The organism is Proteus sp. fly-1008, assembly GCF_040140305.1.
Classification (GTDB): domain Bacteria; phylum Pseudomonadota; class Gammaproteobacteria; order Enterobacterales; family Enterobacteriaceae; genus Proteus; species Proteus vulgaris_B.
The window spans coordinates 1-57,671 of record NZ_JBEEWH010000010.1 but is presented as its reverse complement, the minus strand read 5'-3'; the positions used below and the strand labels follow the sequence as shown (position 1 = coordinate 57,671).

Genomic DNA, 57,671 nt, shown 5'->3' with positions numbered 1-57,671 from the left:
TTTCTACAAAATTGACGCTCATACATTCCTCATTAAAATAGAAAAATCACCTTACAAATAGCTAATTAGTTAGAATGGTTATCTTATAAAAAATTCAATTATTATTTATTAATTTATAATTAACTAGTACACGCTAGATTAAGAGACACTAACTAATTGAAATATCTATTTTTTATCGAATCACACATATGTAAATTGATAGAATTGATTACTTTAAATAATAATATTTTAATTTATTATTAATCCGTTTTTAATAATAGATATTTTTACTTTACGGCTGTAACTTAAACAAATAATAAATAAAATATAAGAAATAAAAAAGCCAGAATGAACTTATTCTGGCTTTATGACTATTTTATTTTAGTTATATAATGATAAAAATCTTATTTACTAAATTCTTTAAAAGCACCCATAGTGTTGGCAGCGTACATAACTGAAGGGCCGCCACCCATATAAATAGCAACGCCCAATGTTTCTGCTAGTTCTTGTTCTGTTGTACCGAGTTCAACTAAAGTTTTAGTATGGAACCCAATGCACCCATCACAACGATTAGCAACAGCAATTGCAATAGCGATCAATTCTTTTGTTTTTGCATCTAATGCGCCTTCTTTACCACCAGCTTTTGTGGTGCTCATAAAAGCTTTCATCACTTCTGGAATATTTTGAGACAATGCTCCCATGTTATTTGCAATGTCTGTTACTATTTCTTTGTACTTACTCATTAGATATCCCTTAGTTAATATATATTTTTATATAATATAAAAATATAATATCAAATTATATAATTTGATCAAGATAAATTGAGTATGCGTGATCTTTTCTGCTTAAAATAATCTCAAAATAACGAGGTTTACAATGTCAATTATTGATGAATGGGCTGAGCGCCACATTGAACAAGCACTACAAAAAGGTGAGCTATCATCACTAAAAGGTGAAGGTAAACCGTTGCTCCTCGATGATAATAGTCATGTACCTAAATCACTTAGAGCAAGCTATCATTTATTAAAAAATGCAGGTTTCTTACCTCCTGAAATGCAAGATAGAAAAGAAGCATTATCTTTAGCCGAAATCCTAAGTACGCTAAATGAAACAGGAGAAGAGCATGAATCACTACAAAAGCGTTTAGTATTGCTTGAATTAAAATTACAACAAGCAGGTTTAGATACTCAGTTTTTACATGCAGACTACGCCAATCAATTAGCTGATAAATTGACAAATCATAAAGAAGAAATGGATAAATAAGAAAAAGAGAGAAGCTTATACATCTCTGTATAAGCTTCTGTTATAGCAGAGAATTAACCTGCTGTTGGTGTGTAATAGATTGGTGAGCCAGGCCCTACTGGTAAATGGAATACAAATACCCATAAGTAGAATAAGAGTGACCAGCCAATTAAGAAAATAATAGAATATGGCAACATCATAGAAATCATAGTGCCAATACCTGTGTCTTTCTTGTATTTTGTAGCAACCGCTAATATCAAACCAAAATAACTCATCATAGGGGTAATGATATTAGTGACAGAATCTCCGATTCGATATGCTGCTTGGATTGTTTCTGGTGCATAACCTGCAAGCATTAGCATTGGTACAAAGATAGGTGCAGTTACCGCCCATTGTGCCGATGCAGAACCTATCATTAAATTAATAAAGGCACAGATTAAAATAAATCCTAAAAATAACAAACCACTTGGCATATCAATACTGTTAAGTAATGCAGCACCTTTAACAGCAATAACCTGACCAATATTTGTCCAACCAAAGAAAGCAACAAACTGAGCAGCAAAGAAAATAATGACTAAATAAAGTCCAAGCGTACTCATCGAATTCGCCATGGCATCAACAATGTCTTTATCTGTTCGCATAGTCTTAGCAACCCAACCGTAAACAATACCCGGAATTGCAAAGAATAAGAAAATAAAGACGACAATAGATTTTAAGAAAGGAGAATTACCAATTAACCCTGTTTCTTGGTTTCTCAATATGCCATTTTCAGGAACAACTGTTAGCGCTAAAATCACGCCCATAGCAATAAATGTACCTGTTGCAGCCCATAATGCTTTCTTTTCTAGCGGCGTAACTTCAGCTGCATTCCTTAAATCATTTTCTTCTTCATCAAGCTCATTACCGTTATATGGACCCAATTGTGGTTCAACGATTTTTTCTGTGATGAAGTAACCTAAGAAAGTGATCAGGAATGTACTGACAAACATAAAGTACCAGTTCGCTTCAGCACCCACTATATAAGTTGGATCAATAATACGTGCCGCTTGCTGTGTAATGCCCGATAGCAATGGATCTATCGTACCTAAGAGTAAGTTAGCAGAGTAACCACCAGAAACCCCCGCAAATGCAGCCGCAAGACCCGCTAGAGGGTGTCGTCCCAATGAATGGAAGATAATTGCTGATAACGGTATCAACACTACGTACCCTAACTCAGCAGCGGTATTCGACATTATACCTGCGAACACAATAGCTAAAGTAGTCATTTTACGTGGTGCTTTCATTACCACTAAACGCATCACTGCAGATAATAAGCCCGCACGTTCAGCAATACCGACACCTAATAATGCCACCAGCACCGTACCTAAAGGGGCAAACCCCGTAAAGTTTGTGACAATATTGGCCAATATACGGCGAATGCCATCGGCATCTAACAAGCTAATTATATGAATATAGCCATCTTCTGCGCGTCCTTTTGCGCCTTCTGGTCGGGGATCTTGTACTGTAACACCAAAATATTCACCAACCGCCGAAGAGACAAGTAAAATAGCAATTAAAATAATAAATAAAATAACGGGATGGGGTAGCGCGTTTCCTAACCATTCCACTGTGCGTAGAAAGCGACTGCCTCCCTGTTTTTTTGTTTGCATCATTTATCCTTTTTATAAAAAAACAGAAAATGCACAGTACACAACCCTTTTTATTATGACTATCTGTTAATCCTATTTATAACCGTCTTATTTAAGATAAACATCATGACAAAATTATTAAATAATGTATTTTTTAGTTTAATAAACAATTGGATAAAAATAAGTTATACAATTACAAATCACTTACATTAAAATTAATTTATAATATCTAAAATCAAAAAATGTGCATAAGGTAACATTTTTTAACATTATTGTGATTATTTATTAACCTTTTGTGACTGAAAATATCTTTGATTAATAGCCAGAATCGATTAAACACTCTGATAAACCTGATAGTAACGGTTGTAATTACTATAAAAGAGAAAACAATGTCGAATAAACGGTCAAAATAGGTTAAAAGCTTAGTTTATTTGTAACATAAATAGGTAATTTTACAGTAGATGTTGTACGTATAACTATAAGTAGAATGAAGAATCGATAATCTAAGGAAGGAACGATTAAAATTGTTAAGTTAATATTTAAAAATAATATTACTGATCTTTTAAAGATAAAAAAAAGAAGGTAAGTAATACTTGCCTTCTTTAACAACTGCTCAAATTCATCTCTCAATTTAATATTTTTTATATAAAAAAAGGGCAAGGTTCCCCTTGCCTTACCAATAGGTAATCAATCAAAGAAACACATACACACTAAAACACCAAATTTTGGATATTATTTAGTCGTATGTATTAGTATAAAAAGACATCGGGTGTCGCTTCAGCAATGATACAGCTACGTTTATCAACACGTAGATTTTCTGATGAGGATTTTGGTATAAAACAATCTTCAAAAAACCAATAAATAGGTGTATTTAGATAGCTAGCTAATAAAACAAGATAGCTTAAATCTATCTTGTTCATCCCGCGCTCATATCGAGAGAATTGCTGTTGGCTTACACCAATTTTTTCAGCAATTTGCATACCGGTATAACCTAACTCTTTACGCTTTTTCTGAATTCGCTTTCCAACTAACGCATTAACATTAATATCTGTAAAATCGTAATTCATCATAATATTCACCCATTATCATGATTAAGGCATCGTTAAAATAATTGAACCTGAACCAGAGAAATAGCCTGGTGCAACGCGACCGTTGGTATGTAAAATTGATTTAACCTCTACAGGTATGGTTCCGTTTTTAGGAACATCAATTACAGAGCCTCTTTCACCAGGATAACCATCAAGAAATAAATCAGCATAAAGGCTATTATCAGGTCGTAATGGAACTCGGCCACTGTCTGAGCCCGATGCAATAACCAGAACCTTCATTGCTAAGTTGCAAGTCACATTAATATTTTGAGCGCGTGCTGCATTTTCTAAACTGAATTCGTCAATATCGCCATAATTAAGGTTTACAGCTCCTTCTGTTATTTTGCAGGCACCAACGGGTGGCGGTGCAATACCACATAATGATCCCGGTAATAAACGTCCATTGGGAGACCAGCCGCCTTCCTTAGATTCATAAAATAGACCGACACACTCTTGGTTTGAGGTCAAAGGATCACCATCGTGTCTTGCTGTTCCTTGTATTGGAAAACTCTCAACCCTCATAACAGCATCACGAACACCAGCTAAATAACGTTCTTTTTCAACGCGAACAATACTTCTTACAGCCGAACCTGGAGAACCATTAGCATCATGCTTATGGTTAATTGTTATCCAGCATTTACTCCAGCCATAACAAGGGTTGGGAGTATAGGGATCTTCAGGGTCCCAGCGTTGGATAACATAGGTATAAGTGGCGTGAGCAGGCTCACCTTCGGAATGTGTAATATAAGAAAAAATAGATGCCATCGCAGGCGCTGAAAACAGCAAACCTATTGCAATACATAAAGCCGGAAGTCGCTTTAATATGGACATATAAAACCTCAACCCTAATAATTAGTCATAATTCAAATGAAATGTGGCTATTGCACTAAATGGACCGCGCTTAATGGATTGATTGGCAATCGCATCCGGCTCCCCTTGAATAAAGGCATAAAAATTTAAAATAGTGTCATCAGCATTTAATGAAAGTTTGTCTGTCTCTTTATTAACAGGTAAGGCATTTCCATTTTCAGATTCCAATCCAACTGCAATTCCAGCCGCTTGACTACTTGAGCTAATCGCTAAAAAGCCTTGCCCTGCCATGGCTTGGTTTTCATCACCTTTAAATGTAATTTTGACGCTTTTACCAATAGTGAGATCACATTCAGATAAGCGAATTTGAAATAATTTGCTTGGTGTTCTTTGATATGCATAAAGATTCTTATCAGGAATATTACCAAAATCTAATTCAACGGTTTCATCACCAGGTTTTATGGTGCAAGGCTCATCAACTAATATGCCGTGAAAGTACATATTGTCTGGTGCAGAAAACGCCGTTGATGTTAATCCCATAAACGTGATTAAGCCCAAAACGAACGGGATCGATAATCTTTTCATTTTCATCAATGCGCTCCTATTGGTATTCAGCAAGAAGTGTTGCTGAAACTTCAAATGCACCTTCAGGTAGCGTGCTACCCGGTCTTTTAACCGGCACAGCTTGGATCACTGGTGGATTATCCGGTGATATCGCAATGCGTTCGTTTAGTTTAAAAGGCTGACCATCTTGTGTGAGATGAATACCTAAATCAGGAATATTGGTTTGTAGCGCAGCTTCATCAAACTGTGTTTTAGGACCAATAATAGAAAGGCCTAAATCCCATCCTTTTAAATTTGGGTCGCAGACCAATTGATAATTCACTGATTCGGTGTAATTAATACCATCTACTTTATGAATACCTACGTTGTGTCCAAAATAGACATCAATCAGTTGGTTATTGCTAATTACACAAGGCGGTGGAACTAATAAAGTGCCAAATAATTTCATATTCGGTGTATCTGCACTCATGACAGCGTAAGAATTCAGTAATGCAATCAGGCATATGTATTTTAATTTATTCATTTTCCGACCCCTTACTGATAATCCACATGCAACGTACCACTGGCGACAAAATCACCACCGCTTAATGTGGCACTCTGATCACGAACAGGAATAGCTTCTAAATCAGGCAAATTAGGGTAGGTAAAATTAATAGCTTTGCCTAAATCTAATAATTGGCCTTGATATAAAATACGTACTCCTAATCCTGTAATATCTGTTTGTAGTGCATTTGAATCGAATCCAGTTGCGCTACCAGTGATATAAACCTTCATTGCATTTGTCGGCATCTTTTGGCACGTGGCGGTATAGTGAACCGGCTGTTTATAATTTGCGCCGTCAATACGCGTACTCATCACCTCGCCAAAATTCACCTCAATCATTTTGCCGTCATTGATCAAGCAAGGCGGAGGGGCAATAACATTTCCAGTGATATTGATATAAACAATTCCCGGAATAACATCTTTCACCGCTCTAGCGGGTAAATTCGCAACAGCAGTAAAACTTAGGCCTCCAGTAAATGTTGCCAGAATAAAAATCAACACTGCTTTGCTTGGGCTAAACCGCTGTTCCATTTTCATAAAATAGACCTATTTAGTATCCTGCTGATGTTTCTGTCACTTTGCATTCATTGCCATTACAGCTAAATTTCATTTGTGGACGTCCACCGTAATCATTGATGTAACTTAATACTGGTGATGCGCCAAATGCAGAAGCATTTAGGTTTATCGTGCCTGTGCTTTTAGGTGCAATCATTAATGGCTGAAAACCATCAAGGCTTTTTCCTTGTAATCCTGTCAATCCATCAACTAATGTTACGTAGTAAGGTGTTGGATTATTCACTTCGTAACGATCACCTTTTTTCGTTAGGATGATTTTTTCTTGCCAAGGATTAGTCAGATCCGTTTGAGTGGCATAAATAGCCGCTGGGCGATAAAACAACTTAATTCGGGTTTGTAATGCAATTTGCAATACGTTGGGTTTATCACTACGAGGTGGAATTTCACGCAAGTTAAAATAGAAAACACTTTCTCTATCTTGTGGCAACTTAGCAATGTCCGGCAATGACTGCACTTTTACTTGGCTTTTATCGCCAGGTTCAATACGTTGGATCGGTGGTAAAACCAGTAATGGAGAATCAATACGCTCACCATTCTCATTTTCCATCCAACCTTGTGCTAAATAAGGCAACTCTTTATTTTGGTTACTGACATTTAAACTAATTGATTTATCCGCGCCATTAAAAATGACGCGCGTTCTATCTAAAGCAATCGCGGCAATGGCTTGACTAGTAAACATCATTCCAGTCAATAAAGTGGTTGTTACAACAAATAAGCGCTTTAATAACATCATTTTAAATTACTCTTTTTGTCTGAAATTATTTTTATCTTTCCCTTTTGCCTAACCTTATTTTGTGATCAATTGAGGTTTAGGTAAGGGTTCGGTTCTTTGATTGATTGTTGTCGGTGCGGTATTACCATCACCACAAGTTAGTAATAATGAAGATATAAACATGCCTTCAACTAATGTCGGGATATGAATTTTGCACTGCTCTTGTCCATTCCAACGCACACTCAACACATCGCCACTATTAATACCTGTCAGGTAGACATTCCCACCATCATTGACAATACCGAGCTCTCGGCCTTTATCGGTTGTGACACTGGCACCAAATGGTGGATAAGTTCCGTCTTGTAAACGAATAACAGCCATGGCTTTTTGTCCCGACACCACATCAAAGTGACGGTAGCCTATTGCGCCTTCTGTTAGGGTGAGTTGTTGAATTGAACGTAATGCTTCAGTGTTATCTGGCATCTGATCAAGGTCGATACTGGCACTACTACGGTAATAATCATTGATATCAGGCAGTATGGCTTTACCAAAAGTATTGGTACGAGTAATAGCACCGATACTTTTCACTGGTACATCAGAAATACCATCTGTATCAATAAGTAAACGGGTACTACCTGTACGACTTGTACGGTGTAATGCCCCACCTTTTGGTGTCAATGTTGCCCCACCTTGCAGTGATAATGTGGCTGATGTGTATTCATCATTAATATGGCTCGCACTAGCAGTGATTAATGCCGCATCAGCGTAATGCATAAGATAGGCATCTGCAGATGGTTTACCGCTACTGCTTAAACCAGCACCAACACGATAGCTACTATTGTCATCAATACGATCGTAATAACTGACATTATGTGAATTACCGTGTTTGTTAATCACGGTGTTGTAGCTAATGGTTGCGCGATCGCTCCAAGGCATGCTGACATTCATATAAACGCCATTATCATTGGTGCCATTAAATTTATTGCGAAACGCCGATAGACTGAGGTTGATATTTTTAAAGCTACCAACATCCATCGTTTTGGCTAATGACAAGTTATAGTTATCATTATTAGGCTTATTCCAATAAGTCTGATGACTATAGTTTAAGTAGGCACTCAATCCCCATTCAGGGAACTGCTTACTAAACATAATGGTATAAAGCTCTTTATTGTTATCTTCTTCACCACCACGATAACGACGATCTAAATATTGGTTCATACTCATAAAATCACGTTCGGAGAATCGATAGCCTGCGAATGTCACTTGGCTATTTATTTCTTCAAAACGTTTTGAGTAACTTAAGCGATAAGAACCACCGTGATAGCGCTTGTTATCACTTGGAATTTTGGCCCAAGAATGTGTTGCATCAAAAGAGATAGCACCCAGTGCCATTAAGTCACGACCAATACCAGCAGAAACTGAGTTATAATCGCCCGAGACTAATGAACCACCATAAAGTGACCAACCGTTACTAATACCCCACGAGAATTCACCCATACCAAAAACAGGGCCTTCTGTATTACGGTTCATATCTGACGGTTTACCCGCAGATAATTTATATTGCACTCGGCCCGGACGTGTTAAATAAGGAATACTTGCAGTATCCATTTGGAATTCTTGAACAGATCCATCTTGTTCTTCAACACGTACATCTAATTTGCCACTCACTGCATCATTAATGTCTTGAATACGAAACGGCCCAGGAGCAACCTGAGTCTCATAGATCACACGGCCTTGTTGGCTAATCGTCACTTTCGCATTCGTTTTTGCCACACCCGTTACTTCAGGGGCATATCCCCTTAAGTTAGGCGGTAGCATATTGTCATCCGTAGACAAGTTAATCCCAGTAAAACGGAAGTTATCGAAAATGTCAGAGCGTGAATAAGTCTCCCCCATCACAAGGCGAGCCCCTAATTGGGTGATTGCTCTATAAAGATAAAGCTGGTTCCATTTCCAACTATTTTCAGTGCTATCAGGAAGACCCGTTGTATGCTGATAACTTGCTTGCCAATCAGCACGGAAGCGCCAAACACCCAAGTTTGCTCCCACGGTTCCTAAACCTGTAACTTGTTGACGTTGTTTTCCTTTAGCGGGATCTGTCACGTTAGCATTAACGTTATAGTCAAAAAGCACGCCTGAGATACCGTGATCCCAACGAGAAGGTGGATCCCAGTTTGGTGCTGAATATTCTAGATAAGCTTGAGGAATAGTCAGAATAAGATTGCCACTTCCCAGACTTGCATTTATTGTCATGCCGGGAATGGAAGACATATCAAGACAACTTCCATTATCTTGATATTTAACTTTTTCAGCCCATTCAGGTTTAAGGCCTATTTGATGGATCAACTCTGGAGGCAAGCAAGGTTCACTACCTTTAGGATCATTGGCAGGCACTACATAATTAATGTTATAAAGTTCAGGAAGTTCATTATTGTTAACACGAACAACAAACTCATATCGGCCGGGCATAATATAGCCCGCACGAGAGAAATCTGATAAGTCGATATTTTGTTTATCTTTTAGATCCAGAATATCGGCATTAAATTCAATATCACTATTTGCTAAAGCTGAACTTGAAATACTGGAAGCTCCAGTAAGAATTAAATAGATCAGTACAGCAACAGGCCGAATAGTATGTTGTTTTTTCTTTTTTTCCGTCCCTAAACCAACGGTTTTGAATGATCTCGCCATAAATTATCCAACCCGATCCATTTAATAGTATTCCAGCTTAAATCGCAGCGTTGTACGGTAATTCCCTGCTTTGGGTATTTCGTTATTTTTGACTATTCGCGCTTGATAAAGTAACGCCATTGATTTCGAATCAATACCAACAGGGGGCAATGGTTGCCCTGGAATAGCTTGTCTACCATAACGATCAGCTATCGCTAATGATGCACCCCTTGCTTCACCAGAAAGTGCAAAATTACCATTTTCGTTAGAAGGTCCTTCAAACGTTGCAATAAAACGAGGGTTGTCCGCTTCCTGACCTTTTTGTTCAATTAGCGTACATTCCGTTAATCTGATAGAAAAATACTCAATAGGTCCTTGCCCTTCAGTCACTAACATTGGAATAGAAACCGTTGTCAGTGGAATAACTTGTTCGCCACTTCCTGCTGCAATCGTGCAAGATGGTTCTAAAATCGATCCTGAAAGATTAAGTACCCCAAATCGCTGATGCATGTTTTTATCTTGTTTTACATCACTTGCTATTACCGATGTTGTCAGTAAACTGGCAATAAGGCATAGCCATAGTGGTGTCATCTTGCGATTCATATTTTTCTCCGTAAGAAAAAAATCGTTAAAAATAGACACAGGAAATAAAGCTCTGTACATCCATGTACAGAACTTATTTTTTCTTACTGATAAGTCAGTGCGAAAGTTGCAATTGCAGTGAAGTCACCAGGAACAGCGGCTTCTGCAGAAGAACCTTGTAGGTAAGCAGCAAAGTTCAGATCATTATTACCATCACGTAAGTTTTGAGCTGCACTTGGTGTACCTAATTTGATTTGTTTGCCACCCGCATCGGTGATAACAACAGCAGCATTTTTAGCGATACCTTCAATACCTAAAGAACCTGCTAAAATGTCTGCATCTTCTGAACCAGTGAAAGTTGTTTGAACTGTTTTATAAGTTTCAGTTGTACAATTTTCTAAAGAGATTTTGAAATCACGAGAATTACTACGACCACCATCTTTTAATGCAGCAGTAGAAATTTGACCTAATGGAACAGTTTGATTTTCTGTATCAGGAGTAATTGAGCAAGGAGCATCAATAATTGAACCAACAAATTTAACAGTACCGTGACCTTGATCAGCAGCAAATGCAGAACCCGCAGCAACAGATAAACCTAAGCCAAGAACTAACGCTAATTTATTTAATTTCATCTTTTTGTTTCCTAAAATATAAAGGACGAAGACATTAAAAATAATAAATTCATTAGGATTGAATTATTCCTAATTGAATGACTCATTATTGAGTTTTTTAATTTTGGTATACTTGTGCCCGTCCAAAACGAAATTAAATTTCGTTAGAAACAAAACAAAATACACCAAATTGTTTTGTTAAAAATTTTCATCTCGAAATCAAACGCATTTAGATAATACGGCTTTAAATAGCGAAAAAAGAGTTTATAATTCTAAGTGTAATTACTATAATTTGTGAAAAAAGTAAAAAAATTTATTTCTGGATTTTAAACAAAGTAACCAATCATATTTGCTTTTTGAAATAATGATAAATATCAATATGTTAAATAATCGATGATATGTGATTAATATTAAATTTGACTTAAGTGAGAAGCCAGAGAATAATAGTAAACAATTTGGTGTATTCTGTTTATTTCTCTAAAGATGACCGAATTCCTATCTATACTCACTTTTCACTTTGTCAATCAATCACTTTCATTTTCTAAAAATAAATAAACTTTCAATAAACTTGTTTAAAATTAACAAGTAAAAGTACAGCATAAAAAAAATACAACTCTTTATTGATGCATATTACTTGTTATAGTTATGTATCAATTGACTTTTGTTCCTTGTTATCTCATTGAAAAGGTTATGAAAATGAAGCAACGTAAGTTTCTTACACGTTTTGAGATCAACGCTATTTTGAAGCAAGCAAAAGAAGGACGGTACCCAGAAAGAGATTACTGTATGTTTTTAATGTGTTTTTTACATGGATTTCGTGTTAGTGAACTATGCAGGCTAACCTTAAGCGATATCGATTTGGAAAGTAGGATACTCTACGTCAGACGCTTGAAAGGGGGTTTATCAACAACACAACCAATTATAGAAGAGGAATATGATGCGTTAGTTAACTGGTTGAAAAAAAGGGAAACATGGAGAGAATCTGACTCAGAATGGGTCTTTTTATCCCAAAAAACAGGTCCAATCTCTCGTCAACAAGTATATGGGTTACTTCGCCGTTTAGGTAAAGAAGCTAATGTATCTATAAGCCCTCATCCCCATATGTTACGCCATGCATGTGGCTATGCGCTTGCTGATTTAGGTAGAGATACGCGTTTAATTCAGGATTACTTGGGGCATCGGAATATTTCACATACTGTTATCTATACAGCAAGCAATTCAAAACGTTTTTTTCACATTTGGGACATAAGGAATTAACATTTAGTTTTTAATTAATATACTTACTGAGAATTAATACACTAAATAGAGTAGGCTATACTTTTTCAATAAGAATAAAGTTAATTTCAATCTAATTAAAAAATTTAGGAATAGTTTTATATTAAATAAATAATCACGATTACTGGTATTAATAATTTATTAATAATCGTTTTCTAGTAAAAGAATAATTTAATATCAAAGTTCTTTTTTTGATTATCTTTATTAGGAGGCTGTAAATTTAATATCAATCTTTATTTATAAAAAATATTAAACATTCTTTGTTTGATTTTTAATCAGAAAATAAGGATCTTATTTAAAGAAAATTTCTGTTCTTAAAATTTTTATTCATTTGCATTACATGCACACGCTGTCATATCTCACTATCCCCTACGTTACCGTTTGGGGATAGTTATGAATTATCTTAAAAAAAGTATGATTAACCTTTTACACACACCACCTGTCTTAGCGTATGAACAACTTCAACCAAAGATGATTGTGCCTTCATAACCGCATCAATATCCTTATAAGCCATTGGAATTTCGTCAATGACATCTTTATCTTTTCGACATTCCACATGTGCTGTAGCCCGGATCTGATCTTCAACACTAAAGGCTTTTTTAGCTGCTGTTCGACTCATTACACGCCCTGCACCATGGCTACATGAACAGAAACTTTCAGCATTTCCTTTTCCTCTTACAATAAAACTCTTAGCCCCCATTGAACCAGGGATGATCCCCATTTCACCATGTTGTGCTGAAACAGCTCCTTTTCGTGTTACCAGTACTTCCTCACCAAAATGCATTTCCTTTTGCACATAGTTATGGTGACAATTCACAGCTTGTTGCTGTGTCGTAAAAGGTTTAGAGATTTGCGTTGATAATGCGGCCAACACACGTTCCATCATGACTTCTCGGTTATGTCGTGCAAAATCCTGAGCCCATTCGACCGCTTCTATATAGTCATCATAGAAAAGCGTTCCTTCCTTTAAATACGCTAAGTTTTTATCCGGCAAATTAGCAATATGTTCTCTCATATCTTCTTGCGCCATTTGTATAAATAACGTACCGATAGCGTTACCCACACCTCGAGATCCACTATGCAACATTACCCAGACGTTATCTGATTCATCAAGACACAATTCAATAAAGTGGTTCCCTGTTCCTAATGTTCCAAGATGACGATAATTATTAGTATTTCGTAAACGTGGGTACTTATCAGTTAAAACCTTAAAACGCCCTTCAAGTTGTTGCCAATGTTGATCAACAAGTTTAGGTGGGTTCTTCCATGAACCACGATCATTCCCTGATTGATAACTCGTTCTTCCATGAGGAACGGCTTGTTCTATTGCTGTTCTTATCGCAAATAAATTATCGGGTAGATCATTTGCATGTAATGATGTTTTCACTGCAATCATTCCACAACCGATATCCACACCAACAGCCGCTGGAATAATCGCACCTTTGGTTGGGATAACACTACCTATTGTTGAACCTTTGCCTAAGTGAACATCCGGCATAACCGCCATATGTTTAAAGATAAAAGGCATCTTAGCGGTATTGATAAGTTGCTTTAGAGCATCGGCCTCAACTGGCACACCATTTGTCCACATTTTGATTTCAGCAGTTCCTGCTTCTTTTACTATTTGATGATCCAATATCATGCCTGTGCTCCTTTAATTTGTACTAACCCGTTTAATACTTGGTCTAAACCACCGTAAACGGAAATCTTATCAATACGTTCTGCAATACGTTCTACGGTTTCTAGCTCTTTTAATCGTAAGGCCACTGGATTGTTTTCCATCACTTTTGCCGTATTTAATAAAGAACGCGTTGCGGATGTCTCTTCTCTTCGGCGAATAACATTAGCCTGAGCTGATTTTTCTGCCTCAACGACTTGCGCTAAAATCGTTTTCATTTCACCGGGTAAAACAATATCTTTTACCCCCAATGAAGCCACTTCAATACCATATCCTTCGGTCACTTCACTGATTTTTTCACTGACTAAACTATCTATCAGGCTTTTATTTTCTAATAATTCATCTAATGTTCTTGTTCCTACGGCTTCACGTAACGCAAACTGTAACTCTTTATATAAGAACTCCAATGGTGAAGCCAGTTGCTGATATGCTAAAAGTACATCGCTATAACGCCAGTTAGCCGATAAATTAATACGCAGTGTCACCTTGTCTTTCGTTAGGATCTCCTGCCCACTAACATCCAGTGTTTGTAAACGCATATCGACGACTTCAACATCTACTTTATGCTGATAACGCCAATATCCTTTTAATCCCGGAGGCAACAATGCTTGTGTTTCCCCATTGATCCGAATAACACCAGCATGCCAAGCAGGAATATCCACAGTAAGAACCCCTTCACTTCCCTTTATGACTTGATTTCGTAATTTAGGGTGCTGGAGTTTTTTCATCAAGATTGAAGATACTTCAAGTTCATCGATAGATACTATTTCTAAAGAACGGTCGGAATAACGCCAATATAAACGTCGCGTTCCTGGTGCTAAGATCTCTTTTAAAGAGCCGTTTTCATATAAAAGACCGATCTCCTCATCCGATAACACAATATCAAAACCATACTCAGTCACCCATTGAGGATAGTATTGACGTAAAAATTCAGCTTTCTCGCTTTCTAATGCCCCACCATTTAAAGGGAAAATATCTGCACTGAGCTGATGCCCAAAATCAAAAAACTTATGTTCACCTGCTGTTAGCACATCAATGTACTCATCTTTTTTCTTTAAAAGTGCTAACTGTCCCTGTTTTACCACAATTGTTGTTTTTATCATTTTTCGTTCCTTCTTCTTTTATTCTTCTTTATATAGTGCAATTTATCGTGACTTACTTTTCCACGGGCAAGCTTTGCGAAACTGAAAGGAAAACAAGAGAGGAACAATGCTTTGTTTGTCTCTTCTTCGGCTATCAATCCAGCTCAGTTGCTGGTGGACAAGCAAGGTGACGGTACAGCTGTCACAACGATTTTTTATAGTTAATTTTACATTTGGATTTGTAATGGTTTTGGTGTCAGGAATCGAACCTGAAAATAACCCTCTTCACCTACAGAGTCTCGATGTAGAGGAACACATTTAGATAACACCACAGAGTGTTCCTCATGTGCCTACCAGATTTAAAATCTGCTCAAGACAGTAATAACATTGCCAATATCGTGCCAAGTTTTCAAAAACCACCAAAAATATTTTTAATTCATTGTTTATATTAATAAAAATATTCTTAATACGATTTTTAGATATTTATCTATTAAATTAAAACAACAGAATCCTATCTTTTTATCTATATATTTATAAAAATAGATAAAAAATAAGTAGGGATAACTTAATGAAACGCAAAGTAGTGATTGGTGTTTTAGGCACAACATTAGATAAAAGAGGTAAAAGCCATAAAAGGTGGAACTCATGGCGCCCAACAATTTCCATTTGTCATCAAAAGGATTTTCCTGTTAGCCGATTAGTGATGATCCACCAGCCTAATGACTCAATGCTAGCATCTAAAATCACAGAAGATATCCATACTGTCTCACCTGATACAGAGGTGTGGCCATATGAAATTGATATTTGTGATCCATGGGATCTTGAAGAGGTTTACAGCCATTTTCTTGATTTTGCAGTAAATTATCCATTTGATACTGAAAATGAAGAATATTATGTGCATATCACAACAGGAACACATATTGCTCAAATTTGTTGGTTTTTACTGACAGAAGCACATTATTTACCTGCAAAACTATTACAAACCTCACCCACTTCTAAAATAGAAAATAAAGATGGTGCTAAAACCATACAGTCAGCAACGGGCAGTTATGCCATTATTGACCTCGATTTAAGCCGTTATACAAAATTAACGAGCCGATTTGAGCACTACCATAATGAGTCGCTCTCTTTTTTAAAATCAGGGATCGCCACACGAAATGAACGTTTCAATACCTTAATTGCTCAAATTGAACGAGTCGCATTGCGCTCTTTTGCCCCTATTCTATTAACTGGCCCCACAGGTGCAGGAAAATCATTTCTTGCTCAACGTATTTATGAATTACGACAATCACGCCATTTTGTAAAAGGGCGTTTTATCGCAGTTAACTGCGCTACTTTGCGCGGTGACAACGCCATGTCCACTTTATTTGGACATGTAAAAGGCGCATTTACAGGTGCATTGCAAGCTAGGCAAGGGTTATTAAGAGAAGCCGATAAAGGAATTTTATTTCTTGATGAAATTGCAGAATTAGGGCTTGATGAGCAAGCGATGCTACTTAAAGCAATAGAAGAAAAATCTTTTTATCCGTATGGCTCAGATACTGAAGTACAAAGCGATTTTCAGTTGATAGCAGGTACACATCGAGATATGGATAAACAAATTGCAAAGGGGCTTTTTCGTGAAGATCTCTATGCAAGGATTAATATGTGGTCTTTTTCATTACCGGGATTAGTCGATCGCAAAGAGGATATTGAACCCAATATTGACTATGAGCTGCATCACTTTGCAACACTCTATCAAAAAGTGATCCGCTTTAATTCAGATGCAAAATCTCACTATATTCGGTTCGCCACATCTGAGCAGGCATTATGGCGTGGTAATTTTCGTGAACTTAGTGCTAGTATAACGCGAATGGCAACACTTGCTGAAAATGGTCGCATCACTCTAGCACTTGTTGAGGAAGAAATTAGCCGTTTAAAACAAAGCTGGGGAATAACCTCTTCTTCTTTATTGAAAGATCTGGATATCGATCTTTTCGATCTCAGCCAACTGAATACGGTTATCAAAACTTGTCAGCAATCATCAACTCTCTCAGAAGCCGGTAGAAAACTTTTCGCAGTATCAAGGCAAAATAAAAAACAGCCCAACGATGCCGATCGTCTACGCAAATACCTTGCGAAATTTGGCTTAAGCTGGGAACGAATTCAACATGGAGAATAATATTTCATTATGGAGCTCATTTTTTTAGGTACTAATGCAGGTGTTCCGTCTAAAGATCGGAACGTCACAAGTATGGTGCTTGATTTACAAAATAAACAAAAAAGTATGTGGATGTTTGATTGTGGTGAAGCCACACAGCATCAGATACTACATACTCGCGTGAAATTACCACGTTTAAATAAAATTTTTATTACCCATTTACATGGTGACCACATTTTTGGTTTACCGGGACTACTTTGTAGTCGTTCAATGGGGGGGACTGAGGCAGGATTAACAGTATATGGCCCCACTGGCATCAAAGATTTTATAGAAACATCGCTGACATTAAGTCACTCCTATTTAACTTACCCGATTAATATTGTTGAAATTGACGCAGCTGGTTTTCTGTTTGAAGAAGAAGGAATGAAAGTCAGTTGTGAAGCACTTTCTCATCCAGTACCTTGTTTTGGCTATCGCTTAGAAGAAGAAAATAGCCATGGTAAACTTGATGCCCTGAAGCTAAAAACTGAAAATATTCCGACGGGTCCTTGGTTACAAGAGTTAAAACAAGGCAAAACTATCACATTGCCCGATGGAAGAGTCATTAATGGTCAAGAGTATATCGGCCCTGAAATAAAAGGACGCTGTATTGCTATTTTCGGTGATACACAGCCCACACCAGATGCATTAAAACTGGCTAATAACGCAGATGTTATTGTACATGAAGCGACGTTTAAACATGAAATGGCAGAACAAGCAAATAGTCGCGGGCATTCAACGACAGTACAAGCTGCAACATTAGCAAAAGACGCTAATGTCAAAAAGTTGATTATTACCCATATTAGTAGTCGCTATTTACCAGAAGACTGTGTTGAATTACTCAATGAATGCCAACACGTTTTTAGTCATACTGAAATTGCGGCGGATTTTGCCGTGTTTAAGTTATAGTTCTACTACTAGAAAGTAACAATAGCGACATTATGTCGCCATTGTTACTCTACAGCATTCACCCAATCATCGATTTGTATTTTAGTTAATTATTCTGCAATGATGCGGTACGCTTTATCTTGCCATCTTGCAAAATAAAGTTCACTTTTCCATCCCAAAACTCAGCTAAAAAAACATCTTCAGGCTTATCAATATGCTGGTTTTTCATTTCTTCTTGCAACCATGCTTCATCTTTTTCTATTTGTACTAATTCTGAAGTACGGATAACGCCGTCTTTCATCACAATCAAGGACGGCATTTTAGCGCCATCACACACTACTGTAATTTGTCCATCAGGCTCAATTTGTGCGTAGTTAACTTCTTGAAACGAATGGATACCTTGAGCATGAAGACGTGAAGTAATATTAAGAATGTCTATTTTATTCTTCTTCTCCATGATGTTTTCCATAATAAACTCACCCTTTTTTATGATAGGGATCGGATTTCCAATGGTAACCGCACGAAAAAAATTGAATCGTTTGCTGATATAGTTGAGCAAAGAGATAAAACAAACACCGATTAAAAAGACAATAATATATTGGTAAAGAGGAATAGCATCAGTATAAATCACGCCTCCCATGATACCCCCAAGAACAAAATTACCAATAAAATCAATGGGAGTTAATTGAGAAAGTTGTGTTTTTCCTGATAAATTCATATGGGCTAATATGATAGTAAAACCAATAATAAATTTGATAATAACCAGAAAGTAATATTCCATTTGCATCTCACATTTCCAATAATATTTGCCCTCATTATTATAAAGCAGAAAACGCTATCCTGATAAAAATTAAAATTATTTTTCATGGGATTTGACTAAGAACAAACACTTAATATACTTAGGTTAGTTGATTTTAAGACTCACACTATACTTATTACGATAGTTTATCTGTAATCTCTTACTATCAGCGTAATAGCTTCTCGCCTTTTTACTACTTACGCGGGATATCACTGAATTGTTTTTGAACACACATTTTGGAGAAAAAAATGAATAAAAAACTACTTACTTCATTGGTTCTAGCGGGTCTTGTTACTATCACTGCAGGTTGTGATGATTCATCTAAAAAAGTCGATGATAGTATTGATAAGGCAAAAGAAACTGCAACTCAAGTAACTGAGACAGCACAAGATAAAGCTAACGAGCTGACAGAACAGGCTAAAGATAAAGCTGCTGACGTAAAAGAAGATGCAGCAGCAAAAGCAGATGAATTAACACAACAAGCTCAAGAGCTAAAAGATAAAGCAGAGCAAAAAGCCGCAGAATTAAAAACACAAGCTGATGAAAAAACAGATACGCTAAAAGAAAACATCTCACAAAAAACTGATGAGTTAAAAGATGCGAGTGCAACAAAAGCAGAAGAGATTAAGCAAAGTCTAGAGGCTGAAAGCAATAAACTCTCTGAAAAAGCGGCAGAGTTAAAACAAGATGCCAGTAAAACAGCTGATAACCTGATGCAAGAAGCTGACACAAAAGTTGATCAGCTAAAAGGCGATGCTTCAAAAACAAGTGGTGATATAAAGCAACAAGCTCAAGAGACTGAAAATAAAGCACTTGATAAAGCGGATCAATTGACTGATCAAGCAAAACAAAAAATTGATGATTTAAAAGCTGAGAACAAATAATCTGATTTCAGAATTTTTGATGAATCAAAAGCCAGTGAAAATACACTGGCTTTTTTTGTACAAAAAAAAGACAAGGGTTGATCGATTAAGCAAAAAATGTAACCATGTTCTCCTTTTTTCAACAGGAGAAACCTATTAAAGAATGAAAGCACTTATATCACAATAATGGCAATCAATTGATTTAATGCTCTTTTTCTCCATTTTACGGAAAAAATAATTTACTTCCGTTCTTTTATAAAACATCACTCTGACTTGATGTTTTATTCAAATTTTCTTACGAACTTTTCTTTTCTGGTTATAAATAACAATCAGAAAGTTGATAGCGAAAAGCCTCTTTCTAGGAAAATAACAAATAATAGGTTAACTATGAGTCAACAAAACGATATTACCCCTCAAAAAATTAGGATGAAAATTAATCCTCCCGTTTTTTATACCTCAGCGCTATTAATTCTATTAGTCGTTGGCTTCTCTGCATTATTTCCAGAGTTGGCTAATGATAAATTAGGTCATCTTCAGGAAAACCTCTTCACGAATGCAAGTTGGTTCTACATTCTAGCCGTAGCATTGGTTTTGCTGAGTGTGACTTATTTAGGACTTTCCCGTTTTGGTCAAATAAAACTGGGGCCTGATCATGCTCGTCCTCACTTTAGCTATTTTGCATGGTTTGCCATGCTCTTTTCTGCTGGTATGGGGATCGGATTAATGTTCTTTGGTGTTGCAGAACCTGTTATGCATTATTTAATGCCTCCTACAGGTGAAGCGCAAACCATTGAAGCAGCTAAAGAAGCAATGCGATTAACTTTTTTCCATTGGGGATTACACGCTTGGGCAATTTATGCCATTGTTGCGCTAATTTTAGCTTTCTTCTCTTATCGTCATGGTTTGCCATTAACGCTACGTTCAGCACTCTATCCCATCATTGGTGATCGTATACATGGTCCTATTGGTCATGCCGTCGATATTTTTGCTGTTATGGGAACAGTTTTTGGTGTTGCAACCTCTCTGGGTTTCGGTGTTTTACAAGTTAATGCCGGTTTAAATCACCTTTTTAATGTTCCTATTAATCCAACCGTTCAAGTTGTTTTAATTGTTGTAATAACAGGTCTTGCAACTATTTCAGTTGTTTCTGGATTAGAAAAAGGTATCCGCTTTTTATCCGAACTTAACTTAGGTTTAGCCGTTATCCTTCTTTTATTGGTGATCATTCTCGGTCCAACAGTATTGATATTAAAATCATTTGTTGAGAATACGGGAGGATATCTATCCGAAATTGTGAGTAAAACCTTTAATCTTTATGCATATGAACCCAAATCGAGTGATTGGTTAGGGGGATGGACTCTGCTTTATTGGGGTTGGTGGTTATCATGGTCTCCGTTTGTGGGTATGTTTATCGCTCGTATTTCTCGTGGCCGTACTATCCGTGAATTCGTTGTGGGTGTTCTGTTTGTTCCTGCTGGCTTTACCTTACTTTGGATGACTGTTTTTGGTAATACCGCTATTCATTTAATCAAAGATAAAGGTGCAGAAGCCCTCGCCAATATCGTACAACAAGATGTTTCACTGGCTTTATTTGAGTTCTTAAATTATTTCCCATTCTCGTCTGTTTTATCTTTCTTTGCGATGCTGATGGTCATTGTCTTCTTTGTGACCTCAGCAGACTCGGGTGCTATGGTTGTTGATACTTTGGCTTCAGGTGGCGATAGTGAAACACCTGTATGGCAACGTATTTTCTGGGCAGGATTAATGGGTATTTCTGCAATCACTTTATTATTAGCCGGTGGTTTAACAGCGCTACAAACAGTGACTATTGCAAGTGCACTTCCTTTCTCAATCGTATTACTTGCTTCTATTTATGGATTGATAAAAGCATTGCGAGTGGATGTATATAAACGTGATAGCCAACAGTTAACTACGATTGCGCCACCAGCAAGCCGTAATCCAATTCCTTGGCAACGCCGTTTAAGAAATATCGCTTATTTTCCAAAACGTTCCCATGTAAAACGTTTTATGGATGAAGTTATTCAACCTTCAATGGAAATGGTCTCTGCTGAATTAAGCAAACAAGCAACTCAATGCTATATCCATAATGAAGAAGATGATCGCATTGGCTTCGAAGTCGATTTAGGTGATGACATGAATTTCTTCTATGAAGTTCGTCTGCGTTTTTATACTCAACCCGCCTTTGCTTTAGCTGGGTTAAGTGATGAAGAAAAAGACGAAGAACATAAATATTATCGTGCTGAAATTCATTTAAAAGAAGGTGGGCAAGACTACGATGTAATGGGTTGGACGAAAGAACAAATCATTCATGATATTCTTGATCAATATGAAAAACACATCCACTTCTTACATGTATTGGGTAAACAGTAATATTATCTAAGTCATAACAAACAAAAAGGAGATGCCCTTGCATCTCCTTTTTTATTATCAAAATAAATTATTTCTCTGATTGTTCGGTATCATCTGGATTTAACGCAATCAGTTCTTTTAATAACCCAGATAAGCGTTGTAATTTCTCGGTCGAAAATTTTTGCTCAAGTAATTGATAACCTTCTTCAATTTTAGGCTGAATTTTATCGTATAAATTTTGACCATTTATAGAAAGCGAAACAAAAAGCTTTCGCTGGTCACTGACAGGTTTTAATCGACAAATTAGCTCGTCTCTTTCCATTCTAATAAGAATACCCGTTAAACTTGGTCGAAGAATACACGATTTTTGTGCTAGTTCGTGAAAATCAATAGAACGCTTATCCGCAAGCACTCGAATAATCCGCCATTGTTGTTCTGTCAGATTATGCTCTTTAAGAACAGGTCGAAAAAAACCCATCGCAGATTCCCGAGCTTGCAATAGCGCGATAGTTAATGATTCATGCATAATCAAGAAGCTCTTTATATGGTGTTATAGGTGAATGGATGAAAAATCACTCAATATAGACAGTGAAAAAGTACCGCTGTTTATGGTTTATAAAATGACTATATTCTAAGAATAGACTATTTGTTACAATTATTCATATTAACAAATAAATAAAGTTGACTCAATTTTTGCAATTTTATTCTCTTTGTGCAATTTATCACCCTTTACTTTTATTTGTTTTAACACCACTTTTCACAACCATTTGCCCTATATGCAATTATTATGAGTTTGCAATTTGTGTTATCCCCCTATCTATTGAAAAAAGTCGCCTAATTTGCCTATTGCCTTAGCTATAAATTAGGAATAATGATCGTAGCGATAAGGTTGTCTCACATTTTTTTGAGATAAAGTTAACAAGTTGTAACAAAGAAAGATTGCTATCTTTGTTTATGCGCGGTAGCGTTACGCCTTTAAATTCGTGCGACGAAGAAACCGGCAAGTTCATAACAACTTTGTTAAGCGGAGTCGTTAAACCATATTTTAACGACCTTAATTAATCATTATTTTAAGTGAAGACGCCCACAGACGAGAAGTCTGGCAGTAGGAGTAAAAAATGTCTGAGGAAAAACAGGCTAACCCACTTTTTCGGGATGCAATGGCAAGCTTAGGTGCGGCAGTTAATATCGTTGCAACAAATGGCGATGCTGGATGTTGTGGCTTAACCGCAACAGCGGTATGTTCAGTCACTGATAATCCACCAACCGTGATGGTTTGCATCAACAGTAAAAGCCAAATGAATACAACTTTTCAAGAAAATGGAAAATTAAGTATCAATATCTTGAATCATGAGCAGGAAGAAATGGCCTGTCATTTTGCCGGAATGACAGGGCTTGCGATGGCAGATCGCTTTACCCAACCAGGTTGGCAAAATGGGCAACTACAACAACCGATATTAACAAATGCACTAGCCTGCTTAGAAGGCGATATTTATGATGTTCGCCAAGTTGGCACGCATTTTGTTTATATGGCTGAAATTAAAAATATTGCTGTACGTGAAGATGGTGATGGACTTATTTATTTTAAACGCCGTTTCCATTCTGTTAAAAATGAATTGGTACCTATCTCCATTTAAACTTCGACTATTTCTGACTCAAGATAAAAACGCGCTTTCAATAAGGGCGTTTTTTATTATTAATAATATCTTTATAAATCCAAATATTTATCCAAAATAAATGAATACTTATTTATTCAAATAACCATTCCTAATTTTTAGGTCTTTATTAAACTTTTATTAACATCTGTTTGTTATAAAAGAATATCTTTAAATTATAATGAAAAATTTCTTTCTATAATCAATCAGTCACATCATAAAAAACTTTTTCTTTTCATTTTCACCATGCATCTTTATTTATTCTAATTAGATTAAAATACAAACAAAAAATAATCTTATCGGCGAATTTTTATACCAAGAACCAATTAAATTGCTTTATTTGAAAATAAACTAATGAATATTTTTTTCAATCTGGTATTAATCTTCCTTACAGTGTGATCAACCTTTGAGAAGTCATTCCATCAATATATTAGTCTACTCGACTTGCTGATTACCTTCTTAAATTTGCAAACATCACTCTAAATACGGCAGATAATGTTATCGTCATGTAACATATCTCATAAGTTTGAGTAAATAACATCGTTGTTGAAAATAAATAATAATTAGGGGCATTACAGATATGGATAAACCCGCTCAAGTCGGTTTATTACAACAGCCTAAACCATTCTTTATGATTTTCTTTGTAGAATTATGGGAACGTTTCGGTTACTACGGCGTACAAGGTATTCTTGCCGTTTATTTTGTTAGTAAACTCGGATTCTCTCAAGAACAGGCTTTTATTACTTTTGGTGCATTTTCTGCACTGGTTTATGGGCTGATTTCTATTGGTGGTTATGTTGGTGATCACTTATTAGGAACAAAACGAACTATTGTTTTAGGTGCTATTGTCTTGGCTATCGGTTATTTCATGACTGGTATGTCAATTATGTATCCTAATTTAATTTTCTATGCATTAGGAACTATCGCTGTAGGTAACGGTTTATTTAAAGCGAATCCTGCAAGCTTATTAGCAAAGTGCTATCCACCTAAAGATCCCCGTCTTGATGGCGCATTTACGCTATTTTATATGTCGATAAATGTTGGCTCATTAATTTCTTTATCTGTTGCGCCAGTACTTGCCGATCATTATGGATATGGGCTGACTTATAATATTTGTGGTATTGGCTTAATTATCGCCTTATTGGTTTATTTCTTCTGTCGTAAGATGGTAGCAAATATTGGTTCTGAACCAGACCATTTACCAATGAATTACAACAAGCTGCTATTAGTCATTGCCGGATCTGTCGCAATGGTATTTGCTTGTGCATGGTTACTGCACAACGTAATGATTGCGAATATTGTTTTAGTCAGCTTGTCTATTATTGTTGTCTTCATTTATTTCCGTGAAGCGTTTAAACAAAAAGACCGTGTTGCACGTAATAAAATGTATGTTGCTTTTGTTCTGATGTTAGAAGCTGTTATTTTCTACATTCTTTATGCACAAATGCCAACCTCATTAAACTTCTTTGCTATTCACAACGTTCATCATAATTTATTGGGTTTTGAGATCCACCCTGTAAGCTTCCAAGCTTTAAACCCATTCTGGATTATTATTGCTAGCCCAATCTTAGCCATCGTGTATAGCCGTTTAGGCGCGAAAGGCAAAGACTTCTCAATGCCAGCGAAGTTTACCGCCGGTATGCTTCTGTGCTCGTTAGGATTCCTTACAGCCGCCGCATCGGGTATGTGGTTTGCAGATGCTCAAGGCTTAACATCACCTTGGTTTATCGTTCTGGTTTATTTATTCCAGAGTTTAGGTGAGCTAATGATCAGTGCATTAGGTTTGGCCATGGTTGCGGCTTTCGTACCGCAATATATGATGGGCTTTATTTTAGGTATGTGGTTCTTAACTCAAGCAACAGCCTATTTGTTAGGTGGTTACGTTGCAACTTTTACAGCAGCACCAGAAGGTATTACAGATCCACTACAGACTTTACCTATTTATACCGATGTGTTTGGTAAAATTGGTATAGTGACCTTAATTGTAGGTCTGGTTATGTGGGCAACAGTGCCTCTACTTAACCGAATGATGAAAGAAGAAAGCAAGGACGTTAAAGCGGTTTAATTCTCTTTCCATTTTGTTGTTTTATTTAAAGCGCCTATCAATAGGCGCTTTTATTTTAGGAAAAAAACGGAAATACATTTTTAATGTCATTGTCTTTTTCTGCTTTACGAAATGCGCCATTTTCTTAATTTTATCTTTATCATCCCCATTCTCTTTTATCTTCTTTTAATCTGTTTTATAACGATTACTCTTAATAGAAAACAGCTAAGAACCTATATTGTTTTATATTTACCATTAACAGCACTCATGTTGGAAAGAGGAGTAGTTTAATGAACGATAAAAATAAATTGTCAGCAGCATTACTGGCTATTTTTTTAGGTGGACTAGGAATACATAAATTTTATCTTCGCAAAGTCGGTATGGGGATTTTATATCTAGTTTTTTGTTGGACGGGGATCCCCGCTATCATTGGCTTTATTGAAGGTATCTATTATTTGTGTATTTCAGACCAAACCTTTAATGCTAAATATAATCGAGACTAAAATTGTCCTGCTTTCTTTGACTAGATACAAAAAAACCCGCTCAATAAGCGGGTTTATGTCATCTTGAAGAATTAATCAATTAAAGAACATCAACTGCATTCAATTCTTTAAATGCTTGCTCTAAACGAACAACCATTGATGATTGTGCTTGACGTAACCAGTTACGTGGGTCGTAGTATTTCTTGTTAGGTTTATCAGCACCTTCTGGGTTACCTAGCTGACCTTGCAGATAGCCTTCGTTCTTTTTATAGAATTGTAAGATACCATCCCAAGTTGCCCACTGAGTATCAGTATCGATATTCATTTTGATAACACCATAGCCAACAGCTTCTTTGATTTCTTCAGCAGAAGAACCTGAGCCGCCATGGAAAACGAAATCTAGGCTATTGTGTGGCAGATTGAATTTCTCTGATACGTAGTCTTGTGAATTGCGCAGAATTTTTGGCGTTAATTGAACGTTACCTGGTTTATAAACACCATGAACGTTACCGAAAGAGGCTGCGATAGTGAAACGAGGGCTTACCGCGCTCAGTTTTTCATATGCGTAAGCAACATCTTCTGGTTGAGTATACAGAGCAGAACTGTCCATGCCTGTATTATCAACACCGTCTTCTTCACCACCAGTACAGCCTAATTCGATTTCTAAAGTCATATCGATTTTAGCCATACGCGCTAAATATTTAGCACAGATTTCGATGTTTTCTTCTAATGACTCTTCTGATAAGTCAATCATGTGAGAAGAGAACAGTGGTTTACCTGTTTTAGCGTAATGTTTTTCACCTGCATCTAGCAGGCCATCAATCCATGGCAATAATTTTTTTGCACAGTGGTCAGTGTGCAGAATAACAGGAACACCGTAGTATTCAGCCATTTGATGCACATGGTGAGCACCAGAAATTGCACCTAAAATAGCGGCTTGTTGAGGTACATCAGATTTAAGACCTTTACCTGCGATAAATGCAGCACCACCGTTAGAGAACTGTACAATAACAGGAGAACGAACTTTCGCAGCAGCTTCTAACACAGCATTGATTGAGTCAGTACCTACACAGTTAACCGCTGGCAGAGCAAATTTGTTTTCTTTTGCTACTGCAAATACTTTTTGTACATCATCACCCGTGATGACACCCGGTTTCACGAAATCAAAAACTTTAGACATGTAATAAGATCCTATATTTGGAACAGGTAGAAAATAACTTTCTACCTGTATGAGCTGACTTAATTACTGTTTAGCGCGTTCTTCTAACATTGCAACAGCAGGAAGTTTTTTGCCTTCAACGAATTCTAAGAAAGCACCACCACCGGTTGAAATGTAAGAGATTTTGTCTGCGATATCAAATAAATCAATAGCTGCCAGCGTATCACCACCACCTGCGATAGAGAATGCTTCGCTATCTGCAATCGCTTTAGCAATGATTTCTGTACCTTTACGGAAGTTAGGGAATTCAAATACACCTACTGGACCATTCCACAGGATAGTTTTCGCATTTTTCAGGATTTCAGCTAAACGTTCAGCTGTCACATCACCGATATCTAGCACTTGTTCATCGTCTTTGATGTCACTTGCTGATTTTAAAACAGCGTCTGCTGTTTCTGAGAATTCAGTTGCAACACGAACATCAGTTGGTACTGGAATATCGCATTTTTCCATCAGTTTTTTAGCGTCATCTACTAAGTCTGCTTCATATAAAGAACGACCTACTGGGTGACCTTCTGCTGCGATAAAGGTATTTGCAATACCACCACCAACGATTAATTGGTCAGCGATTTTTGATAAGGAATCTAATACAGTCAGTTTAGTTGAAACTTTAGAACCACCAACAATTGCAACCATTGGGCGCGCTGGTTTATCTAATGCTTTACCTAATGCTTCAAGCTCTGCTGATAACAGAGGGCCAGCACAAGCAACTTGTGCAAATTTAGCAACACCATGAGTTGATGCTTGAGCACGGTGAGCAGTACCGAATGCATCCATTACGAACACATCACATAATGCAGCGTATTGTTTAGACAGTGTTTCGTCGTCTTTCTTTTCGCCTTTGTTAAAACGAACGTTTTCAAGAACCACTAATTCACCGGCATTAACTTCAACACCGTTTAAATAGTCTTTAGCAAGACTTACAGGTGCAGTTAATTTGTCTTTCAGATAGTCAACAACTGGTTTTAAAGAGAACTCTTCGTTGTACTCACCTTCGGTAGGGCGACCTAAGTGAGAAGTTACCATCACTTTAGCGCCTTGTTTTAACGCGGCTTCAATTGTTGGTAAAGAAGCACGAATACGCGCATCTGAAGTCACTTTACCATCTTTTACTGGAACGTTCAGGTCAGCACGGATAAGAACTCGTTTACCCGCTAGGTCTAAATCGGTCATCTTAATTACAGACATGATGAATCCTCTCATTGATTCTCTAAAATTTAGTAATCTTCTGTTCAGTGTGTTGTATTTTACGCGACACCGTCATTAAAACATGATTATTTAAAACCAGTTGTAGCCATTGCTAACGTTGTATCAAGCATCCGATTAGCAAAGCCCCATTCATTATCACACCAGACTAACGTCTTGATCAGGTGTTGCCCACTGACTCTTGTTTGAGTGCCGTCAACGATAGCACTATGAGGGTCGTGGTTAAAATCAGTTGAGACTAATGGCAATTCTGTGTAATCCACTATACCACGAAATGCGCCAGTTGCTGATTTTTGAATTAACCGATTGACATCTAACACATTTACAGCGGTTTTTACAGTGACACTTAAATCAATTGCCGTCACATTAATTGTAGGAACTCGTACAGAAATTGCCTCAAAATGATCCTTAAATTTTGGGAAAATTCGAGTAATTCCTGCGGCCAATTTCGTATCAACAGGAATGATAGATTGTCCTGCGGCACGAGTACGGCGTAAATCCTTATGATATGCATCAATCACGGGTTGATCGTTCATGGCTGCATGGATTGTAGTTACTGTTCCTGATTCTATATTAAACGCATCATCCATCATTTTAATGATGGGAATAATACAATTTGTTGTACAAGATGCGTTTGAAACAATGCGGTGTTCTTTTTTAAGTTCATGTTGATTAACACCAAAAACCACTGTTGCATCTAAATCTGTTGTTCCCGGATGAGAAAAGAGCACCTTTTTGGCACCTTGTGCAATATGAGCTTCGCCATCAGCACGAGAGCCATAAGCACCACTACAATCAAGCACAACATCAATACCAATCTCACCCCAAGGTAAATCAGTAATATCAGCATGATGAAAAAGACGAATACTATCATCACCTACTTGCAATAAATCATTATTAATTCGTACATCCCAAGCAAAACGTCCGTGACTGGAGTCATACTTGAGAAGATGCCCAATACCTTGTGCATCAGCCAATTCATTTATTGCAACAACCGTTATTTCAGCCCGTTTGCCTGATTCATAAAGCGCTCTTAACACATTACGCCCTATTCGACCAAAACCGTTAATAGCGACTCTGATTGTCATGTGACTTCCTTGATAACTTGTGATTTGCAACCGCTTAGAATAATAGAGCAAGATACTAATCAACAACGATAAATCAAGTAAATCTAGAAATTGTGCAGTCACCGACATTTTAGCATTAACTGAAACGGTTCAGCTTATTGGTAATCAGATTACGAGAAATGAGAGAAGATCGCAATAGTAAACAAAGATGGAAGGATAAAAAAAGAGCACATCTGAGAAATTCTTCCCAAAAATGTGCTCTTGTTAACACTTATTGATTATTTAAGTAAAGATTTTGCCTGTGTGACCACATTTTCAACAGTAAAACCAAACTCTTCAAATAATTCGTTTGCAGGTGCAGACTCACCGAAGCTATGCATACCTACAATCGCACCATCTAAACCAACATATTTGAACCAGTAGTCAGCAATACCTGCTTCGATAGCAACACGAGCTTTCACTGATGCTGGTAATACTGCTTCACGATAATCTGCATCTTGTTTATCAAATGCATCTGTTGCTGGCATAGAAACAACACGTACTTTACGGCCTTCAGCAGTCAGTTGATCATAAGCGCTAACCGCTAATTCAACTTCAGAACCTGTAGCAATAAAGATTAATTCAGGCGTACCAGTACAATCCTTCAGGATATAACCACCCTTCTCGATATTTGCCAGTTGCTCTGGAGTACGTGGTTGTTGTGCAAGATTTTGACGAGAGAAAATCAGCGCTGTTGGGCCATCTTTACGATCAATCGCATATTTCCATGCAACTGCTGATTCAACTTGGTCACATGGACGCCATGTGCTTACGTTTGGAGTAACACGCAGGCTTGCCATTTGCTCAACTGGTTGGTGAGTTGGACCATCTTCACCCAGACCAATAGAGTCATGAGTGTAAACAAAGATACTGCGGATCTTCATCAGTGCAGCCATACGCACTGCATTACGCGCATATTCCATAAACATCAAGAAGGTTGCACCGTAAGGGACGAAACCGCCGTGTAATGCAATACCATTCATGATTGCAGACATACCGAATTCACGTACACCGTAATGGATGTAATTACCCGCATTGTCTTCATTCAGCGCTTTAGAACCAGACCACATAGTCAGGTTACTTGGTGCTAAGTCCGCAGAACCACCCATGAATTCTGGTAATACTTTACCGAATGCTTCTAATGCATTTTGAGATGCTTTACGGCTTGCAATGCTTGAAGGATTTTGTTGCAGATTTTCAATAAATGCTTTGGAATCTTTTTCCCAGTTTGCTGGTAATTCACCTGAAACACGACGTTTGAATTCAGCCGCTAATTCAGGGAACTGTGCTGCGTATGCAGCAAATTTAGCATCCCATGCAGCTTCTTTAGCTTTACCCGCTTCTTTCGCATCCCACTCTTTATAGATTTCTTGTGGAATTTCGAATGCGCCATATTCCCAACCTAACGCTTTACGTGTTTCAGCGATTTCTGCATCACCTAATGGAGAACCATGAGAATCTGCAGTACCTGCTTTATGTGGGGAACCAAAACCGATAGTGGTTTTACAAATCAACAGTGATGGTTTGTCTGTAATTTGTTTTGCTGTTTCGATAGCGGCTTTAATGCTTGCTGCGTCGTGACCATCGATACCACTGATAACATGCCAGCCATAAGCGTCAAAACGTTCTGCTGTATTGTCAGTAAACCAACCATGCACTTGACCATCAATAGAAATGCCATTGTCATCATAAAATGCAATCAGTTTGCCTAACTGTAGTGTTCCAGCTAAAGAACACACTTCGTGAGAGATACCTTCCATCATACAACCATCACCCATAAAGGCGTAGGTGTAGTGGTCAACGATGTCATGACCAGGACGGTTAAATTGAGCCGCTAATGTACGTTCTGCAATAGCAAAACCCACTGCGTTTGCAATACCTTGACCTAAAGGACCCGTTGTTGTTTCAACACCTGGGGTATAACCATATTCTGGGTGACCCGGTGTTTTAGAATGCAATTGACGGAAATTTTTCAGATCATCTAAAGAAACTTGATAACCAGACAGGTGCAGTAAGCTATAAATCAGCATTGAAGCATGGCCGTTAGATAATACGAAACGGTCACGATCAGCCCAGTTAGGGTTTGTCGGATTATGATTTAAAAAATCACGCCATAATACTTCTGCAATATCAGCCATACCCATAGGGGCGCCAGGGTGTCCTGATTTCGCTTTTTGCACAGCATCCATACTTAAAAAACGGATCGCATTAGCAAGGGTTTTACGAGTGGTCATTTTCTACTCCAAGTCGGATAAAAAGCATCTAGATAGCTGATTCTCTCAATGCAGGCAAAAAACCGCAATATAAAAAATCCACCAAGGTGGCTATCGTAATTAGCTTAAATCAATAGTTCTTTGATTTGTACGGCGTTTTTTACGATTAAAGCGGAAAATAACATTAAACCACTGCATTGTTGCGCAACAAAAAGCAAAAAAGACAAATATTTGCGCAATTGAGAAGCGTGCTATTAAACCTTAGCTTGATATGACTAATCAAGATAAAAATTCATTACCTAATTATCCATCAAATCAAATAAATACCGTATTTGTTTTAATTATAACCTAATAACTGACTGAACTTGTTACAAAGACGTAGAATTATAAGTGTTTAAAAAAGATAAAAAGCAGATAATTCACTGATTCAGTGATAAAAATCTTATTTATATCATATATAGCTAAAAGGAAAACTCTGCGTAACTTAATTGTTATTCTTTTTATTAAAAAGCAATGTATCTATATATTCTACTTAGTCTTAGTTAATTTTAGATAGAAAATACTCTAAGTGTAACTCCTTAAAATCTTCTTTTCTAATAAAGAAATGCAAATCGATAATTGATTTTAATAATAGAAAGAATTGTAAGTTATCTCTTTTACAAAACGCTTTTAATTTTAAAATTTCATCAGGATTATTTTTTAAAATATAATAGTTATAATTCATGATGATCATCTTAGAGACGAAGAGATTAAGTGCTGATTGATCTTTACTTAAACAACTCACTAATAATTTAAATATTTTATCAGTATCACATTGGTACGTTTTGATAAATTTTTCAGGTGACAGATAAAATAAACAGTGATCTTCTAACGTAAAAATAACACTTTCATCTTCCTCAAGAAGAAATTTAATAATTTCCATCTGTTGGTTCCTAATGATATTTAAATCTTTATGACTATTCTTCTTTCTATATTGATAAACAAGATCGTGAGTTAAGTTGATTAATAAATCAACTCTCATTATTTTATCATCTGAATAACGAAAATAAAGTTGATTATCCTTCACTATAAAATAGTGATAATAAAAATCAGCAAATCCCATATCATAGAATAAATAATTAATAAGTTCAGTTTTATAGATATTTTCTTTCTCTTCACCTAAAAAAGAGAGAGTCGCTTTTAACTGAGAAATAATATAAGTAGAAACTAAGTTTTTATCATAAAAACTTTCATTTCGATTTATCGATAATATATTAGGTAAAAGTCTTAAAAAATAAAAGAATCTATAATAATTTTGATCGTAAGGTTCAACACTAATCACTTCATCAACTTTCTGTGAGCTAAATAATTCATTCCACCATGAAAGATAAAGAGCTGGCTTATTTTTTAATTTGACTGAAATGATTTCCTCTAATTCACCATCCCAAGGCTGTAAAAATAGGGTATCGTGTTCAAAAGGAAGCACTCTCGGATTGAATAATTTTCTTAATTTATATTGATAAATCTTAGTGATATCCATTTCTCTACTTCCTTAAGTTACTCTATTTTTCTTAAAAAGAATAAAGTTAAATTACGACTATTTTTTTATGGTAGATCCCTACTGGCCAATACCCTTGATAATAGATATTAACGATATTTTCCCAGTTGTCTCCATAATTGAAATATTTTTCAGTAAGATACTGCCTAAATGCGTAACATATCGCATTTCTTGCTGCAATTTTAAAGTTATGTACATCGTACTGAAAATGGCTGTCAGTTACAGGAAACGTTTTTAAACTTTCTATTATTGCTTTACTGACAACTAATCGCATCTCAACTAAATCTTTGGGATATTCTTGTTTTATATAGAAAGGATCATCTTGAGTGGGAGACGTTGGCAACCATTCGATATTTAAAGACGATTCAAAACAAGTTTGAATACTTTGAAAATAGATAATTTTTTTATCATCAAAGCTTCCTTGTCCCATATTAGAAAAGAAAGATGTAATGCCAATTTTTTGTTGGATTTCGTTAAAAAAACTCATAGTTAATAGACTCAATTATTTCTACGTTAACTCTGTCTGATTTCAACAAACTTTATATTACCCAAAGTAAGGATAACCTCTTCTTCCACATAAGGATTAAGAGAAATAACTCTAGCAAAGTATTTCATTCTTATTCTGGCCCATCCCATTTTAGTTGATCTTTTAAATGCTCAGGTACAATCTCAAATAAACTCTTAATATTTTTCTTATGTATATTATAATTATCACAAATTTTTTCATTAGCATTATCTAAGTAATATTTAGCTTGTACATTAAGAAAGTAGATATCATTATCAGTAATCTCTTCGGTAGGTAAAGTGCCAACAATATTATGTAGCAACTCAGCTTCAAAACCACAGGATTTATTTTTCCCCTTACGGATAAAACTGTGTGTTTGAACATTTCGAATATGGGATAATGCCCACCATAGCATTTCAGAGTAAATTTCTATTTTTTTCATTTTAATGCATAATATCCTTATAGTGATTAGATCCCTACTAGAATAAATTTTAGTTTAACGATTATTATCTTCCACTAACGCTAAAAAATGATCTTGAAGATCGCCTTGAATTTCTTCATCATCATAAATAAGCTGAAAATCCTTATTTATATTATTAACGAAATGAGTACCGTCTAGTGTTCCAAATATTGTTGATGCCGTATCTGTCATCACGATTTTCATCATATCAATCACTGATTGCTTTTCTTTTTCTGATAAATTAACAAAAATCTTATTCACTTGAGAGAAAGAGCCTCTATTTTGACTCTCTTGAACTTGCCTATTTAGTCTTTCACTATATAGTTTGAGGTTATCTTCAAATAACTCTTTGTATATTTCATTAATAACAAGCTCATCTTTTTTCATTATTTTCCTCTGTATTAAAACCAACGCCCCATAGGGGAATTTTCTTTCAGATTTTTATCAATCAATTCTGGCGTAATAATGTTTTGTTCAATCACAGGAAGCATGATCTCATCTAGAATTTCGCAATCAATATGACAACCAGTATTATGAAATATAAGGTTTAGCGCTTCATCAATTAATGCGAGTTCACCATGTTCTTTCATTTCAAGGATAAACTGAACAATAGCCTGTTTTATCTGTTTATTTTTACTGTATTCGGCTTGTTCAGTTTCAAATTCTTGATAATAAAAATGGTCAAGTGTTTTAGATAGCATACTTAACCGTAAATAAAATTCCATGTTCATAATTTGATCCTAAATATCCCTAAAACTATGATTTGATATCGTGCGGGTTGTCTTTCACCAATAGCAAATAAACCAAATAACTGCATATTCTCTTTTTTTGACTTTTGGATATCGTACATTACCGACAAACCATCATAGGTATAGCACGTTCCTAGATTTAAGGTGAGTTCTTTAACCTTACTTATTACCTGCTGTTTTACATCTTCATCTATGCTGTTTAAATCTCTTAATTGCGTTACGCTAACTAACATATCTTCATCATAATAAGAGCATTGAATAAGATGATTTAGTTGATAAAAATCATCTTCAAAACCATCATAAATTAGCGCTTTTTTCTTTATATTTTTCATCTTATTCAGGTTTTAATTGATACCAAAATGAAGTTGTTTTAGATGAGGTTAGCTCAATAATTCTATCTGGCGAAATATCCGTTAAAAATAGTGTGGCAACTGCGCTAAAAAAAGCAAAAAAATTCACTGCAATATGTTCGAAACTATCCATAGATGACTCATTCGTCATTGCAAAAACATTCCCTGTTTGAGTATTTAATAAGAGGGTATAAGGATCTGACAGTGCAATAACAATAACGTTTTCAGGTCGTTTATCACCAATCCACCACTGAGCAAACTCATTGAGGCTATTTAGCATAAAAAGTCTTTCAAGATAACCTTCACCACAGCCAAAACTGATATTAAATAATGAGAAATTATCTAAATTATAAAGAGAGATAAAAGAGGTAAAATCATCAGGAAGGGAAAGCGTTAGCGTCTGTTCTAGCAAATCTAAATCAGTAAGAGGTGTCGTTCTTTTAAAAAGAATTAAATCATTAAAATCCTCACCTAAAGGAGAAAATTTATCTTCTAGCTTTTTTGTGATTTCATCAAGCGTTAATAGCATGATCAGCCCAGCCTAAGGGTATTTTTAAACCAATTAATCACCATTATATTCGCCCACATAATGTAAATTATTATAGGTTTGATTATCGCTCTTTTTGATAACAAGTTCAGGATCTTGATACCAAAATATAGCGTTGGCACTTTTAATTCCTAGTTCTTCACATTTAGCTTTAATGAACGAGATTTCATTTCCATCAACAGCAGCATCTACCAGAATTTCATCAAGCATAACATCGTTATCAAAGCGAGGAATAACACCAATAAAATCTTCGTCGTACCACATTATTCCCAGATCTTTACAAAATCCACATACTCTATAATTAGGAGAATCAATCCCTTCTTCCTCGGAGTAATCTAACTCAAAATAATGCATATACTCTTCTTCAGAAGAAAAATTACTGCCAATCCATAAATGTACTTTATTTTCCATATTAATTACCCTGCAGAATGCCATTCTATATAGCACTAATATCATTAATAAATTTTAAGATAGTGATATCAAATATTGAAAGCAAGGAATAATAACTTAGAAAAATATGGAGAGAGAAAATTATTTGAGGCTATAAATGCAAAAACCCCAGCATAAATGCTGGGGTTTGGAATGTTGGCGGAACGGACGGGACTCGAACCCGCGACCCCCTGCGTGACAGGCAGGTATTCTAACCAACTGAACTACCGCTCCGCGTATCCTTTCGGACGAGGTGAATATTACGAATCTCTTGCCTTGTCGTCAACTGTTTTTCTAACAAAAAGATGCATTTGGATAGTTTTTAATCTCAGTTAACCATTTCTGTTTTTTTTATATTCAAACGGCCTCATCATTTGATGCAGGACGCCACAAACAATGCCCACCTTTTTTCTCAACTAAATCTAATCGAGACTCATGCTCAGCAAGTTCTTCTGCGGTTGCTCTTATTACTCTTAATCCTGAAACTGGACGCTCAATACGTTGAATATCATTTTGCTCTTGTTCGTTACTTGATTCGCCTTCCATTGAAAATGCTAATGCTGTTTGTCCACCGGTCATTGCCAAGTAGACATCAGAAAGTATTTCAGCATCCAGTAACGCGCCGTGAAGGGTACGTTTAGAGTTATCTATTAAGTATCTATCACATAAGGCATCAAGGTTATTTCGCTTACCGGGGAATAATGCCCTTGCCATTGCAAGGCTATCAGTAATTTGGCAGAACGTTTCGGTAGGCGGAATGTCACGATTAAGCTTTCTGAACTCATAATCCATAAAGCCGATATCAAACGATGCGTTATGAATGATTAGCTCTGCACCACGAATATATTCTAAAAACTCGTCAGCAATATCAGCAAAAGAAGGGCAATCCTCTAAAAATTCATCACTGATACCGTGAACTTCAAACGCTTCAGGATCGACTAATCTTTCAGGTTTAACATACACATGAAAATTTCGCCCTGTTAATCGACGATTGATAACCTCTACGGCACCAATTTCAATGATATTATGACCTTCATAATGAACGCCCAGCTTATTCATACCGGTAGTTTCGGTATCAAGTACAATTTGTCGTGTGATTGGAGTGCTCATAATCCGTTTTTATGTCAGACTTAGGGTTAGTTTTTTGTATTAATCAATAAGGATAAGTCGCCTTTATGCACAAGCAGGTAGAAATATTCACCGATGGTTCATGCTTAGGCAACCCAGGCCCCGGTGGTTATGGCGCTATTTTACGCTATCAACAACATGAAAAAACCCTAAGTGAAGGTTTTTTTATGACCACCAATAACCGAATGGAACTTCTTGCCGCTATCGTAGCATTAGAAACATTAAAATTCCCTTGTAAAATTACACTGACAACAGATAGCCAATATGTCAGACAGGGGATCACACAGTGGATACATAGCTGGAAAAAGCGTCAATGGCGTAAAGCAGACAAAAGCCCTGTGCTTAATGTCGATTTATGGAAGCGCTTAGATAGTGCTATTACTCGTCATGAAATTGAATGGCATTGGGTGAAAGGCCATGCTGGTCATGATGAAAATGAACGTTGTGATGAATTAGCAAAAGCAGCCGCACAAGCACCAACTCAAGAAGACACAGGTTATATCGAAAGCCAAAAAGATAAAACCACAGATTAGTCAATATTATGGCTCTGGATGATTACGTGTAGCCCCTAAAACTCGACCTTTTACACTCATGCGTGGCAATGCAAATTTCATGGCTGTGGGTGTTAAAGGAAGCGTTCTTTTACGTGCAATGATTAAATTTAAACAGCCACCGATGTGATAGCGGCTACCATCACGTTTTATTGGTCTTGAAAATGGCATAATCTGAAAATTCTGTTGTGTCATCACTTCATAATTTAACACACTAAGCCAATCTATTTGGCGACGAAGTGAAAACATACGACTAGAGTAAGGCTGTTTTTGTCGTAATATCGGCGTGCATTTCCCAAGCCCTAATAAACTAATAGGGTTAAAGCTCGTTAATACAATCCAGCCATCATCAATTAAAACGCGATCTGCTTCTCGTAATAGCCAATGGGGATCTGCACTATAATCCAGTACATGTGCCATAAGGCAAACATCAATCGATTTATTTTCAAAGGGTAAATAATCTAAAGAGGCAATAACATCTGCATTTATTTTATTAGATGTCACATTGACTTGATGTGACACGATACTTAATTTGGTATCCAGTTCAGCACTGAGTTGACCGAGTTTCAATAAATGAAAGCCATAAATTTTCGGCCACCAATTTTGTAAACGCAGTTCGATAGCTATGCGATAATATTCCCCCCAGGGAATATCACGCCAAGAATCTGGCATCATAATTGGTTTTGCTGAACGTGCTGCTTTCATCGTTTAACCCTTTATAATTTATAAGTAAGGTAACTTATATGGAGCTTATCAGAATTCCTGCTTTATCCGATAACTACATTTGGCTATTAAGTAATGAAAATAGTGAATGTGTGATTGTTGATCCTTCACAAGCCGAGCCTGTTATAGAAATGCTCTTACAGCGTTCGCTTACACCTATCGCGATTTTGCTCACCCATCATCATGATGATCATGTGGGTGGTGTTGCTGAACTTGTAAAAAAATATCCTAATATTAACGTTTTCGGCCCACAAGAAACACAAAGTAACGGTGCTGAAAACATTATTCATAACCAAGAGCATATTATTGTCAGCTCTTTTTCTTTTTACGTAATTGGCACCCCTGGTCATACTCTTGGCCATGTAGCTTATTATTGCGAACCTTATTTGTTTTGTGGCGATACGCTGTTCTCAGGAGGTTGTGGTCGTTTATTTGAAGGTACTGCACAACAAATGTTTAGTTCATTACAAAGATTAAGTGCATTACCTGATAACACATTAATTTGTTGTGCTCATGAATACACCTTATCAAATATGACCTTTGCACACCATATCATGCCAGAAAATGCGCTTATTACCGATTATTTAGCCCAAGTTAGTGAAATGCGTAAGAAATTACAACCTACAGTGCCAATAACACTGAAAAACGAAAAGAACATTAATCTTTTTTTGAAATCTGACGATATTGATTTACAAAGGATTTTAGGTATAACCACTAATACTTATGCTCCAATTAAGACATTTACAAAATTAAGGGAATTAAAAGACAACTTTTAATACCTATTAGTTGTTTTATTTTGGCACACTAAGTATTATTTGGTTCAAAAAACACACAGGATGAATTTTTCTATTATGAAGACAAAAGCGATTTTGTTCTCCATATTGCTATTGGCGGGTTGCCAGCAATCAGAGAGCATTAAACCTAATTTGTCTGCGACTACGCCAATATCAACGAAAGGGACTTCAACTTCTCATCAACCTCAATATGATGTAAAAACCAATTTATGGGGTTATGTGATAAGTGAATTGAAAATGGACCTCCCTGAGAATGAAAGGATCTCGCAGCAAGAATTGTATTTTTTAAATAATCCCAAACATATACAAAGCGTTGCTTCTCGCGCTGAACCTTATATGTATTCGATTATTGATGAAATCGAAAAACGTGAATTACCGATGGAGCTAGCTTTAGTTCCTGTGGTTGAAAGTGCATTTAATCCCCATGTTACCTCTTCTGCAAATGCAGCCGGTTTATGGCAATTTGTTCCAATAACCGGTAATTACTATGGCTTGGCACAAAACCAATGGTATGACGGTCGCCGTGATGTCATGGCATCAACCAAAGCTGCTCTTGATTTACTTGAACGCCTGTATGTAATGTTTGATAGTGATTGGGCACTTGCCCTTGCTGCTTATAACGCTGGTGAAGGCCGTGTTATGCAAGCAATAAAGGCAAATGAAAGTAAAAATCTACCAACAGACTATTGGTCACTCTCTTTACCTAAAGAAACAATGAATTATGTACCTAAAATTCTCGCTTTAAGTAAAGTTATCCGTGAAAACGAAGAAAACATTACTTTTCCTAAAAGTAATTATCGTGATAAAGCATTAGCTTCCATTGATGTCGGTGAACAAATCACGCTAAATAAAGTTGCTGAATTAAGTCAGCTACCTATTAATACTGTGAAAGATTATAACCCTGGCTATAAACGTGGAATAACCGCACCTAATGGCCCTCATGTCATTATGTTGCCTCGTAATAAGCTTGATCAATTCCGTAACGCTTTTGAAGATGAAGCGGTATTAGAGACTATTCGTTTAGCAGTTGCCAAAACAAATCAGTCAATTAAGCAAGAAGGTGTTTATAAAGTTCGCTCAGGAGATTCATTTTACGCTATTGCTCGTCGCTACAATATGAGCATAAAAGATTTACAACGTATTAATGGATTAAATGCAAAAAGCACCCTATTAGTAGGACAAACATTAAAAATTCATAATGCAGGCAGTATCAGTAATACTCCGGTAACAAAACCGACAAAACCGTCTCCGAGTTATTACAAAGTTCGGCAGGGAGATTCTTATTACAGCATCGCTCGTCGTCACGGTATTAACCTCAAATTATTAATGAGTTGGAACTCAGACATTAAAATGTTAAAGCCGGGTACACAACTTACACTTTACACAAAATAATTAATTTATTTTCTATTTTAAATAGCCATCAATGTTACGACATTTTTAGTCTTAATATTGATGGTTTTTTATAGTCCATAAAAGTCATATCACCTCTCATTTTTCTAGAGTAATCCCTATGTTAACGAGAATACCAATCCAAATGACAGATAAGAAAAAGGCAATAAAAAAGCGCCCGATATAACTATCAAGCACTCTATTTTTATCTCATCAAGGTTAATTTAGTGTATTGACTTACAACCAGAAGAACCAAGCAAACAGAGAAATAACTAAGATACACACTAAGTTCAGCACACCACCTACTCGCACCATCTCGGTCTGTTTAATATAGCCGGAGCCAAAGACAATCGCATTTGGTGGGGTTGCAACAGGTAACATGAACGCACAAGATGCACCGATACCGATAATCATCGTTAACGCCATTACTGGCATACCTAATGCTTGAGCTACGGTTGCAAAGATTGGCACTAATAACGCTGCACTCGCTGTATTACTGGTAAATTCAGTTAATACGATGATAAAGGTCGTTACTGCAAGGATGATGACAAACCAGTGGCTATTACCAAAGGTATCTTTCATAAAGTCGGCCATAACCAAGCTTGCACCAGATGATTGTAAAATTGCGCTCAGTGTTAAACCTCCACCAAACAGCATTAATACGCCCCATTCTGTGTTCTCTTGAATTTGGCTCCAACTTGCTACACCGGTTACACCAATAACAATTGCTGCACTAACTGCAATCACAGTATCTAAATCTTTTACACCACCAAAAGCACTGCTGATGAAAGAGCTGAAGATCCAGCATAATACCGTAATTAAGAAGATGATCATGGTAATAACACGTTTGTTATTCCACTCTAATACTTCTAATTTCAGATCAAACTTATGTTTTAAGTTAGGACGCAACATCAGATACATAACGATAAACATGATAGGTAATAATACCAACATGATTGGTACACCGTACTTCATCCACGTAATGAAATCTAAGTTTAATTGGGCTGCAGCAATCGCATTTGGTGGACTACCCACTAACGTACCTAAACCACCAATACTCGCACTATAAGCAACACCTAATAATACGAATACGAAAGTATTACGTTCTGAACGAATATCTAAGTTAGATAAAATACCTAATACTAAAGGCAACATCATCGCAGCTGTAGCGGTGTTACTGATCCACATAGAAAGCAATGCAGTGACACCAAATAACAGCAATACGGCGATTGAAAGTTTACCTTTTGCAATCATCAACAAACGGTTAGCAATTAAGCGGTCTAGCCCTTGAATGTGAAGTGCCGTCGCTAACGCAAAACCACCGAAGAATAAGAAAATGATGGGGTTCGCAAATGATTTTAATGACTCATTGGTATTCATTAGCCCAAGTACAACGGCTAAAATAGGTATAAATAATGCTGTTATCGTAACGTGAATAGCTTCTGTCAGCCATAACACACCCACAAACACCATTAATGCTAAACCTGCATTGGCCTTTGGATCATAAGGTAAAAATTCTAGCAAAAGTAATAATAAAACTACATCGATTGCCAGAATGATTAACCCTCGTTTGTTTATCGGGCTCGACTTCGCCGATGGGGCTAAATTGGACGCGTCCATGATAATACTCCACATTAGCTGATATGAACATTGGGTTCACTAAGCCATAATTGTTAACGAAATAGGTTATATGTGAAATATAAAAACATTTCTCGTCATTGAAAATGCGCAAAACTAATAATTGGGATCTCATCCACGAGAATTAACCAATTTATTAATAAAAGAGTAATAATTGAACACTATTTCCTCTTATACATCACACTTTTTCAAAGGTATTAAAAATAAATATTCTGTTTTCTCTGAAAAAAAATCAAAAAAAAGAGGAGAACTTAAGGTTCTCCTCTTTTAGATTAATAAGATTTTTTAATCAAAAAGCAAGATTATGCTTGGCCTTTAACTTCTTTCAAACCGTTGAAAGGCGCTTTGTTGCCTAATGCTTCTTCGATGCGGATCAGTTGGTTATATTTAGCAACACGGTCAGAACGGCTCATAGAACCCGTTTTGATTTGGCCTGCTGCTGTACCCACTGCTAAGTCAGCGATAGTTGCATCTTCAGTTTCACCAGAACGGTGAGAGATCACAGCTGTGTAGCCTGCATCTTTCGCCATTTTGATTGCAGCTAAAGTTTCTGTCAGTGAACCAATTTGGTTGAATTTGATCAGAATTGAGTTAGCGATGCCTTTGTCGATACCTTCTTTCAGGATCTTAGTGTTAGTTACAAACAGGTCGTCACCAACCAGTTGGATTTTGTCACCAAGAACTTTAGTTTGGTATGCAAAGCCATCCCAGTCAGATTCGTTTAAACCATCTTCGATAGAAACGATTGGGTATTGTTTAGTTAGTTCTTCTAAGTAATGAGTGAACTCTTGTGAAGTGAAGGTTTTGCCTTCGCCTTTCAGTTCGTAGTTACCGGTTTCATTGTTGTAGAACTCAGAAGCTGCACAGTCCATAGCCAGAGTAACATCTTTACCTAAAACATAACCTGCTTTCTCAACTGCTTCTTTGATAGCAGCTAATGCAGCAGCGTTAGATTCTAAGTTTGGTGCATAACCACCTTCGTCACCAACTGCAGTGTTCATACCTTTTGCTTTCAGCACTTTTGCTAAGTGATGGAAGATTTCTGAACCCATACGTACAGCTTCTTTCAGTGAAGGTGCGCCAACAGGTTGGATCATGAATTCTTGGATATCAACGTTGTTATCTGCGTGCTCACCACCATTGATGATGTTCATCATTGGCAGAGGCATAGAATATTGACCGTGAGTACCGTTCAGATCAGAAATGTGCTCGTACAAAGGCATACCTTTTGCAGCTGCAGCTGCTTTTGCGTTTGCTAAAGAAACCGCTAGGATTGCGTTTGCACCAAAGTTTGATTTGTTTTCAGTACCGTCTAAATCGATCATGATTTTATCGATGTTAGCTTGGTCTTTTGCATCTTGGCCAAGGATAGCTTTAGCGATCGGGCCATTAACAGCTGAAACCGCTTTCAGAACACCTTTACCTAAGAAACGTGATTTATCACCATCACGTAATTCTAATGCTTCACGAGAACCTGTTGATGCGCCTGATGGAGCAGCCGCCATACCAACAAAACCACCTTCTAAGTGAACTTCAGCTTCAACAGTTGGGTTGCCACGAGAATCAATAATTTCACGACCAAGTACTTTAACGATTTTGGACATTCGGTTTTCCTCTGTACAAGTTAAATTTCCGAGAAGAGATACCCTATCTCTTCTCATATATCCTATTTCAGCAAACCTTTTTGGTTATCAAAGGCTGCTTTCACAAAGCCTGCAAATAACGGATGGCCGTCACGCGGCGTTGAGGTAAACTCTGGGTGGAATTGACAAGCAACAAACCAAGGATGATTTGGATTTTCAATAATTTCCACCAGCTTGTTATCTACTGAACGACCTGCAATACGTAAACCCGCATCTTCGATACGTTTTAAAAGTAGATTATTTACTTCATAACGGTGACGATGGCGTTCTGTAATGGTGTTTTTTCCATACAGTGTACGTACTAAGCTATCACCACTTAAATGGCAAGGCTGAGCACCGAGGCGCATCGTGCCACCTAAATCACTATCATCTGAGCGTACTTCAATGTTGCCGTCTTCATCGCGCCATTCGGTAATTAATGCGATAACTGGATATTTACAATCTGGTGCAAATTCAGTGGAGTTCGCACCTTCCATACCAACAACATTACGTGCAAATTCAATCATAGCAACCTGCATACCTAAGCAAATGCCTAAGTAAGGGATTTTATTTTCACGCGCATACTGAGCAGCCATAATCTTGCCCTCAATACCACGTTCACCAAAACCACCCGGTACTAAAATTGCATCTAACCCTTTAAGCATTTCTACGCCACGGGTTTCAACGTCTTGTGAATCAATTAGTTTGATATTTACAGCAACACGGCTTTTAAAACCACCATGTTTTAATGCTTCAATCACTGATTTATAGGCATCTGGTAATTCAACATACTTACCAACCATACCGATGGTTACTTCGCCTTCAGGATTAGCTTCTTCATAAATAACTTGTTCCCACTCTGCAAGATTTGCAACTGGGCAATCTAAGCTGAATCGTTTACAGATATAATCATCTAATCCCTGAGATTTCAATAGTGCAGGGATTTTATAAATGGAATCGACGTCTTTTAATGAAATAACCGCTTTCTCTGGTACATTACAGAACAGTGCAATTTTTGCACGTTCATTAGCAGGAATAACGCGGTCTGAACGGCAAATCAACGCATCTGGTTGAATGCCGATTGACAGTAATTCTTTTACAGAGTGCTGTGTTGGCTTGGTTTTCACTTCACCTGAAGCGGCTAAATAAGGCACCAATGTTAAATGCAGGTAGAATGTGTGCTCACGGCCCACTTCTGCCGCCATTTGGCGAATCGCTTCTAAGAAAGGTAAAGATTCGATATCACCAACAGTCCCGCCGACTTCAACTAAAACGACATCATGGCCTTCGCCACCACGGATGATGCGTTCTTTGATTTCATTAGTGATATGAGGAATAACTTGAATTGTAGCCCCAAGATAGTCACCACGACGCTCTTTACGTAATACTTCAGAGTATACGCGACCTGTCGTAAAGTTATTACGACGAGTCATTTTAGTGCGAATGAAGCGCTCATAGTGCCCTAAGTCGAGATCAGTTTCAGCACCATCGTCAGTAACGAAGACTTCCCCGTGCTGAATTGGGCTCATAGTACCTGGATCGACGTTGATATACGGATCCAACTTCATCATGGTGACATTGAGTCCACGGGCTTCGAGTATAGCCGCCAGAGAGGCTGCGGCAATGCCTTTACCCAGAGAGGATACGACCCCGCCGGTCACAAAAATATAATTCGTTTTCATGCTGAACCTGAAAGTTTAGGTGTATTAGGATGATGGATATAACTGGACGGGAACACAGTATACCCGAACCTTATTTTCGCTACAAACATTCTTAGTAGTATAAAGTTCTTTTTCATCACGCCACTTATCCGTTTAAACACGAAAAAACAGTAAAAATTCAATAAACTAAACCCGTGAAAATATTTCTCAAGCATTTTAGCTTAATCCTTTCAGCTAAGATATCACTTTTACAGAAGAGATGCTTTATTTTTTTCACGATATTAAGTGTAGCAGGTTTCTAGTGCGATATTTTGCTTCTGATCATGCGTTTAATTTTTTTGAGGTCAATCACATTTTTAGTGCAAGAAAATGAAATGACGATATTTTAAGTCACCTAAAAACAAAAAAGCGAAATTAGTTTTTATAATTTCGCTTTTTTTCATTTTTTTATAAAATAAGATAAAAAACAATGGCTTTTGCTATTCTTTTTATCGCATTTAATGTCACACCAATAAACATTTGCGAGTCACAATTCACTCAATTAATTGTATTTTAGCTTTCTGCCAACAGATCTCCATCTCTTCCAATGAGGCATTTTCTATGCCTATGCCTTCTTCTGAAAGCATTTTTTCAACAAAGCGAAAACGTTGTTCAAATTTTTGACATGCTCGGTTTAAGGCTTGTTCTGGTTTTTGTTTTAAATGTCGAGATAAATTTACAACTGAAAATAGTAAATCCCCCAATTCATCTTCAATTTTAGATGCATCTTGAGGTGTTTTTTTCACTTCAGTCATCACTTCATCAATTTCCTCAAATACTTTACCTAAAACAGGTTCAAGTTCATTCCAATCAAATCCAACAGAAGCACATCGCTTTTGAATTTTTTCTGCTTTCATCAAAGCTGGTAATGTGACAGGAATATCATCTAATAATGAAAATTGTGCTTTTGCCTCACGCTCTTGTGCTTTAAGTTTTTCCCAGCGATGTTTTTCTGTTGATAAATTGTTTTCGCTTTCAGAGGCAAAAATATGAGGATGACGGCGTTCTAACTTATTACTAATGGCTTCACAAATATCATTAAAATCAAATAACTTTTGCTCTTGCGCCATTCGTGAATAAAACACAACTTGATAAAGCAAATCACCTAACTCTTCTTTTAAGTCAGTAAAATCTTTACGTGTAATGGCATCTAGCACTTCATACGTTTCTTCTAATGTATAAGGCGCGATAGTGTCAAACGTCTGCACTTTATCCCAATCACATCCCGTATCAGGATCACGTAGTTGCGCCATAATTTCTAATAAACGAAAAATTTCACAATTTTCTGACATCATATTGCCTTTTAAATAAGAGTTGACCTTATCCTGCTTAACACTTTTTCAGATAAAAAAATGCCGAAAACAGTTGTCTCGGCATTTTATCATTTCAAGCTCAAGATCTTAAAAATAACTTTTTTGAAAGAATAATGACATTTTAAATTGAACTATAAATTTGTTATTTACAAATATACTCCTCGCTATAAATCCACGTTTCAACACCATATAAATACGTCATTTTTATCAAAGGATTAATAAAATGAGTGAAAATATAATTCAATTTAGTTCATTAACTGTAACGCCACATAATGCTTATATTCCTGAGTATGCTTTTAATAATGGTTTTTCTTTTAATCAAGCTACAAATATTATTTGTAATAATTTTATACAGGATAAAAAACAAGAATGCCCTGTTTGCGGAAGAAAAAATTGCCCTGCGTTTAAAAATGAATGTAAATCTTACTTAAAACAGAAAACCGAATTAGCATTAAAAAAAGCATTAAGAATGCGACCTTATGGCCGTGCTTTAATGCATAGATCAAACGAGTTTAATGAAAGTTCTCCATTGCTATTATTAACTATGGAAGAAAATAATATTCCATTAAATAATGAAAATATAGGTCGTATATTTGAAGCAGACCTGAATCTAAGTAGAATGTTTTACCAAAAAATGAACTATATAAATGGTTTTCTTTTTGATATTCATTTTAGTCCTCATCCAGACCCTATGTTACAAAATATAGGTGAAAAATTTGGGGAATATTCCCGCTGGTTACCCTCAGTTAGATTAGCTTTACATGCCTTATATGCAGATAAAGGTGCAGACAATATAAATAATTTCCCTGAAATGCAAAAATATATCAGAGAACAAGACTTTAAATCAGCATGCCAAAATTTCCACAAGAATATGACGTTTACACATCGCAATTTCCAAATTGCTGATATTTTAGCGCAACAAGCAAATAAAAAAGAACAAACAAACGATGATTTTAAGCAGTTGCATGATTCAATAAAGTTTACTGCTGATTTTTATAAAGAAGTGTTTAATGCTTATGGTGATAAAGCAAGGAAATTAGCGGAGTCTTTAGCACAACAAGCCAGAGGAAAAACCATCCGTAACGTTGATGATGCACTAAAAGCTTACGAAAAATACAAAGCGGATATCAATAGAAGAATTAATGCCAAAGATCGTAAAGCTATTGCAACTGCATTGGAATCGATCAAACTCGATGATATAGCTCAAAAATTAAAAAAATTTAGTAAAGGTATGTTTTTTGTAAGTAAAGCTCTTGACGTTAAAGATCTATCGATAGAGTTAATAAAAGCAACAGAAACAGATAATTGGCGTCCATTTTTTGTTAAAGCAGAGACTATATTTGTAGGAATGGCGGCTACATCTGTAGCAGGATTTACATTTAGTGTACTTCTAGGTGGTCCCATAGGGATATTAGGATATGGATTGCTTATAGCAAGTATTGGAGCATTGATTGATAACGACTTAATTGAAAAAGCCAATAATTTGATTGGTATTTAATTAATACTTTAAAGGTTGTTTATTTAGAGGAACAACCTTCTCACTAACACAAATAATATAAAAATTATTGTAATTGGTATAGATAATAAAAACACCGTGAAACTATATAAAGCCAAACCACCAGCTTTACCAGCTGTATCTGAAAATAATCCTCGATTCCAAAATTCTCTGGTAGTAAATTGAAGAAAAAAACATTCGATCCCCCATTTAGCCAATGGATATAATCCAATACCAGCAATACTAATTAACAATATTAGACTTTCATACTTCAACTCATACTCTAAGCAAGAGTATAAAAACAGAGCGCCAATAAACCATCCCCAATACATATTCTTAATATAATATTGTTTAGTTATATTCATATTTGTCGACTAGATCCCTTTTATTTAAAACCATACTTATTCTAAATAAACCCTAGCAATTTAATCACCAACTAAATATACAGTTTTTCTGATTTTTAGATAAAAAAATGCCGAGAACAGTTGTCTCGGCATCTTATCATTTTAATGTTTTAGTGAGAAAAGCGTTTCGCTTCTATCACATCAGGTAGCTGATTAAGTTTTGCCAAAATACGACCCAATACTTGGAGATTATAAATCTCAATATTCATATCAATGGTCGCTATTTGTTGCTTCACATCACTACGGCTACTCACACCAAGTACGTTTACTTTTTCATTCGCTAAGATAGTTGTAATATCACGTAATAATCCACTACGATCATTAGCGACAACACGAACGACTAATGAATAACCGCTGGAATAATTCTCCCCCCATACCGCATCAACAATACGTTCTGGTGCATGAGAGAGTAACTCAGCAAGTTGTTCACAGTCAGCACGGTGAATCGAAATACCTCGGCCTTTAGTAATAAAACCAACAATATTGTCACCCGGAATAGGTTGGCAACAGCGAGCAATATGGTGCATTAAATTACCAACACCCTCAACGACAATACTACTCCCTGAGCCTGTGGTTCTTGGTGCTGGTGTTTTGCTCTCGAGTGTTCTCAGCGCTTCTTTATCTTCATCTTCCGCAGTGGCTTTATTTAATTTACTTTGAATAAAGTTCACTAACTGATTAATTCTGATATCACCGACACCAATACCAGCTAATACTTCATCAACACTATGCACGTTATAACGCGCAATCAGCAGTTTTTCTGCTTCTTTCATGTTGATATCCATATGTGCCAATTCGTTATCTAAAATCTGGCGCCCCGCAAGAATATTTTTATCACGATCTTGCTTACGGAACCAATTGTGAATTTTCGCACGTCCACGACTTGTAGTGACATAACCTAAGTTAGGATTTAACCAATCGCGACTTGGGTTAGGATGTTTTTGTGTGATGATTTCAATTTGGTCCCCCATCTGTAATTGATAGCTAAATGGCACAATACGTCCGCCGATTTTCGCTCCAATACAGCGGTGCCCTACATCACTGTGAATATGATAAGCAAAATCAAGTGGCGTAGAACCAGCAGGTAAATCAACCACATCACCTTTTGGTGTAAAGACATACACTCGATCATCAAAAACTTGGCTACGAACTTCATCGAGCATTTCGCCAGAATCCGCCATCTCTTCTTGCCACGCAATCAGTTTACGTAACCATGCAATACGGTTTTCATAACTACCTGTACCGCCTTTCGTCGCAGCACCTGTTGCACCTTCTTTATATTTCCAGTGCGCAGCAACACCCAATTCTGCATCTTCATGCATTTGACGAGTACGTATTTGGATTTCAACTGTTTTACCTTCAGGTCCTAACACAACAGTATGGATTGATTGGTAACCATTAGGTTTTGGGTTTGCAACATAATCATCAAATTCATCAGGTAAATGACGAAAATGCGTATGCACAATTCCCAATGCGGCATAACAGTCTTGAAGACGTTCAACGACGATACGAACAGCCCTCACATCGAATAACTCATCAAATGCGAGGTTCTTTTTCTTCATTTTACGCCAAATACTGTAGATATGTTTGGGACGCCCATAGATGTCTACATCGACATTCTCTTCTTTCATAAAACCACGTACGGTACTGACAAAATTATCAATATACTGTTCGCGATCGATACGACGCTCATGAAGCAAGCTTGCTATTTTTTTATATTCATCAGGATGAAGATAACGGAAACAAAAATCTTCTAATTCCCATTTTAATTGACCAATACCCAATCGGTTGGCTAATGGCGCATAAATATTAAAACATTCTTTGGCAGCCAGTACGCGCTCATCTTCTGTGGCATCTTTCACTTCACGTAAATGGGCAATACGCTCTGAAAGTTTGATGACTACACAACGGAAATCTTCCACCATGGATAACAACATACGACGTACATTATCCACCTGAACTGAACTTGTTTCATTGGTATGTGTCGCTTTTAATTGGCGTATGGCATCCATTTCCATAACACCGCGCACTAAGCTCCAAATGGCATCACCAAAATGTTCAGTAACGATTTCCTGATCAATAAGATTTTCTTCAGCAAGCGGGAAAAGGAGCGCCGCCCTCATGCTGTCTTTATCCATGCTTAGTGTCGAAAGAAGCTCAACCATTTCAACACCACGCCACAATAACAGTTCGGCATTTTCACGCCCTTGAACAGTACGATGGCAGTATTCCCAGGTTTGCATTATTTCACTACCTGCATTGACATGGGTTAAGTTCAAACTGTTGACCCATTTATCAACAGCAAACTCTCCTGCAGGTGTTAAGTGAGCACTTCTTACTGCAACCATATTCTCTCCCTACACGGTATAAATCTTATTTGCGACTTATTTACTGGCTAACTGTTTATTTTCGACTAAACAGTGCCATTGATTCCAGATGACCCGTTTGTGGAAACATATCCAACATTTTTAAACTGGTTAACTGATATCCAGAATCTAATAATATCTTACTATCTCTGGCTAACGTGGTCGGATTACAGGAAACATACACGATTTTTTCTGCGGATAACTTCACAATATGTGACATTACCTCCAAAGCCCCTGCTCTTGCAGGATCTAACAATACTTTGTTAAACCCTTCTTTCGACCACGGCATCGCAGAAAAATCAGCCGATAAATCTGCATGCCAAAAATGCGCATTACCTAATTGGTTTAGTTTTGCATTCTGTTTCGCCATTTCAACCAGTGAGGGCACACCTTCTATACCCACCACATCACGGGCTCGTTTCGCGATAGGTAAGGTAAAATTTCCCATACCACAAAACAGATCTAATACGCGATCTTCTGGCGATAAATCAAGCCATTCAATGGCTTGAGCAACCATCTTAGGATTTATTTCATCATTCACTTGAATAAAATCAGTGGGTGCAAAGCGTAAATTAAGACCTTCAATTTGATAGAAGGGTTCCTTCTCAATTGAAGTTAATCGTGCTATCTCGCTATTATCACCTGCAAGATATATCGTAACTTGATGAGTTTGAGAGAAATCTCGCAAACTTTGTTTATCGTGCTCAGGCAATGGTGATAAATGACGTAAAATCACCAATGGCCCATTATCGGCAAGCACCATTTCAACATGCCCTAAATCACGCACTGACGTTAATTTTTTAAGACATGTCCAAAGAGGCGTTAATAAATCATTTAGCTGTGGTTTTAACACTGGACATGTTTTTATCATGACCAAGTCATTAGAGCGCTCTTGACGAAAGCCCATTACCAAACCTTTTTCAGGTTGATAGCGTAATCCCAATCTTGCTCTACGACGATAACCATATTCAGCGCCTGCAATCACAGGCTCGGCAGAAATCACCACACCGGTTTCGCGTTTAATAAGATGTGATAACACACTCGCCTTTGTTGTTCGTTGCAATGTAATTGGTACATGTTGCTGCTGACAACCGCCACAACGCTCATAATATTCACAATGAGGAGCTATACGCTGTTCACTGGTTGTTAAACGCTTAATAACTTCGCCTTTAGCAAATTGGCGCTTTTCTTCTGTTAAACGAATTCGAGCAGTTTCTTGTGGGAGTAATCCTTTTACAAAAATTGTTTTGCCCTCAGCATGAGCAATACCTTGACCATTTGCATCCAATGCACTGGCGGTCACTTCCAACGTTGCTACCTGTTTTTTCACAGGACGTTTTTTAGGGGAATAAAACTGCACCATAGTATTAAATTAAGTTTCAATGATGGATTAACAGTGAAATGACATCGTTTTAGAATACGCTGTATGTTTTTCAGCGTTACATGAATGACTATGCATTTCAGAAGAAAACATGGGAGGAGTATAACATCGAACAAGTTATTTACTTAACTGATATAAGCAATATTTTTATTAAAAATTGAGAAAACTTTTAATGATAACAACCTAAGACACTAGTCTTATGTATTTTATATTGTTCTATAACTAACAAATATTATATATAACTTTTATATTGAATATATTTACAATTAACAACATCTATTTTCTGTTGTTTTAATAAATCTTCCTTATCACTAAGAAAAGCCTAAAAATTATCATCAATCAATTAGATAGCATTTCTCTTAATGATTACAAATCAATCACAAACCATTAATTTTCTATATTCTTCATAAGCATAATGATCGGTCATTCCACTGATATAATCTTGAATTAATCTTGTGCGATAATAAAATTCTAAAATTTTTCCTCTTTCAGTATTTATATCATCTAGCTTTTCTAACATTTCGTTATAAGCCAGTTTATGTTTAACAGAAAGCTTATGATATAAACGAGTCTCAATAACATATTTAGGGTGTTCGTTATATTTATGCAACCTTACAAAATCTTCAGCTGATAATAAAAGCAAGGGCTTATAGATATCGAGTAATCCACTGATCACGCGATATCCTTTCATTTCAAGCTCTTCAACTTCAGGATGACTAAACACCCATTTTTTAGCGACACTTTTTAAGGTTGTTAATAAACGATGCTCTGCACTATTACCTTCCAATAGGGCATGGTTAAAACTTCCTTCATAAACTTGAGAAAGATTTTTTATAAATCGATGTGCCGTATAAGGGACTAACTTCCCTGTAATATAAACTCTCAAATACATAAAAAATTGATCTTGCATACTACGTTTGGCTTCATTTTGATCAACTTTTTTATAAGCCCGATTAACTGTTATATCGAATAAATCACCTTCAGTCACATCGCCATTTTCACGCCAAGCATCCCGTAAAAGGTGAACAAGACGGTTGATATCAAAAATCCCCTTTTCTACCGCATCATCTAAATCCGCAATGCAATACGAGATGTCGTCAGCAGCTTCCATAATATATGTGAGAGGAAAGCGACAAAATTCACCCATATCTAATTTTTCTTGTACTTCTTTTACGAAAGCTAATTCAGACCAGTAATACCCCGGTTTTTTCATTAAATAGCTATATTCTTTGGGGATTTCTCCTTGCCAATAAGCAGGACGAGTATATTTTAATACACAGCCAATTTGAGCATAGGTTAAATTCAATTTAAGAAGATGATGTGCCATTCGAATAGCTTGAGCATTGCCTTCAAATTGGCATAAATCTTGGCGTAAAGTTTGTCGTAATTCATTTAATTGCACTTTAGCTGAATACTGCATTGGGATAAACGGACAACTATCGAATTCGGCTGTTGCCTCTGGTGGTAATACTTTTTCAAACCAATGCTTAATTGCGGCTTCACCAAAATGTCCAAAGGGGGGATTACCAATATCGTGCATTAAGCACGCCATCTCAATTAAACTTTCAAGACTATCAATGCGATCAATTAAGCCATAAGCTTCAAGCTTATTTTGCTTTTTTAATTCACCGATGATTTGTTTAGCGATATAACGACCAATTTGCTGAACTTCAAGAGAGTGAGTAAGACGGCTACGGACTGCGGAATTTTGCTCTAAAGGGAAGACTTGCGTTTTTTGTTGTAAACGGCGAATAGCTGCTGAGTTAATAATACGTCCGCGATCACTTTCAAATTGACGAGAAACCTGTATTTCATCGTTAATATCGATATCACTGCTGTTATATTTGCGTTGATAATTTAACTTCAGCTTAAAATCGATCATTTCTGTCCTCTTTCTGGTTTCGATGAAACGAATTCTCTATTCTTTGTGTTATATCGTGTTTTTCCGATAGATGTTAAACTCTATTTAAATTTCTATTTATTATTAACCTACAAGTGAGTATGACACAATGAGAGTTGGCGTAATAGGTGCAATGGAGCAAGAAGTCACACTTCTGCGTGAGAAAATTGAAGATTGCCAAATCTTATCGCGTGGCGGTTGTGAAATTTATACAGGCACAATCAACGGTGTTGATGTTGCATTATTAAAGTCAGGTATTGGTAAAGTTGCAGCAGCAATTGGCACAACATTATTACTTGAGCATTTTCGTCCTGATGTCGTTATCAATACTGGCTCTGCGGGCGGCTTAGATTCAAGATTAAATGTCGGTGATATCGTTATTTCAACAGAAGTTCGTTATCACGATGCTGATGTGACTGCGTTTGGTTATGAACCTGGCCAGATGGCACAATGTCCTCCTGCTTTTATTGCAGATCCTAAACTTGTTAGCATCGCAGAAGAGTGTATTGAATCGCTAAAATTAAATGCTGTTCGTGGTTTAATTTGTAGCGGTGATGCCTTTATTAATGGTGCAGAGCCTTTAGCACGCATTCGTCGTACATTCCCAGATGTTGCTGCCGTAGAAATGGAATCAACCGCGATTGGCCATGTTTGCCATCAATTCGACACGCCATTTGTTGTGGTTCGTGCTATTTCTGATGTAGCCGATAAAGAATCGCATTTAAGTTTTGATGAGTTTTTATCTGTTGCCGCAGAACAATCGAGCTTAATGGTGACAGCGATGTTGGATAAATTAAAAGACTAATTAAGTCGAGATAATCCTAATATCGCTTTATCAATACCCCACCTTTATTTTTTGCTTATTCTAAGATAAAAAATAGGGGGGTATTTTTACTATTGGAAAAGTAATGCGTTTATTTATCAATCTTGGATTATTGCTCTGTTCATTATTTTGGCTAAATTTTTCTATTGCTACTACGCCTGCTGATCGTGTTATTACGCTATCGCCGTCAGCCACCGAAATGGCTTATGACGCAGGAATGGGAGATAATATTGTCGGAGTTAGTGCTTACTCTGATTATCCAAAGGCTGCTAAAAATATTGAACAAGTCGCTAATTGGCAGGGTATTAATATCGAGCGCATTCTATTATTAAAACCCGATTTAGTGATTGCATGGCAAGGCGGTAATCCACAGCGTCCATTAGATCAGTTAAAAGCTTTGGGGATTCCTATTATTTATTCTGATCCACAAAGTATTGAAGAAATTGCAGACGATCTTGTTACCCTTTCCAATTATAGCCATCATCCTGATATTGCAATAAAAAATGCCCAACAATTGCGTCAGCAATATCAAGTATTGCAGCAACAATATGCATCAAATATATCAAATCAACCCAAGAAAAAAGTGTTTATTCAATTTGGGATGCAACCGTTATTTACTACATCAAACAGTACATTACAAAGCCATATTACCGAACTTTGTGGCGGTGAAAATATCTTCGCTAATAGCCCTGTGGCATGGCCTCAAGTAAGTCGTGAGCAAGTACTTACAAAGCAACCTGATTTAATTATATTCAGTGGTAAAGCAGAGCAAATACCTACCGTACAAACATTTTGGCAACCCCAGCTTACTGTTCCCGTTATTGCTATTGATGAAGACAGTTTTAGTCGCCCTTCACCGCGCATTATTAATGCAGCACAGCAAATTTGTGAGGCGATAGCAACGAACAATTAGCAAAATTATTAATTACTCAATAGCCACTAATACACAGCCATTTAAACAACCGCATTGTACTTTATGTCCTTCTAATGCGACGGGGATATTGTTTATTTTCATCATCGCATCGCCTTCAATAATTTTGCCTGTTTGCTGACAAGCGGGACAATAAACTTCATCACCAAGGCAAGCTATTTCATGGAGTTGTTTCGCTAATAAAGAACCGCTTAATACGGTTCCTTTTGTATTGGTCGTATCATTTTTTAAAATGATCTTTCGTCCTTGAATTGTGCTACGCATTTTAATCTATATTTTAAAATAGAAATAATTACTTAATTAATGAGAGTAATTTTTGGTAATTAGGATTAGATTCATTAGTTATTTCTTGTGTACCATCAGAGTAGTAAAATGTTCGTTGGATACCTTTTGTTTTACGTTCTGCAGGATATTCAGAGTAAACGACCGCATCAGTATGTATAATTGGTCTCCAAGTAATTTCTTTAGCATCACGTGATTTATAATAAATAAATAGCTTTTCACCATATAATAACAAATACTTATCATAATTTGTTCTATATAATTGATTAACCCAAGGGAAATATTGCGAATAAATTTCAAAATCTCCTTTTTTATTTATTTCTTTTCCTCCTATTCTTTGGGGTTGATTATTATCAAAAATAATTATAATACCTGAACCTGATATGTAATTAATATTGTTAGCAAAGGTTCCATTATTTTTTAAATTTAAAACTAATGTAGCATTACTTAATTGCCAATCACATTTCCCACCTCCTCTATAAGGGATTTCTGCACTATATAATGAACTATTACCTTCTTTTTCTAACAAAACCATTTCACTATTAAAACCAGAAACAGTATATTTAGGCACTTCATTATTATTATATATT

The 57,671-nt window shown here is 36.6% G+C and carries 54 protein-coding genes, 1 tRNA gene and 1 pseudogene (1 of these 56 running past the window's edge); 15 read left to right on the top strand and 41 right to left on the bottom strand.

What is annotated here, in order from left to right; genetic code table 11:
• Positions 1-22, bottom strand: the 5' end (the start) of a protein-coding gene (gene arnT, locus ABN256_RS15260) for a lipid IV(A) 4-amino-4-deoxy-L-arabinosyltransferase (protein WP_349439680.1). 1,625 nt of this gene lie to the left of the window's left edge; 22 of the gene's 1,647 nt are visible here — the first part of the coding sequence; its start codon is at positions 20-22; the stop codon falls past the left edge of the window.
• 361 nt (positions 23-383) lie between these two features.
• A complete protein-coding gene (locus ABN256_RS15255; protein ID WP_072070697.1) occupies positions 384-722 on the bottom strand; it encodes a carboxymuconolactone decarboxylase family protein in 339 nt (112 codons plus the stop codon).
• A 133-nt stretch (positions 723-855) separates the two neighbouring features.
• On the opposite strand from ABN256_RS15255, the gene ABN256_RS15250 reads away from it, so the two are divergent.
• Entirely contained in the window at positions 856-1,242 is a 387-nt protein-coding gene (locus ABN256_RS15250; protein WP_197269479.1) for a DnaJ family domain-containing protein, read from the top strand.
• Positions 1,243-1,295: 53 nt separating this feature from the next.
• On the opposite strand, the gene ABN256_RS15245 is transcribed toward ABN256_RS15250, so the two are convergent.
• From ABN256_RS15245 to mrpA, 10 genes are all read right to left on the bottom strand, one after another.
• A complete protein-coding gene (locus tag ABN256_RS15245) occupies positions 1,296-2,870 on the bottom strand; it encodes an AbgT family transporter (RefSeq protein ID WP_196553635.1) in 1,575 nt (524 codons plus the stop codon).
• A gap of 728 nt (positions 2,871-3,598) precedes the next feature.
• Positions 3,599-3,919 carry a helix-turn-helix domain-containing protein gene (locus ABN256_RS15240; protein ID WP_269436262.1) on the bottom strand — a complete coding sequence of 107 codons (321 nt, stop codon included), beginning with the start codon at positions 3,917-3,919 and terminating at the stop codon, positions 3,599-3,601.
• 21 nt (positions 3,920-3,940) lie between these two features.
• Positions 3,941-4,768 carry an MrpH family fimbial adhesin gene (locus ABN256_RS15235; protein WP_072070701.1) on the bottom strand — a complete coding sequence of 276 codons (828 nt, stop codon included), beginning with the start codon at positions 4,766-4,768 and terminating at the stop codon, positions 3,941-3,943.
• A gap of 21 nt (positions 4,769-4,789) precedes the next feature.
• Positions 4,790-5,338 (bottom strand): fimbrial protein, encoded by a 549-nt coding sequence (locus tag ABN256_RS15230; protein WP_072070702.1) that lies wholly within the window; start codon positions 5,336-5,338, stop codon positions 4,790-4,792.
• Between the two features lie 10 nt (positions 5,339-5,348).
• On the bottom strand, positions 5,349-5,834 hold the full coding sequence (locus tag ABN256_RS15225) for a fimbrial protein (RefSeq protein WP_072070703.1): 486 nt from the start codon (positions 5,832-5,834) through the stop codon (positions 5,349-5,351).
• Positions 5,835-5,845: 11 nt separating this feature from the next.
• Positions 5,846-6,391, bottom strand: coding sequence for a fimbrial protein (locus tag ABN256_RS15220; protein WP_196553634.1), 546 nt, complete (start codon positions 6,389-6,391; stop codon positions 5,846-5,848).
• 13 nt (positions 6,392-6,404) lie between these two features.
• A complete protein-coding gene (locus ABN256_RS15215; RefSeq protein WP_072070704.1) occupies positions 6,405-7,163 on the bottom strand; it encodes a fimbria/pilus periplasmic chaperone in 759 nt (252 codons plus the stop codon).
• A gap of 54 nt (positions 7,164-7,217) precedes the next feature.
• Positions 7,218-9,833 carry an outer membrane usher protein gene (locus ABN256_RS15210; protein ID WP_349439679.1) on the bottom strand — a complete coding sequence of 872 codons (2,616 nt, stop codon included), beginning with the start codon at positions 9,831-9,833 and terminating at the stop codon, positions 7,218-7,220.
• Between the two features lie 21 nt (positions 9,834-9,854).
• On the bottom strand, positions 9,855-10,403 hold the full coding sequence (locus tag ABN256_RS15205; protein WP_141124310.1) for a fimbrial protein: 549 nt from the start codon (positions 10,401-10,403) through the stop codon (positions 9,855-9,857).
• Positions 10,404-10,498: 95 nt separating this feature from the next.
• On the bottom strand, positions 10,499-11,026 hold the full coding sequence (gene mrpA, locus ABN256_RS15200; RefSeq protein ID WP_036932684.1) for an MR/P fimbria major subunit MrpA: 528 nt from the start codon (positions 11,024-11,026) through the stop codon (positions 10,499-10,501).
• A 675-nt stretch (positions 11,027-11,701) separates the two neighbouring features.
• Between mrpA and mrpI the strand changes: the two genes are divergently transcribed.
• On the top strand, positions 11,702-12,262 hold the full coding sequence (gene mrpI / locus ABN256_RS15195; RefSeq protein WP_197269482.1) for a phase variation DNA invertase MrpI: 561 nt from the start codon (positions 11,702-11,704) through the stop codon (positions 12,260-12,262).
• Between the two features lie 436 nt (positions 12,263-12,698).
• Here mrpI and ABN256_RS15190 read toward each other — a convergent pair whose 3' ends face one another.
• The gene (locus tag ABN256_RS15190; RefSeq protein WP_196553631.1) at positions 12,699-13,922 is read right to left on the bottom strand and encodes an RtcB family protein; all 1,224 of its coding nucleotides are present in this window, start codon (positions 13,920-13,922) and stop codon (positions 12,699-12,701) included.
• Positions 13,919-15,058, bottom strand: a complete 1,140-nt coding sequence (locus ABN256_RS15185) for a slipin family protein (RefSeq protein WP_196553686.1) — start codon at positions 15,056-15,058, stop codon at positions 13,919-13,921. The genes ABN256_RS15190 and ABN256_RS15185 overlap by 4 nt, the downstream gene beginning before the upstream one ends.
• Positions 15,059-15,608: 550 nt before the next feature.
• On the opposite strand from ABN256_RS15185, the gene rtcR reads away from it, so the two are divergent.
• Entirely contained in the window at positions 15,609-17,201 is a 1,593-nt protein-coding gene (gene rtcR, locus ABN256_RS15180) for an RNA repair transcriptional activator RtcR (protein WP_340895355.1), read from the top strand.
• Positions 17,202-17,210: 9 nt separating this feature from the next.
• Positions 17,211-18,128, top strand: a complete 918-nt coding sequence (gene rnz / locus ABN256_RS15175; protein WP_197269485.1) for a ribonuclease Z — start codon at positions 17,211-17,213, stop codon at positions 18,126-18,128.
• Between the two features lie 85 nt (positions 18,129-18,213).
• On the opposite strand, the gene ABN256_RS15170 is transcribed toward rnz, so the two are convergent.
• On the bottom strand, positions 18,214-18,888 hold the full coding sequence (locus tag ABN256_RS15170; RefSeq protein WP_109408083.1) for a DUF421 domain-containing protein: 675 nt from the start codon (positions 18,886-18,888) through the stop codon (positions 18,214-18,216).
• A 266-nt stretch (positions 18,889-19,154) separates the two neighbouring features.
• Here ABN256_RS15170 and ABN256_RS15165 point away from each other — a divergent pair, with 266 nt between their 5' ends.
• Positions 19,155-19,790, top strand: coding sequence for a hypothetical protein (locus ABN256_RS15165; protein ID WP_196553628.1), 636 nt, complete (start codon positions 19,155-19,157; stop codon positions 19,788-19,790).
• Positions 19,791-20,156: 366 nt separating this feature from the next.
• Positions 20,157-22,160, top strand: coding sequence for a choline BCCT transporter BetT (betT, locus tag ABN256_RS15160; RefSeq protein ID WP_196553627.1), 2,004 nt, complete (start codon positions 20,157-20,159; stop codon positions 22,158-22,160).
• A gap of 67 nt (positions 22,161-22,227) precedes the next feature.
• Here betT and hpaR read toward each other — a convergent pair whose 3' ends face one another.
• Positions 22,228-22,665, bottom strand: a complete 438-nt coding sequence (hpaR, locus tag ABN256_RS15155) for a homoprotocatechuate degradation operon regulator HpaR (protein WP_196553626.1) — start codon at positions 22,663-22,665, stop codon at positions 22,228-22,230.
• Between the two features lie 592 nt (positions 22,666-23,257).
• Here hpaR and hpaC point away from each other — a divergent pair.
• The 3 genes and pseudogenes from hpaC to ABN256_RS15140 all read left to right on the top strand — a co-directional run.
• Positions 23,258-23,776: a 4-hydroxyphenylacetate 3-monooxygenase, reductase component gene (hpaC, locus tag ABN256_RS15150; RefSeq protein ID WP_072070714.1), complete on the top strand. Its 519-nt coding sequence runs from the start codon at positions 23,258-23,260 to the stop codon at positions 23,774-23,776.
• A 598-nt stretch (positions 23,777-24,374) separates the two neighbouring features.
• Positions 24,375-25,859, top strand: coding sequence for a dipeptide/tripeptide permease DtpB (dtpB, locus tag ABN256_RS15145; RefSeq protein WP_196553625.1), 1,485 nt, complete (start codon positions 24,375-24,377; stop codon positions 25,857-25,859).
• Positions 25,860-26,137: 278 nt separating this feature from the next.
• Positions 26,138-26,341: pseudogene (locus ABN256_RS15140) on the top strand (TM2 domain-containing protein); the annotation flags it as partial.
• 79 nt (positions 26,342-26,420) lie between these two features.
• On the opposite strand, the gene fbaA reads toward ABN256_RS15140, so the two are convergent.
• The 14 genes from fbaA to dnaQ form a co-directional block, all read right to left on the bottom strand.
• Positions 26,421-27,500, bottom strand: coding sequence for a class II fructose-bisphosphate aldolase (fbaA, locus tag ABN256_RS15135; protein WP_196553623.1), 1,080 nt, complete (start codon positions 27,498-27,500; stop codon positions 26,421-26,423).
• Positions 27,501-27,563: 63 nt separating this feature from the next.
• Positions 27,564-28,727: a phosphoglycerate kinase gene (pgk, locus tag ABN256_RS15130; protein ID WP_072070717.1), complete on the bottom strand. Its 1,164-nt coding sequence runs from the start codon at positions 28,725-28,727 to the stop codon at positions 27,564-27,566.
• A gap of 86 nt (positions 28,728-28,813) precedes the next feature.
• Complete coding sequence (gene epd, locus ABN256_RS15125) at positions 28,814-29,833, bottom strand: erythrose-4-phosphate dehydrogenase (RefSeq protein ID WP_340895344.1); 1,020 nt, start codon at positions 29,831-29,833, stop codon at positions 28,814-28,816.
• 257 nt (positions 29,834-30,090) lie between these two features.
• Positions 30,091-32,085 carry a transketolase gene (gene tkt, locus ABN256_RS15120; protein ID WP_072070719.1) on the bottom strand — a complete coding sequence of 665 codons (1,995 nt, stop codon included), beginning with the start codon at positions 32,083-32,085 and terminating at the stop codon, positions 30,091-30,093.
• Positions 32,086-32,602: 517 nt separating this feature from the next.
• Positions 32,603-33,583 (bottom strand): hypothetical protein, encoded by a 981-nt coding sequence (locus ABN256_RS15115; RefSeq protein ID WP_349439677.1) that lies wholly within the window; start codon positions 33,581-33,583, stop codon positions 32,603-32,605.
• Between the two features lie 46 nt (positions 33,584-33,629).
• Positions 33,630-34,088 (bottom strand): hypothetical protein, encoded by a 459-nt coding sequence (locus tag ABN256_RS15110; protein ID WP_349439676.1) that lies wholly within the window; start codon positions 34,086-34,088, stop codon positions 33,630-33,632.
• Positions 34,089-34,218: 130 nt separating this feature from the next.
• Complete coding sequence (locus ABN256_RS15105; protein ID WP_340895340.1) at positions 34,219-34,548, bottom strand: hypothetical protein; 330 nt, start codon at positions 34,546-34,548, stop codon at positions 34,219-34,221.
• A 54-nt stretch (positions 34,549-34,602) separates the two neighbouring features.
• Complete coding sequence (locus ABN256_RS15100; RefSeq protein ID WP_349439675.1) at positions 34,603-34,953, bottom strand: hypothetical protein; 351 nt, start codon at positions 34,951-34,953, stop codon at positions 34,603-34,605.
• A 14-nt stretch (positions 34,954-34,967) separates the two neighbouring features.
• The gene (locus tag ABN256_RS15095; RefSeq protein ID WP_349439674.1) at positions 34,968-35,297 is read right to left on the bottom strand and encodes a hypothetical protein; all 330 of its coding nucleotides are present in this window, start codon (positions 35,295-35,297) and stop codon (positions 34,968-34,970) included.
• Entirely contained in the window at positions 35,294-35,647 is a 354-nt protein-coding gene (locus ABN256_RS15090; protein ID WP_196553615.1) for a hypothetical protein, read from the bottom strand. The genes ABN256_RS15095 and ABN256_RS15090 overlap by 4 nt, the downstream gene beginning before the upstream one ends.
• A gap of 1 nt (position 35,648) precedes the next feature.
• The gene (locus ABN256_RS15085) at positions 35,649-36,194 is read right to left on the bottom strand and encodes a nuclease (RefSeq protein WP_349439673.1); all 546 of its coding nucleotides are present in this window, start codon (positions 36,192-36,194) and stop codon (positions 35,649-35,651) included.
• Positions 36,195-36,227: 33 nt separating this feature from the next.
• Entirely contained in the window at positions 36,228-36,623 is a 396-nt protein-coding gene (locus ABN256_RS15080; protein ID WP_349439672.1) for an immunity 22 family protein, read from the bottom strand.
• Positions 36,624-36,798: 175 nt separating this feature from the next.
• Positions 36,799-36,875: transfer RNA gene (locus tag ABN256_RS15075), tRNA-Asp, on the bottom strand.
• A gap of 123 nt (positions 36,876-36,998) precedes the next feature.
• On the bottom strand, positions 36,999-37,751 hold the full coding sequence (gene dnaQ / locus ABN256_RS15070) for a DNA polymerase III subunit epsilon (RefSeq protein WP_072070727.1): 753 nt from the start codon (positions 37,749-37,751) through the stop codon (positions 36,999-37,001).
• A 65-nt stretch (positions 37,752-37,816) separates the two neighbouring features.
• On the opposite strand from dnaQ, the gene rnhA reads away from it, so the two are divergent.
• Positions 37,817-38,302, top strand: a complete 486-nt coding sequence (gene rnhA / locus ABN256_RS15065) for a ribonuclease HI (protein ID WP_036932708.1) — start codon at positions 37,817-37,819, stop codon at positions 38,300-38,302.
• Positions 38,303-38,308: 6 nt separating this feature from the next.
• Here rnhA and ABN256_RS15060 read toward each other — a convergent pair whose 3' ends face one another.
• Positions 38,309-39,025, bottom strand: a complete 717-nt coding sequence (locus ABN256_RS15060; protein ID WP_072070728.1) for a methyltransferase domain-containing protein — start codon at positions 39,023-39,025, stop codon at positions 38,309-38,311.
• A 38-nt stretch (positions 39,026-39,063) separates the two neighbouring features.
• Here ABN256_RS15060 and gloB point away from each other — a divergent pair, with 38 nt between their 5' ends.
• Together gloB and mltD are read left to right on the top strand one after the other, a co-directional pair.
• A complete protein-coding gene (gene gloB / locus ABN256_RS15055; protein ID WP_196553611.1) occupies positions 39,064-39,819 on the top strand; it encodes a hydroxyacylglutathione hydrolase in 756 nt (251 codons plus the stop codon).
• 75 nt (positions 39,820-39,894) lie between these two features.
• Positions 39,895-41,229 carry a murein transglycosylase D gene (gene mltD, locus ABN256_RS15050; protein ID WP_196553610.1) on the top strand — a complete coding sequence of 445 codons (1,335 nt, stop codon included), beginning with the start codon at positions 39,895-39,897 and terminating at the stop codon, positions 41,227-41,229.
• Positions 41,230-41,463: 234 nt separating this feature from the next.
• Here mltD and ABN256_RS15045 read toward each other — a convergent pair whose 3' ends face one another.
• From ABN256_RS15045 to mazG, 4 genes are all read right to left on the bottom strand, one after another.
• Positions 41,464-42,846, bottom strand: a complete 1,383-nt coding sequence (locus ABN256_RS15045) for an SLC13 family permease (RefSeq protein WP_072070731.1) — start codon at positions 42,844-42,846, stop codon at positions 41,464-41,466.
• A 320-nt stretch (positions 42,847-43,166) separates the two neighbouring features.
• A complete protein-coding gene (eno, locus tag ABN256_RS15040) occupies positions 43,167-44,468 on the bottom strand; it encodes a phosphopyruvate hydratase (RefSeq protein WP_072070732.1) in 1,302 nt (433 codons plus the stop codon).
• A gap of 62 nt (positions 44,469-44,530) precedes the next feature.
• Positions 44,531-46,168 (bottom strand): glutamine hydrolyzing CTP synthase, encoded by a 1,638-nt coding sequence (gene pyrG / locus ABN256_RS15035; RefSeq protein WP_196553609.1) that lies wholly within the window; start codon positions 46,166-46,168, stop codon positions 44,531-44,533.
• A 512-nt stretch (positions 46,169-46,680) separates the two neighbouring features.
• Positions 46,681-47,478: a nucleoside triphosphate pyrophosphohydrolase gene (gene mazG / locus ABN256_RS15030; RefSeq protein WP_349439669.1), complete on the bottom strand. Its 798-nt coding sequence runs from the start codon at positions 47,476-47,478 to the stop codon at positions 46,681-46,683.
• A 244-nt stretch (positions 47,479-47,722) separates the two neighbouring features.
• Between mazG and ABN256_RS15025 the strand changes: the two genes are divergently transcribed.
• On the top strand, positions 47,723-48,997 hold the full coding sequence (locus tag ABN256_RS15025) for a colicin-like pore-forming protein (RefSeq protein WP_349439668.1): 1,275 nt from the start codon (positions 47,723-47,725) through the stop codon (positions 48,995-48,997).
• Positions 48,998-49,020: 23 nt separating this feature from the next.
• Here the strand turns inward: ABN256_RS15025 and ABN256_RS15020 are convergent, their stop codons facing one another.
• From ABN256_RS15020 to dgt, 4 genes are all read right to left on the bottom strand, one after another.
• Positions 49,021-49,326 carry a colicin E1 family microcin immunity protein gene (locus tag ABN256_RS15020; protein WP_231619368.1) on the bottom strand — a complete coding sequence of 102 codons (306 nt, stop codon included), beginning with the start codon at positions 49,324-49,326 and terminating at the stop codon, positions 49,021-49,023.
• Positions 49,327-49,508: 182 nt separating this feature from the next.
• Positions 49,509-51,746: a GTP diphosphokinase gene (gene relA, locus ABN256_RS15015; RefSeq protein WP_349439667.1), complete on the bottom strand. Its 2,238-nt coding sequence runs from the start codon at positions 51,744-51,746 to the stop codon at positions 49,509-49,511.
• 55 nt (positions 51,747-51,801) lie between these two features.
• Positions 51,802-53,127, bottom strand: coding sequence for a 23S rRNA (uracil(1939)-C(5))-methyltransferase RlmD (gene rlmD / locus ABN256_RS15010; RefSeq protein WP_349439665.1), 1,326 nt, complete (start codon positions 53,125-53,127; stop codon positions 51,802-51,804).
• A gap of 391 nt (positions 53,128-53,518) precedes the next feature.
• Positions 53,519-55,027 (bottom strand): dGTPase, encoded by a 1,509-nt coding sequence (dgt, locus tag ABN256_RS15005; RefSeq protein WP_196553605.1) that lies wholly within the window; start codon positions 55,025-55,027, stop codon positions 53,519-53,521.
• 127 nt (positions 55,028-55,154) lie between these two features.
• Here dgt and mtnN point away from each other — a divergent pair, with 127 nt between their 5' ends.
• Both mtnN and btuF read left to right on the top strand, forming a co-directional pair.
• The gene (mtnN, locus tag ABN256_RS15000; protein ID WP_072070738.1) at positions 55,155-55,850 is read left to right on the top strand and encodes a 5'-methylthioadenosine/S-adenosylhomocysteine nucleosidase; all 696 of its coding nucleotides are present in this window, start codon (positions 55,155-55,157) and stop codon (positions 55,848-55,850) included.
• A 103-nt stretch (positions 55,851-55,953) separates the two neighbouring features.
• On the top strand, positions 55,954-56,781 hold the full coding sequence (gene btuF / locus ABN256_RS14995; RefSeq protein ID WP_197269497.1) for a vitamin B12 ABC transporter substrate-binding protein BtuF: 828 nt from the start codon (positions 55,954-55,956) through the stop codon (positions 56,779-56,781).
• 12 nt (positions 56,782-56,793) lie between these two features.
• Here btuF and ABN256_RS14990 read toward each other — a convergent pair whose 3' ends face one another.
• Together ABN256_RS14990 and ABN256_RS14985 are read right to left on the bottom strand one after the other, a co-directional pair.
• The gene (locus ABN256_RS14990) at positions 56,794-57,063 is read right to left on the bottom strand and encodes a PAAR domain-containing protein (protein WP_197269498.1); all 270 of its coding nucleotides are present in this window, start codon (positions 57,061-57,063) and stop codon (positions 56,794-56,796) included.
• Between the two features lie 28 nt (positions 57,064-57,091).
• Positions 57,092-57,671, bottom strand: a 580-nt coding sequence (locus tag ABN256_RS14985; protein WP_349439664.1) for a hypothetical protein, incomplete at its 5' end; no start/stop codon positions are given.

Bases quoted from the DNA above. Each gene is read 5' to 3' on its own strand.
- ABN256_RS15255 (WP_072070697.1), bottom strand. From the start codon at position 722: ATGAGTAAGTACAAAGAAATAGTAACAGACATTGCAAATAACATGGGA.
- ABN256_RS15250 (WP_197269479.1), top strand. From the start codon at position 856: ATGTCAATTATTGATGAATGGGCTGAGCGCCACATTGAACAAGCACTA.
- ABN256_RS15245 (WP_196553635.1), bottom strand. From the start codon at position 2,870: ATGCAAACAAAAAAACAGGGAGGCAGTCGCTTTCTACGCACAGTGGAA.
- ABN256_RS15240 (WP_269436262.1), bottom strand. From the start codon at position 3,919: ATGATGAATTACGATTTTACAGATATTAATGTTAATGCGTTAGTTGGA.
- ABN256_RS15235 (WP_072070701.1), bottom strand. From the start codon at position 4,768: ATGTCCATATTAAAGCGACTTCCGGCTTTATGTATTGCAATAGGTTTG.
- ABN256_RS15230 (WP_072070702.1), bottom strand. From the start codon at position 5,338: ATGAAAATGAAAAGATTATCGATCCCGTTCGTTTTGGGCTTAATCACG.
- ABN256_RS15225 (WP_072070703.1), bottom strand. From the start codon at position 5,834: ATGAATAAATTAAAATACATATGCCTGATTGCATTACTGAATTCTTAC.
- ABN256_RS15220 (WP_196553634.1), bottom strand. From the start codon at position 6,391: ATGAAAATGGAACAGCGGTTTAGCCCAAGCAAAGCAGTGTTGATTTTT.
- ABN256_RS15215 (WP_072070704.1), bottom strand. From the start codon at position 7,163: ATGATGTTATTAAAGCGCTTATTTGTTGTAACAACCACTTTATTGACT.
- ABN256_RS15210 (WP_349439679.1), bottom strand. From the start codon at position 9,833: ATGGCGAGATCATTCAAAACCGTTGGTTTAGGGACGGAAAAAAAGAAA.
- ABN256_RS15205 (WP_141124310.1), bottom strand. From the start codon at position 10,403: ATGACACCACTATGGCTATGCCTTATTGCCAGTTTACTGACAACATCG.
- mrpA (WP_036932684.1), bottom strand. From the start codon at position 11,026: ATGAAATTAAATAAATTAGCGTTAGTTCTTGGCTTAGGTTTATCTGTT.
- mrpI (WP_197269482.1), top strand. From the start codon at position 11,702: ATGAAGCAACGTAAGTTTCTTACACGTTTTGAGATCAACGCTATTTTG.
- ABN256_RS15190 (WP_196553631.1), bottom strand. From the start codon at position 13,922: ATGATATTGGATCATCAAATAGTAAAAGAAGCAGGAACTGCTGAAATC.
- rtcR (WP_340895355.1), top strand. From the start codon at position 15,609: ATGAAACGCAAAGTAGTGATTGGTGTTTTAGGCACAACATTAGATAAA.
- rnz (WP_197269485.1), top strand. From the start codon at position 17,211: ATGGAGCTCATTTTTTTAGGTACTAATGCAGGTGTTCCGTCTAAAGAT.
- ABN256_RS15170 (WP_109408083.1), bottom strand. From the start codon at position 18,888: ATGGAATATTACTTTCTGGTTATTATCAAATTTATTATTGGTTTTACT.
- ABN256_RS15165 (WP_196553628.1), top strand. From the start codon at position 19,155: ATGAATAAAAAACTACTTACTTCATTGGTTCTAGCGGGTCTTGTTACT.
- betT (WP_196553627.1), top strand. From the start codon at position 20,157: ATGAGTCAACAAAACGATATTACCCCTCAAAAAATTAGGATGAAAATT.
- hpaR (WP_196553626.1), bottom strand. From the start codon at position 22,665: ATGCATGAATCATTAACTATCGCGCTATTGCAAGCTCGGGAATCTGCG.
- hpaC (WP_072070714.1), top strand. From the start codon at position 23,258: ATGTCTGAGGAAAAACAGGCTAACCCACTTTTTCGGGATGCAATGGCA.
- dtpB (WP_196553625.1), top strand. From the start codon at position 24,375: ATGGATAAACCCGCTCAAGTCGGTTTATTACAACAGCCTAAACCATTC.
- fbaA (WP_196553623.1), bottom strand. From the start codon at position 27,500: ATGTCTAAAGTTTTTGATTTCGTGAAACCGGGTGTCATCACGGGTGAT.
- pgk (WP_072070717.1), bottom strand. From the start codon at position 28,727: ATGTCTGTAATTAAGATGACCGATTTAGACCTAGCGGGTAAACGAGTT.
- epd (WP_340895344.1), bottom strand. From the start codon at position 29,833: ATGACAATCAGAGTCGCTATTAACGGTTTTGGTCGAATAGGGCGTAAT.
- tkt (WP_072070719.1), bottom strand. From the start codon at position 32,085: ATGACCACTCGTAAAACCCTTGCTAATGCGATCCGTTTTTTAAGTATG.
- ABN256_RS15115 (WP_349439677.1), bottom strand. From the start codon at position 33,583: ATGGATATCACTAAGATTTATCAATATAAATTAAGAAAATTATTCAAT.
- ABN256_RS15110 (WP_349439676.1), bottom strand. From the start codon at position 34,088: ATGAGTTTTTTTAACGAAATCCAACAAAAAATTGGCATTACATCTTTC.
- ABN256_RS15105 (WP_340895340.1), bottom strand. From the start codon at position 34,548: ATGAAAAAAATAGAAATTTACTCTGAAATGCTATGGTGGGCATTATCC.
- ABN256_RS15100 (WP_349439675.1), bottom strand. From the start codon at position 34,953: ATGAAAAAAGATGAGCTTGTTATTAATGAAATATACAAAGAGTTATTT.
- ABN256_RS15095 (WP_349439674.1), bottom strand. From the start codon at position 35,297: ATGAACATGGAATTTTATTTACGGTTAAGTATGCTATCTAAAACACTT.
- ABN256_RS15090 (WP_196553615.1), bottom strand. From the start codon at position 35,647: ATGAAAAATATAAAGAAAAAAGCGCTAATTTATGATGGTTTTGAAGAT.
- ABN256_RS15085 (WP_349439673.1), bottom strand. From the start codon at position 36,194: ATGCTATTAACGCTTGATGAAATCACAAAAAAGCTAGAAGATAAATTT.
- ABN256_RS15080 (WP_349439672.1), bottom strand. From the start codon at position 36,623: ATGGAAAATAAAGTACATTTATGGATTGGCAGTAATTTTTCTTCTGAA.
- dnaQ (WP_072070727.1), bottom strand. From the start codon at position 37,751: ATGAGCACTCCAATCACACGACAAATTGTACTTGATACCGAAACTACC.
- rnhA (WP_036932708.1), top strand. From the start codon at position 37,817: ATGCACAAGCAGGTAGAAATATTCACCGATGGTTCATGCTTAGGCAAC.
- ABN256_RS15060 (WP_072070728.1), bottom strand. From the start codon at position 39,025: ATGAAAGCAGCACGTTCAGCAAAACCAATTATGATGCCAGATTCTTGG.
- gloB (WP_196553611.1), top strand. From the start codon at position 39,064: ATGGAGCTTATCAGAATTCCTGCTTTATCCGATAACTACATTTGGCTA.
- mltD (WP_196553610.1), top strand. From the start codon at position 39,895: ATGAAGACAAAAGCGATTTTGTTCTCCATATTGCTATTGGCGGGTTGC.
- ABN256_RS15045 (WP_072070731.1), bottom strand. From the start codon at position 42,846: ATGGACGCGTCCAATTTAGCCCCATCGGCGAAGTCGAGCCCGATAAAC.
- eno (WP_072070732.1), bottom strand. From the start codon at position 44,468: ATGTCCAAAATCGTTAAAGTACTTGGTCGTGAAATTATTGATTCTCGT.
- pyrG (WP_196553609.1), bottom strand. From the start codon at position 46,168: ATGAAAACGAATTATATTTTTGTGACCGGCGGGGTCGTATCCTCTCTG.
- mazG (WP_349439669.1), bottom strand. From the start codon at position 47,478: ATGTCAGAAAATTGTGAAATTTTTCGTTTATTAGAAATTATGGCGCAA.
- ABN256_RS15025 (WP_349439668.1), top strand. From the start codon at position 47,723: ATGAGTGAAAATATAATTCAATTTAGTTCATTAACTGTAACGCCACAT.
- ABN256_RS15020 (WP_231619368.1), bottom strand. From the start codon at position 49,326: ATGTATTGGGGATGGTTTATTGGCGCTCTGTTTTTATACTCTTGCTTA.
- relA (WP_349439667.1), bottom strand. From the start codon at position 51,746: ATGGTTGCAGTAAGAAGTGCTCACTTAACACCTGCAGGAGAGTTTGCT.
- rlmD (WP_349439665.1), bottom strand. From the start codon at position 53,127: ATGGTGCAGTTTTATTCCCCTAAAAAACGTCCTGTGAAAAAACAGGTA.
- dgt (WP_196553605.1), bottom strand. From the start codon at position 55,027: ATGATCGATTTTAAGCTGAAGTTAAATTATCAACGCAAATATAACAGC.
- mtnN (WP_072070738.1), top strand. From the start codon at position 55,155: ATGAGAGTTGGCGTAATAGGTGCAATGGAGCAAGAAGTCACACTTCTG.
- btuF (WP_197269497.1), top strand. From the start codon at position 55,954: ATGCGTTTATTTATCAATCTTGGATTATTGCTCTGTTCATTATTTTGG.
- ABN256_RS14990 (WP_197269498.1), bottom strand. From the start codon at position 57,063: ATGCGTAGCACAATTCAAGGACGAAAGATCATTTTAAAAAATGATACG.